The following is a 44,288-nucleotide window of genomic DNA, read 5'->3' as shown; positions in this document are numbered from 1 at the left end:
CTTGGGGAAAAACGGCCGAAGGCGAGCCATCTGCGCATCCGTCAGCCAGAAAAGGTTGCTCATGATCCAGTCTCCTTGCGGAGCCTGAATCATGCCGCGCAGCTGAAATCAATGGGTCCTAACCCTAGTTCTCGGGATTGCTGGTGCGGCCCTCAGGAAACGATTGCATGAACGCTGGCACTAAATCCAAAGAAAGATTCCCTTGCTCTGCAATAGGTTGCGGGACCTTCTCGTTGGTCTGAGCCCGATCACCCATCTGTCACTTGACAGGGGGGTGCACGAAAAACCCCCAAAACCTGCACACTTATGCCTAATCCACAATGGAAACGTATTCTTGGTAGGGCCGGAGGGACTCGAACCCCCAACCAAGGCGTTATGAGCGCCCGGCTCTAACCATTGAGCTACAGCCCCTTACCGCTGCCTTGCCTAGCAGATCAGACGCGCGGGTCAAGGTTGTGTGGGTGGGGACGGGGTTGGTTTGTTGCGCCCAAATCGGGAAACGCGTAAGGGAGACCCGATAGCGGATTCCCTGAACGGAGACGGGCGATGACCAAAGGCCACAACGGGTTGACCTATGCCGATGCGGGCGTGGATATTGACGCAGGCAACGCGCTGATCGAGCGGATCAAGCCTGCGGCCAAACGCACGATGCGGTCGGGCACCATGGGCGGGCTTGGCGGCTTTGGCGCGCTGTTCGACCTCAAGGGCGCGGGCTATAACGACCCGATCCTGGTGGCTGCGACCGATGGCGTGGGCACCAAGCTGCGGATCGCGATTGACACCGGCAATGTTGATACCATCGGCGTCGATCTGGTTGCGATGTGCGTCAACGATCTGGTGTGCCAGGGGGCGGAGCCGCTGTTCTTCCTCGACTATTTTGCGACCGGCAAGTTGGAGCTGGATCAGGCAACCCGCATTATCACTGGTATCGCAGCCGGCTGTGAGGCGAGCGGCTGCGCGCTGATCGGCGGCGAGACGGCGGAAATGCCGGGCATGTATCATGGTGGCGATTTCGACCTTGCGGGCTTTGCCGTGGGGGCAATGGAGCGCGGGGCGGATCTGCCCTCGGGCGTGGGCGCGGGCGATGTGCTGCTGGGCCTTGGGTCCAACGGCGTGCATTCCAACGGCTATTCCTTTGTGCGCAAGGTGGTGGAGCTGTCGGGGCTGGGCTGGGATGCAGACTCGCCGTTCAGTGACGGCACTCTGGGGGCTGCCCTGCTGGCGCCGACGCGGCTTTATGTGAAGCAGGCACTGGCGGCGGTGCGGGCAGGTGGCGTGCATGCGCTGGCCCATATCACCGGCGGCGGGCTGACCGAAAATCCGCCGCGCGTGATCCCCGAAGGCTTGGCGTGTGAGATTGATCTGGATGCCTGGACCTTGCCGCCGGTGTTCGACTGGCTGGCGCGGACCGCGAACATGTCGGAACCGGAACTGCTCAAGACCTTTAACTGCGGCATCGGCATGATGCTGGTGGTCGCCGAAGACCGGGCCGAGGCCTTGGTCGATCTGCTGCGCGCCGAGGGCGAGACCGTGATCCGCATGGGGCAGGTGGTGCCGGGTGAGGGCGTGATCTACAAGGGCCGCCTGCTGTGACACGGGTTGCCATCCTGATTTCCGGGGGTGGCTCCAACATGCTGCGGCTGGTGCAGGCGATGCAGGCCGACGGGTTTGCACAGCCGGTGCTGGTGGCGTCGAACGACCCCGAGGCGGGCGGTCTGGCCCGCGCCGCGGCCTTGGGAGTGGCGACGGCTGCGGTGGATCATAGCGCCTTTGGCCGCGACCGGGCGGCGTTTGAGGCCGAGCTGTTGCGTCCCCTCCTTGCGGCCAAACCGGATGTGCTGTGCCTTGCCGGGTTCATGCGGGTGCTGACCCCCGATTTCGTGCGCCGGTTTGACGGGCGGATGCTGAACATCCACCCGTCGCTGTTGCCAAAGTATCCCGGCCTGCACACGCATCAGCGCGCGCTGGACGCGGGCGATGTTGAGGCTGGATGCACGGTGCATCAGGTGACGGCGGAGCTGGATGCCGGGCCGGTGCTGGGGCAGGCGGCGGTGCCGGTCCTGCCCGGCGATACCGCCGGGACGCTGGCGGCGCGGGTGCTGGTCGAAGAGCACAGGTTGTATCCGCAGGTGCTGCGGCAGTTTGTGGCGGGGCTGTCTGCGCGGCAGGCCGGTTAAGCCAGCGCCAGCCGGGCCGCGACACGGCTCAGGACCGGGCGGGCGATGCCGGTTCCGGTGCCACTGAGCGGGCAGAGCGAGGGGAACAGCCGCCGGATTTCCGCCCGCGCGGCGTGGTCAAAGGCCGACAGCGATTTGCCCCCGGCGAACAGGCTCTCAGACGGCGCGCCTTCGGCAAAGATCACCTGATGCTCTTCGCACAGCAGATGGCAATAGGTGACCATCGGCCTGCGCACCCGACGGATGTGGCGCCCATTGACCAGATGCACCGCAGCGGCGAGGGTTTCCCGCTCCCCCATGGTCAGTTCTGACGGCCAGCCGGTGACCAGCATCCGGTGCTGCGGCGAGACCAGCAGCTTGCGCCGGTTGCCTGCAACCCCTGCTTCGAACCTTACGGGTGCCATATTGCCTAACCCGCACACCTTGCGCTGACCGGCCCAGACCACGGGGCTATAGCCGTTATCCATGGTTTGCAGCCGGTCGCCGGGGCGGATCTGTTCCACTGGAACCTCGCCGCGATTGGTGCGGATCAGCGTGCCCGCGACAAAGCAGGGAATGGCGGGCGGGGTGGGCGGATACTTGTCAAACGGCAGCTTTTCTTCGCGCGCGGGCTTTGCTCCCGGCCCGAATTGCAGCGTGCCGGGCGTGATCGGGTCCGTCTGGAACACGATCTTTGCCGGGTTGGTAAAGATCTGATGCCCGGAGGATGAGGCCCGGCCCTGGAACTGGTCGTGCTGCGGGTTCAGGCTGGAATAAATCGGCGGATCAGGCGGGTCATCGTCGGGCCAGACGTAGATATCGACAAACTGACCGTTGCTGAAAACGCTCTGACCGGTGTTCACCTGCCGCACCACAACGCGGTAAGTGGTGTCAGCACCGCCCAGTGGCTTGACCCCGGACAACGTTACTTTCATCCCGTCGCCATTGCCTGTCGACGAAACAGACTGGTAGCTGCCAATCTGATCGCCACGCAGATAAAGTTCGACTTGTGACATTCTGTCCGATTTTCTGCGTCCACTTGTTAAGAATTTAGCAGCTTTGGTGGCGGTTGTCTTAATGAAATCCGTCAGAAACACAGTTGCGGGGCTTTTCAAGGTGAAAGCTGCCGCCTATAGCGGAAAGACACCTGTTGCGGGATGCCCCCGCGGCCCCTTGAAAGACGCGACCGATGCGCACTATCACCACGACCGAAGACCTTGCTGCATTCTGCGAGGCTGCCAAATCCCAACCTTACGTGACGATCGACACCGAGTTTCTGCGCGAGCGGACCTATTGGTCAAAGCTGTGCCTGATCCAGATGGCGCTGCCCGGCAAAAACGGCGATGCGGTTCTGGTCGACCCGATCGAGGGCGAGGCGATGAGCATGGAGCCGCTCTATGACCTGTTCCGCCACAAGGCGACGGTCAAGGTGTTCCACGCCGCCCGGCAGGATCTGGAGATCTTCTTTGTCGAGGGCAATGTCTTTCCCGAGCCGCTGTTCGACACCCAGATCGCGGCCATGGTCTGCGGCTTTGGCGAGCAGGTCGGCTACGAGACGCTGGTACGCAAGATTGCCAAGGAAAATCTGGACAAGACCAGCCGCTTTACCGACTGGTCCCGCCGCCCGCTGACCGATGCGCAAAAGGAATATGCGCTGGCTGATGTCACCCATCTGCGGGTGATCTACGAATGGCTGGCGGCACAGCTGGCCAAAAACGGTCGCGCGCACTGGGTCGGCGAAGAGCTGGCGGTGCTGACCAATCCCGAGACCTACACCACCACCCCCGATGAGGCCTGGCTGCGGATCAAGACCCGTACCACCTCGGGCCGGTTTCTGGCGGTGGTCAAGGAACTGGCGCGGTTCCGCGAAGATTACGCGCAAAAGCACAACGTGCCGCGCAGCCGGGTGATGAAGGATGACGCCCTGCTGGAGTTGGCCTCGACCCGTCCCACGTCGGTTGAAGAGCTGGGCCGGTCACGCCTGCTGATGCGCGAAGGCCGCAAGCCCGAGATTGCCGATGGCATTCTGGCGGCGGTCAAGGCCGGTCTGGCGATGAAGCCGGAAGACATGCCAAAGGTCGCGGATGAGCGCGAGCAGATTCAGGTCAACCCGGCGCTGGCCGATCTTTTGCGGGTCTTGCTAAAGGCCAAATCGGAAAGTCTGGGCGTGGCGCCAAAACTGATCGCCTCGTCCTCTGACCTTGACGCCATTGCCGCCGGTGGCCGCGCGGTCGAGGCGCTTGGCGGCTGGCGCAAAGAAGCGTTCGGCGATGATGCCCTGCGGCTGTGCCGGGGCGAAATCGCCCTGTCCGCCAAGGGCAACGAGGTGCGGGTGGTGCGGCTTTAGCCTTACCGGCGGGTGGTGCGCGCCGAGCGCGCGCCCTGTACCGTCACGCGCGAGATTTCTTCCAGCCGACGGGGGCCGAGGGTCACTGCGGCTGTCACTTCGCGCGACCGCACAGTGCCTGCTGCGGTCTGGGTGACCGGGGGCAGGGCGCGGAATTCCAGCATCAGATGGGTCGGATCGTCGCTTTCCGCCTCGACCAGTTCAGCCTGCCACCAGCCCTGGCTTTCCATGACGCCGGTGGCCCGCACGATCGCGCCGCCGCTGTAGGGCTCAATGCTCAGCGTGACCACATCCGCCACCAGCGGCCGTGGATCAACCTTTGCCACAAGCGGTGCGATGGTTTCCACCCGCTCTGACCGGCCAAACCAGTTGAACGGGTTCAGCCGCGACTCGCGCACCGACCCGCAAGAGGTAAGAACCAGAACGGCAACAAGGGCAGCGGTCACAGGACTCTTCATCGGGGGGCGTTTCATTGGTCCATCCATCTTCGCTTTGCCATTGGGTAGCCGATCAGCCTGCTTTTGAAAAGGGCGGGGTTTGATTTGGCGGCAAAGGGGGCTGGACGCGGGCCGGGGTGGGCATTACCTCAGGGGCAAAGGAGCCCCGCCCATGGCCACCGCCGCATTTGAAGACATCGCCGAGACCTTTGATTTTCTGGACGATTGGGAAGACCGCTATCGTCATGTCATCGAATTGGGCAAAGCGATGCCGCCCCTGCCCGATGAATTCAAGGTGCCCGCGCTGAAGGTGGACGGCTGCGCCAGTCAGGTCTGGCTGCGCCCGGTGGTGGCAGATGGCACGTTCGACTTTCAGGGCGACAGCGATGCGATGATCGTGCGCGGGCTGATCGCCATTCTGCATGCGCTGTATTCAGGTGTGCCGGTGGATCAGGTGGCGGCGGTGGATGCCCCCGCCGAACTGGGCCGGTTGGGCCTGAACGATCACCTGTCAGCGCAGCGGTCCAATGGCGTGCGGGCCATGGTTGACCGCATCCGTTCGGTCGCAGCGCAGGCTTAAAGCGGCGCGCAGGCCGCTGTCAGCCAGTCCAGCACCGTGCCAGACACACGCGGCCCGATCTTTGCCAGCACCTCGGCGTGATAGCCATCCAGCCAGATCCGCTCATCAGCGGACAGCATCGCCATGACGATCAGCCGACGGTCCAACGGCACAAAGGTCAGCGTCTCGAAGCTGTATTGCGCGCGATTGTCGCCCAGACTTTCCGCCACCTGCACAACGATCAGGTTTTCCAGCCGGATGCCGAACGCCCCTTCGCGGTAATACCCCGGCTCGTTCGACAGGATCATGCCGGGGTCCAGCGGCACCTCTGACAACCGGCTCAGCCGCTGCGGCCCCTCATGCACCGACAGGAACGCCCCCACACCATGCCCGGTGCCATGGTCGAAATCCTGCCCCGCCACCCAAAGCGGGAACCGCGCCAGCGGGTCCAGATCGCGCCCGGCCAGCCCTTTGGGAAAACGCGCGCGCGAGATTGCGATCATGCCCTGCAACACGCGGGTATAACACATGCGCGCCTCATCCCCCGGATCACCCACTGCCACCGTGCGGGTGATGTCGGTGGTGCCGTCGCGATATTGCGCGCCGGAATCCACCAGCAAGAGCTCGTTGTTCTGCACCGCCCGGTTGGTCTCGCGCGTGACGCGGTAATGCATGATCGCGCCATTCGGCCCGGCGCCGCAGATGGTGTCAAAGCTGATGTCATGCAGCGCATTGGTGGCGCGGCGGAACCCTTCCAGCGCGGTCACCACATCAATCTCGGTCAGGGTGTCCGGTGGCTGGCGGTCCAGCCAGGCCAGAAACTCCACCATCGCCGCCCCATCGCGCAGATGGGCGGCGCGCATGCCCTCGATCTCGGCTGCGGTCTTGCGCGCCTTTGGCAGACGGCAGGGGTCGTCACCCCAGACCACCGCGATGCCCGCATCGGTCAGCTCGTCACTCACCGCCAGCGGGGCAGAGGCACGGTCCACCCGCACCGGGCCAGACAAGGTGCGCAGGGCAGGGACAAAGGCCGCAGGCGGGCGCAGGCTGACCTCAGGCCCCAGATGCGCGCGCACCTGATCGTCCAGCTTGGCGGGGTCAGTGAACAACGTGACGCGGCCATCATCATGCAGAATGGCAAAGCCCTGCAGCACCGGGTTTTTCGGCACATCCGCGCCCCGGATGTTCAAAAGCCAGCAGATCGAGTCGGGAAGGGTAAGGACCGCCGCGCGCTGCCCCGCCCCACGCAACCCCTCGGCCAGCCGCGCGCGTTTGTCGGCGCTGCTGAACCCCGCCAACGCATCCGGGTGGGCAAAGGCCAGCCCGCAGGGCGCAGGCGGCTGGTCGGGCCAGATCGTATCAACCAGATTGCGCGTGGCGCGCAGCCCGATCCCCGCAGGCTCCAGCACCGCCCGCAACGTGGCAATCTCATCGGCGCTGTGCAGCCAGGGGTCAAAGCCGACCTCGCCCGCGCCCAGATGCGCCTTGATCCAGTCTCCGGCTTTCACCTCGGGCCATGGCACCGGCGTGAACTGCCCCAGATCGACCTGCGCCTTGACCTGCACCCGGTAGCGCCCGTCGATGAACACGCCCGCCACATTGCGCAAAATCACCGCAAACCCCGCAGACCCGGTAAAGCCGGTCAGCCATTGCAGCCGCTCATCCCGCGCGGCGACATATTCGCCCTGATGTGCATCGGCGCGCGGCACGATGAACCCGGCCAGACCGTCGCGCTGCACCACCCCACGCAGCGCGGCCAGACGGGGCGGCCCCTGATCCGGCGTGGCGTGGCTGTCAAAGCTCTGGAACATGGCATTCACCTTGCTAAAAATACTTCGGGCGCGCGCGACAGCGCGGGGGTCGGCGCCCCCTTCCGCCCGCACCGACCTGCACGACCCTATCCGGTCTTGCGCAGTCCCAAAACACGGGCTCGCTTGCGCGGATCGGTGTCAAACAACCCGGCCAGCTGTTCGGTCATCGCGCCCGCCAGCTGCTCGACATCGGTGATCGTCACCGCGCGTTGATAATAGCGGGTCACGTCATGGCCGATGCCGATGGCGATCAGCTCCACCGCCTTTTTGCGCTCCACCATGGCGATGACATCGCGCAGATGTTTTTCCAGAAAATTCGCCGGGTTGACCGACAGGGTGCTGTCATCTACCGGCGCGCCGTCAGAAATCACCATCAGGATCTTGCGTGCCTCGGGTCGCGACGCGGCACGGCGGTGCGCCCATTCCAGCGCCTCACCGTCGATGTTTTCCTTGAGCAGCCCCTCTTTCATCATCAGCCCCAGATTGGGCCGCGCGCGGCGCCAAGGGGCATCCGCGCCCTTGTAGATGATGTGGCGCAGATCATTCAGCCGCCCCGGTTGCTGCGGGCGGCCTTGCGCCAGCCACCGCTCGCGGCTCTGGCCGCCTTTCCAGGCGCGGGTGGTAAAGCCCAGGATTTCCACCTTGACCGAGCAGCGCTCCAGCGTGCGGGCCAGCACATCGGCGCAGATTGCGGCGATGCTGATCGGGCGGCCACGCATCGAGCCGGAGTTGTCGAGCAAGAGCGTCACGCAGGTATCGCGGAACTCGGTGTCTTTTTCCTGCTTGAACGACAGCGGTGTGGTCGGGTTGGCCACCACGCGGGCCAGACGCCCCGCATCCAGCGTGCCCTCTTCCAGATCGAAATCCCAGGAGCGGTTCTGCTGCGCCTGCAAGCGGCGCTGCAGCTTGTTGGCCAGACGGCTGACAGCGCCCTTCAGCGGCTCCAGCTGTTGGTCGAGATAGGCGCGCAACCGTTCCAGCTCGGCGGGTTCGGCCAGATCTTCGGCGCGGATTTCTTCGTCAAAATCGGTGGTATAAACGATATAGTTCGGATCAGCCGAGGAATGCGGGGCAGGGGGCGGCGGCTCCAGCGGGGCTTCGCCTTCGGGCAGTTCGGCTTCTTCGCCCTGCTCCATATCGGCGCTGTCCTCCATCGAGACCTGCGCCTGCGTCTGATCCTGCTGCTCTTCCTGACTGCGCTCGGGGCTGGCTTCGGACTCGTCCTGTTCGGACTGCTCGTCGCCCTGGCTTTCGGGGCTGTCCTCGTCTTCCTGCGCCTCGTCATCGGCCTGATCATCATCGGGCGCGTCCGGGTCGTCGCCCAGTTGATCGCCATAGCCGAGGTCGGAAATCACCTTGCGGGCCAGCCGGGCAAAGGCCGCCTGATCGGCAAGCACATGGTCGATGTTTTCAAGCGTGCCGCTGGCCTGCTCTTCGATAAAGCCGCGCCACAGGTTCATCACATTGGCCGCCCCGGCCGGCAGATCGCGCCCGGTGGCCAGATGCCGCACCAGATAGCCCGCCGCCACCGACAGGGGGGCATCCTGAGAGTTGGTGATCTGGGCATAGCCCTTGCGGTCGGCCTCATGCCCGATCTTGGCGTCGATATTGCCAGCGGTGCCCGGCATTGCCCGCGCGCCCACTGCCTCGCAGCGGGCAGTTTCCATCGCGTCATAGATGTCGCGCGCCAGTTGGCCGCTGGGGGCATAGCGGTTGGACACCGCCTCGTCATGGAACTTGCGGCGCAGCGCAAAGGCATCGGCGGTGCCGCGCGCGAGCAACACCTCATCGCGCGTCATCCGGCGGCTGACCTGCGGCAGACGCACGCCATCACGGTTCATGCCGGGCGGATCGACCGAATAGGTTACGGTCATCTCCGGATCATCGGCCATGACCTTGGTCGCCTCGGCCAGGGCTTTCTTGAACGGATCGGCTGGGTTGTCGGTGGGTTTGCTCATCTCACGCCCCGGTCAGGGCGGGGGTCACCCCGCCGATGTGGCACAGGCGAGGGTGACCCCGCCCTGCCGGGTTATTTCATTGCCATCGAGGCTGCCGATTCCGGCAGTTCCTCGGCAAAGCAGCGCTGGTAGAACTCGGCCACCGTCTGCCGCTCCAACTCGTCGCATTTGTTAAGGAAGGTCAGCCGGAAGGCATAGCCCACATTGCGGAAGATCTCGGCGTTCTGCGCCCAGTTCAGCACGGTGCGCGGGCTCATCACGGTGGACAGATCGCCATTCATGAACGCCGTCCGCGTCAGATCCGCCACGGTGACCATCTGGTTGATCACCTTGCGGCCCTTTTCGGTGTTGTAATGCGGGCTCTTGGCCAGAACGATGGCGGCTTCGGCATCGTGGCTGAGGTAGTTCAGCGTTGCCACAAGGCTCCAGCGGTCCATCTGCGCCTGGTTGATCTGCTGGGTGCCGTGATAGAGGCCGGTGGTATCGCCCAGACCCACGGTGTTTGCGGTGGCAAACAGCCGGAACGACGGGTGCGGGGTGATGATCTCGTTCTGGTCCAGCAGGGTCAGCTTGCCATCGGTTTCCAGCACACGCTGGATCACGAACATCACATCGGCGCGGCCAGCGTCATATTCGTCAAACACGATCGCGACCGGGTTGCGCAACGCCCAGGGCAGAATGCCCTCGTGGAACTCGGTCACCTGCTTGCCGTCGCGCAGCTTGATCGCATCCTTGCCGATCAGGTCGATCCGGCTGATGTGGCTGTCCAGGTTGACGCGCACGCAAGGCCAGTTCAGCCGGGCGGCCACCTGTTCGATGTGGGTCGATTTTCCCGTGCCGTGATAGCCCTGGATCATCACCCGGCGGTTATAGGCAAACCCCGCCAGAATCGCGAGTGTGGTGTCGGGATCGAACTTGTAGGTCGGGTCGATCGCCGGCACGCGGTCGGTCGCTTCGGCAAAACCCTTGACCTTCATGTCGGTGTCGATGCCGAACACCTCACGCACGGAAATTTCTTCAGTCGGTTTCATCGCGTGATCCAGTATCCTGCTATTCCTGTCTGGCCGTCCGGCCCGTTCCTGTGGAGTTGTGGAACATAACGCGGGGGGGTTCAAGGGGAAGGGCGGGATTCTGCGCCATTCCGACTGGCGTTCCCATTTGCGTGAGCCGGAAACCTTTGCCGCGCCAGATCCGTAACAAGGCGGTAAGGTTTATGCAAATGGAGGCGATGATGAACAGACGTGCAGTCATTCTGGGCGGCGTGGCCCTGATGGGTCTTGGCCAGATTGCGGGCCGCTCGGCCTGGGCCGCCGAGGGGAATTTTGAGGTTCAGCTGACCGATGCCGAATGGCGGGCAAAGCTGAGCGATTTGGCCTACCGCGTGCTGCGCGAAGAGGCGACCGAGCGCGCCTTTACCAGCCCGCTGGACAAGGAGACCCGGGCCGGAACCTATCATTGCGCCGGTTGTGATCTGCCCGCGTTTTCGTCGCAGCATAAGTACGACAGCGGCACCGGCTGGCCCAGCTTCTGGCAACCGCTGCCCGATGCGATCCGCACCAAGGACGACCGCAGCCTGTTCGGCACAAGGACTGAGGTGCATTGCCGCCGCTGCGGCGGGCATTTCGGCCATGTGTTCAGCGACGGCCCGCAACCGACGGGCAAGCGCTATTGCATGAACGGGGCAGCGCTGACGTTCCGTACGGCCTGACAGCGGTTTCGCCCCACGATTTTTCTGCGAAAAATCACCACGGCGCACGAAAACAGCGGGCATCGCCCGCTGTTCTGATTTTTCGCAGAAAAATCGCCCTGCTACTCACTCGCGGAAATAGCGGCTGTCCTTGATCTGGTCCCAGGCCCAGACCACCTCTTGCAGCCGTTCTTCGTCCGATCGGTCGCCGCCGTTCATGTCGGGGTGCAGATCCTTGACCAGCGATTTGTACTGTTTGCGGATCTCGGTCTTGGTCCAGGTGTCGCGCGCGTCCAGAATTTCGATCGCCTTGCGCTCGGTCGGCGGCAGCTTGCGGGTCGAGGTGCCTGCGGGCCGGCTGCCCGGGTTCTGCGTGGCTTTCTCGCCCAAGAGCGACAGCGGGTCATCAACCCCCAGCCGCGCCCAGGCCCGGCCGTCATCCTTGCGGCTGAACGGCTTGGTCTCACGCTCCCACACCCGGTCCTTGTCGAGGAACTTCTGGAAATCATCATCCGATGTGCCCTGAAAGAAGTTCCACTTCAGGTTATATTCGCGGATGTGCTCTTTGCAGAACCAGAAAAATTCATCCAGCAGGTCAGGGCTTTTGGGCGCGCGATAGGCCCCCGGTTCTTTGCACCCCGGAAAGTCGCACGGCTTGTTCGAGGTGTCGAAGGCCCCGGACATCCCCCGGCGTGTGGTTTTCTTGCGCTTCTTGTCCGCCGAGACGCGGATGTCGAATTCAAACGGGGGTTTCGTGACCATGGTCTGCCTTTCCTGCGGCCCTTTGTCTTTCCGACTCGGGCGGCACAGTTTAGGGGTTTGAGCGGCAGATTGAAGAGGGAGAAGTCAAAAATGACCGTGAAGGACGAAATGCACCAGCGGCTGACAGCGGCTTTCGCGCCGCAACAGATTGAGATCGTGAACGAAAGCCACAAACACGCCGGGCATTCCGGCGACGACGGATCGGGCGAAAGCCATTTCCGGATCGTGCTGCGGTCTGAGGTTCTGGCCCCGATGGGCCGGGTCGCCCGGCACCGCGCGGTTCATGCCGCCTTGGGCGACCTGAACACGCGGGTTCATGCCATCGCGCTGGATCTGGGTTGAGGCGCTCTGCGCCTCAGCTTTCCGCCACCAGCCCGGCCGCTTCGATCCCGGCACATGCCGCTACGGCGTCATTGTCGGACGAGTCGCCGGTGACACCGACTGCGCCCAGGATGTTGCCCTTGGCATCGCGCACCAGAACCCCGCCTTTGACCGGCACGAAATCACCGGCATACAAGCCGTTCATCGCCTGCACGAAATAGGCTTGGGCATCGGCGCGGGTCTGAATGGCGCTGCCGGGCAGGCCCAGCATGATGCAGCCATTGGCCTTGCCATGGGCAATCGCAAAGCGGCCCGGCGAGGCGCCATCCTCGCGTTCAAAGGCGATGGTGTGCGCCCCTGCATCCAACACTACCACCGACAGTGGTTTCATCCCCGCCTCGCGGCCCTTTGCCAGGGCCGCCTTGATGATCGTGCGGGCTTTTCTGATGCTGATGGTCATGCTGCTTCTGCTTTCTTTTCCAGCCGCCGCGCGTGCAGGACGGGTTCGGTGTAGCCCGAAGGCTGCAGGCGCCCCTTGAGAACCAGATCACAGGCGGCGCGGAATGCCACCCCGTCATAACCCGGTGCCATCGGCTGATAGAGCGGATCTTCCGCATTCTGCCGGTCCACCACCGCCGCCATCTTGCGCAGCGCCGCCATCACCTGATCCTCGGTGATCACCCCATGGTGCAGCCAGTTCGCCAGCGCTTGCGACGAGATGCGGCAGGTGGCCCGGTCTTCCATCAGCCCGACATCGTGAATGTCTGGCACCTTGGAGCAGCCTACCCCCTGATCAATCCAGCGCACCACATAGCCCAGAATGCCCTGTGCGTTGTTTTCCACCTCTTGCCGGATATCCTCCTCTGACCAGTTTGCACCCTGCGCCAGCGGAATGGTCAGCAGCGCGTCCAGCGTGCCACGCGGGCCGCCGCGGGCAAGTTCGGCCTGTCGGGCCAGCACATCGACGCGGTGGTAATGGGTGGCATGCAACGTGGCGGCGGTGGGCGAGGGCACCCAGGCGCAATTCGCCCCGGCCTGCGGATGGCCGATCTTTTGCGCCAGCATGTCGCCCATCAGATCAGGCGCGGCCCACATGCCCTTGCCGATCTGCGCCCGGCCCTGCAAGCCGCAGGCGAGGCCAATATCGACATTGCGATCCTCATAGGCCTTGATCCAGCTTGATGCCTTCATGTCGCCCTTGCGGACCATCGGCCCCGCTTCCATGCTGGTGTGGATCTCATCGCCGGTCCGGTCCAGGAAACCGGTGTTGATGAAGGCCACCCGGTCCTTGGCGGCGCGGATGCACTCTTTCAGGTTGGCGCTGGTGCGGCGCTCTTCATCCATGATGCCCAGTTTGACGGTAAAGCGGGGCAGGCCCAGCACGGTCTCTACCCGGTCAAAGATCTCGCAGGCAAAGGCCACCTCTTCGGGGCCGTGCATCTTTGGCTTGACCACATAGACCGAACCCATGGTCGAATTCCGGGTGCCTTCGGTCTTTTTCAGATCGTGCATTGCGCACAGCGTGGTCAGGAACGCATCCATGATACCTTCGCCGATTTCGCGGTCGTCTTCGGTCAGGATCGCGGGGTTGGTCATCAGATGGCCGACATTGCGCACCAACAAGAGCGCGCGCGATTTCAGCGAAATCGCGCTGCCATCCGGGGCGGTCAGGGTCAGATCCGGGGTCAGACGGCGCACCGACTCCTTGCCGCCCTTGACGATCACCTCGGACAGATCGCCCTTCATCAGCCCCAGCCAGTTGCCATAGGCCAGCACCTTGTCGGCGGCATCGACGGCGGCAACCGAGTCTTCGCAATCCATGATCGCCGACATCGCCGATTCCAGCCGGATGTCAGAGACATGCGCCAGATCGTCCCGCCCGGTCGGGGTCGAGGCATCGACATGCACTGCGATGTGCAAACCGTTGTTCTTCAACATGATCGTCGTGGGCGCGGTCGCCTCGCCGCTGTATCCGGCAAAGCGTGCCGGATCGGCAAGGCCGACCGCATCGGCGGCCCCGGTCACCCAAAGCTGGCCCCCCTCCACACGAAACCCCCGCGCTTCGGACCACGAGCCTGCGGTCAGCGGCACCGCCTCATCCAGAAAGCTGCGGCCCCAGGCGACAACCCGCGCGCCGCGCGCCGCATCATAGCCCTTGCCTGCGGGCAGGTCGCCCAAGGCGTCGGTGCCATAAAGCGCGTCATACAGGCTGCCCCAGCGCGCATTGGCCGCGTTCAGCGCATAGCGCGCGTTCATGACCGGAACCACCAGCTGCGGGCCGGGGACCAACGCGATTTCGGGGTCGGTCTGGGTGGTTTCAATTGAAAAATCCGGGCCTTCGGGCACCAGATAGCCGATCTCGGTCAGAAAGGCGCGGTAGCTGGCGGCATCAAACGCCTGCCCGCGACGGGCCTTGTGCCAACCGTCAATCTGCGTCTGCAACGCCTCGCGCCGGGCCAGCAGCGCGCGGTTCTTTGGCATCAGATCGGCGATGGCGGCGGCAAAGCCGTCCCAGAAGCTGTGGGAATCGATCCCGGTGCCGGGCAGCGCGTGCTGTTCGACGAAATCCACAAGGCGGGCGTCAACCTTCAGCCCAGTGATGGCGATACGGTCGGTCATGGGGTGTCCTTGTTTCTGGGTGCAGTGCCCGTTCCGGTGCCCGGTGGGATACCATGGTATGCGATGCGGGCAGGGATACTGAAAAACCCGGGCAGAGGCAACAAAAGCGGTCATCTTATTTTACCAAAAATCCGATCACAGCTTTCGCGTTTGGAAGAGAGTGAGACATTTAGCTGTCTGGCTAACTTTCTCTTTTGCGAAGCGCCGGGATGTGATACCAAGCCATATGGCTCAGCATGACGCAAATCTGTCGCGCATCTTTCACGCGCTTGGCGACCCGACCCGCCGGGCGCTGTTGCAGCGGCTGGGGCAGGGGGCCTTGCCGGTCTCGGTGCTTGCCGCGCCCACCGGCTTTGCGCTGCCCACCGTGCTGCGCCATCTGGAGGTGCTGGAGCAGGCGGGCCTGATCCAGACCGAAAAGCAGGGCCGCACCCGGCTGTGCCGCGCGGTTCCGGTCACGCTGACCGTGGCGACCGACTGGCTGGCGACCGTCCGCGCCGAGTGGGAGGCGCGGACCGACCGTCTGGAAGAGTTTCTTGCAACGCTGGAGGATGACGATGATCCTGAACCCCGAGACTGATCTTGAACTGGTGCGCCATCTGAAGGCCCCGCCGGCCAAAGTCTGGCGTTGCTGGACGGAACCCGCGCTGCTGGAACAGTGGTTTGCGCCCAAACCCGTGGTCACGCGAGATGTCAAAATCGACCTGCGCCCCGGCGGCATCTTTGCGACCACGATGGATATTCCCGGCATGGACAGCCAGACCGGCGCGGGCTGCATTCTGGAGGTCGTGCCAGAGCGGCGGCTGGTCTGGACCGATCTGCTGGGCCCTGGCTATCACCCGGCTGCGGACAGCTTTGGCATGACCGCCTTTATCCTGCTGGAACCCGAAGGCACTGGCACACTCTACCGCGCCATCGCCCTGCACCGCACCCCAGATCAGCGCAAATCGCATGAGGATATGGGCTTTCACGACGGCTGGGGCACGGCGGCGGCGCAGCTCGACGCTGTGGCGGCGACGTTATGAGTGGGCGGCAGATCACCCTGACGCGCCTGATCGCAGCACCGGTGCCAAAGGTCTGGCGCTGCTGGACCGATCCGGCGCTGTTGCCGCAATGGTTCGGGCCGGAGGGGTTCACCTGCCGCACCCATGACATCGACCTGCGCGAGGGCGGGCAGTGGCTGTTCGACATGACCGGGCCGGATGGCAAGGTCTGGCCCAACCGCCACCGCTACACCCGGATGGAGGCGCCGCACCGGCTGGAGTTTCTGCTGGACGCAGGCTTGGACGCCGAGGCGGCAAATGAAGTGGTGATGACCCTGACCGCCGAGGGCGATGCCACCCGCATCCGCTATGAGATGACCTTTCCCAGCCTCGCTGCGCGGGCGATGGCGGTCGGGTTCGGTGCGGTGGAACTGGGGCACCAGACCCTGGCCAAGCTCGCGGCGATGGCGCAGGGCGATTAACCCGGCTTGCGCTTTGCCTCGCCCCGGCACCGGTCAGAGCAAAAGCGCACCTCGTCCCAGACCTTTTCCCATTTCTTGCGCCAGACGAACGGCCTGCCGCAGGTGGCGCAGATCTTGCCGGGCAGATCGCCCTTTTTCACCATCTTTGCCATGGCTTACAGCCCAAGGCTCAACTGCGCCGATGACACCGGAACCCGCCTGCGCGGCGCACGGTCGTTGACAAAACGCGGATCGGCGCGGCTGGCGTGGCGCTCGATGATCTCGACAATTTCGGCGCGTGGTGCGGTTTTGCGCAGGCCAAACACCGCATCGCGCGCGGCCCGCTGGGCGGCCATCACATCCACCACCGGCTCGGGGTAGCGCCGCCCCAGCAGCCCGCGCGCGCCCTCCCACCGCCACGGGCTTTGCAGGAAGGCATCCGGCACATCGGCCAGTTCCGGCAGCCAGCGGCGGGTGAAGGCGCCGGTCGGATCCTGATCCGAGCCCTGTTTCACCGGGTTGTAGATGCGCGGCGTGTTGATGCCCGTCGTGCCCGACTGCATCTGCACCTGCGGCCAGTGAATCCCCGGCTCGTAATCGGTAAACCGCCGCGCCAGCACAGGCCCTGTGGCGCGCCAGTCCAGCCACAGGTGATAGGACGCGACCGATGTCACCATCGCCCGCATCCGGAAATTCAGCCAGCCGGTCGCCGCCAGATAGCGCATGCAGGCATCGACAAAGGGCAAGCCGGTTTCCCCCGCGCTCCATGCCGCCAGACGGCTGGCGTCGGGATCGCGCGGGCGCAGGTGTTCGGCGGCGCGGTGCAGGCAACGCACCTCGATCTGCGGCTCATCCTCCAGCTTTTGCATGAAGTGGTCGCGCCAGGCCAGACGGCTCTGGAAGCTGGTCAGCGACCCCGGCCAGCGCCCGCCGGGCCTCTCTGCCAGCCGGGCCGTGGTGGCTTGCGCCACCTCGCGCCCCGACAGCGCCCCCAGCGCCAGATAGGGCGACAGCCGTGAACAAGCGCGCTCGCCGGTCAGGGGCGAGGACATGGCGGTACGGTACGGCTCGCCGCGCAGGGTCAGGAAGGAGTCGAGCGCCAGCAGCCCATGCTGCCGCCCGCCCGCCTGCCGGTGGGCGCAACGATCCTCTGCCAGCCGCAGGGCGCGGGCTGAGGGGATCACCCCCGGCTCGACCCCGGAGACCGGGGTCAGCCCTGTGGGCGCGGGAAGTTGCGGCTGCGCAGTAAAGCTGTCGCGCTTGCGCGCCCAGCCATCGCGCCCCTTGAGCCGCCGCACCACGCCAGATTGCGGCAGCTCGGTCCATTCCACCCCCGCCGCTTTGGCCCATGCCGCCACCCGTTTGTCGCGGGCAAAGGTCCACAGGTTGCCGGTTTCTTCATTGCTGACGATATGGCTGATCTTGTGCTGACGGCGCAGCCGTTCCATCACCTCGACCGCGTCGCCGACCCGGACGACCAGACGCGCCCCCGCTGTCCCCAGATCCTGCCGTAGATCGGCCAAGGTTTCGGCGGTAAACTCCCATTGCCGGGCCGAGGTATCGGGCAGCGCCCAATACTCCGGCTCAACAATATACAGCGGCAGAACCGGCCCGAGGCTTGCCGCCAGCGTCAGGGCAGGGTGGTCATGGACCCGCAGATCGCGCTTGAACCAGATGAGAACATTCATGGAACATATCAGATAGCGGCTGGGCCAGATTCGTAAAGACCTGATCCGCCGTGCGCAGGATTTTTCCCCCGCGCCAATGCCTTCGGGCTTGCACGTGGCGGCACAGCGCATAGCTTGGGTGGGCAGGAGGACCAGACCCATGACCGACGCCCGCGCCATACACCTTGCCGATTACCAGCCGTTTTCGCACCTTGTGGATCAGGTCGCGCTGAAATTCCATCTGTCGCCACAGGCCACAAAGGTACAGGCGCGGCTGGAGATGCGGCCAAACCCGGCGCGGGGTGCGGGCCATGACCTGCGGCTGGATGGTGAGGGGCTGCGGCTCATGTCGTTGTCAATAGACGGGCGGGCGCTGTCGGTGCAGCCCGATGACACCGGGCTGACCATTCCGGCGGCGGAGTTGCCCGATGCGCCGTTTGTGCTGGAAACCGAGGTCGAGATCGCGCCCGAGGGCAATACCGCGCTGGAGGGCCTGTATATGTCGCGCGGCCTGTACTGCACCCAATGCGAGGCCGAAGGCTTTCGCAAGATCACCTTTTACCCCGACCGCCCCGACGTGATGGCGCGGTTCCGGGTGCAGGTCGTGGGCGATCTGCCGGTGCTCTTGTCCAACGGCAATCTGGTGGCCGAGGGGCCGGGTTGGGCGGAATGGGATGATCCCTGGCCCAAACCCGCCTATCTGTTCGCCCTGGTCGCGGGCGATCTGCGCGCCCATTCCGCCCGGTTCGTCACGATGTCGGGCCGCGATGTCGCGCTCAACATCTGGGTGCGGCCGGGGGATGAAGGGCGCTGCGCCTATGCGATGGACAGTCTGATCCGCTCGATGAAATGGGATGAACAGGTCTATGGCCGCGAATATGATCTGGATGTTTTCAACATCGTCGCGGTCGATGATTTCAACATGGGCGCGATGGAGAACAAGGGGCTGAACATCTTCAACTCCAAATTCGTGCTGGCCAGTCCCGAGACCGCCACCGACGATGACTTTGCCCGGATCGAGGCGATCATCGCGCATGAGTATTTCCACAACTGGACCGGCAACCGCATCACCTGTCGCGACTGGTTTCAGCTGTGCCTGAAGGAGGGGCTGACCGTCTACCGCGACCAGCAGTTCTCCGGCGATATGCGCAGCCACGCGGTGAAGCGGATCGAAGACGTTCTGATGCTCCGCGCCCGCCAGTTCCGCGAGGATCAGGGGCCGCTGGCCCATGCGGTGCGGCCCGAGTCCTATGTCGAGATCAACAATTTCTACACCGCCACGATCTACGAAAAGGGTGCCGAGGTGATCGGCATGCTGAAACGTCTGGTGGGCGATGACGGCTACGCCCGCGCGCTCGATCTGTACTTTGAGCGCCACGACGGGCAGGCGGCGACGATCGAGGATTGGCTGGCGGTGTTTCAGGACGCCACGGGGCGCGATCTGACCCAGTTCAAACGCTGGTATTCCGAAGCGGGCACACCCCGGCTACGGGTAACAGATGACTTTAACGACGGCACCTATACGCTTCATTTCGAACAGGAAAACCCGGTCACCCCCGGCCAGACGGTCAAGGGCGCCAAGGTGCTGCCGATTGCGGTCGGGCTTTTGAACCCCAATGGCGCCGAGGTGGTGCCGACCACCGTGCTGGAGATGACCGAGACCCGCCAATCCTTTCGCTTTGACGGGCTGGCGGCGCGGCCCGTGCCCTCGATCCTGCGCGGATTTTCCGCGCCGGTACTGCTGGAGCGCGCGGTGAGTGCCGAAGAACGCGCCTTTCTGCTGGCGCATGACACCGACCCGTTCAACAAGTGGGAGGCGGGTCGGGCACTGGCCAAGGATCTGCTGGCGCGGATGGTGACGACAGGCGCGGCACCGGGGCCGGACTGGCTGGATGCACTGGCGCGGGTGGCGCAGGACGACAGCCTTGACCCGGCGTTTCGCGCGCTGTGCCTGCGGCTGCCGTCGGATGACGACATGGCGCAAACGCTGCACGCCTCGGGCCATGTGCCCGATCCGGCGGGCATTTATGCGGCCCGCAGGCGGATGGGGGATGCGCTGGCACAGCGGCTGGCCGGGGTGTTGCCGGGGTTGATGGCGGGGCTTGCCGAACCCGGCCCGTTCACGCCCGATGCCCGCGCTGCGGGCCGCCGCGCGTTGCGGCTGGCCGCGCTGTCGCTGCTGTCCCGGGTCGATGGCGGCACCGCCGCGCGCGCCGCCTTTGCGGCGGCGGACAACATGACCGAAGAGGTCGGCGCGCTGTCCTGCCTGCTCGACATCGGCGCGGGGCAGGAGGAGCTGGCGCGGTTTGAATCCCGCTGGCGGGCCGACCGCAATGTGATGGACAAGTGGTTTGCGCTGCAGATCGGCTTTGCCAGCCCGGAGCGGGCGGCAGAGGTGACCCGCGCCCTGACCGAACACCCGGATTTCGACTGGAAGAACCCCAACCGCTTCCGCTCGGTGATCGGGGCGCTGTCGGGCCATCATGCCGGGTTCCACCACATCAGCGGTGCTGCCTATGCGCTGGTGGCGGATTGGTTGCTGCGGCTCGACCCGCTGAACCCGCAAACGGCGGCGCGGATGTCGACTGCGTTCGAGACCTGGCCGCGCTATGATGCCGACCGGCAGGGCATGCTACGCGACGTGCTGCGCCGGATGCTGGCAACCAAGGGATTGAGCCGGGATCTGTCCGAGATGGCCGGGCGCATGCTGGGGGACTAAGCGCGCGCAGCAGGCCGGGCCCGAATTTTCGCCGAAAATTCGTCTGCGGCCGGGGGAGTGATCCGTCAGCCGAGCTTACGGAACAACCCGGTCAGCCGCTTGGTCTCGGTTTCAATGCCAAAGGGCGGGTTGATCATCACCATGCCCGAGCCTTCCATCCGGTGCCCATCGCGCACCGGGGGGAAGCGCACCTCATGCACCAGCGCCTCGGGCTGGATCGCGCGGAGCTCGGCCAGCATCGGCTTGTGATAGCCTTCGCGCAGGATCGGATACCACAGGTAAATGATCCCGACATTCCACTTGCGGTGCAACTGGCCAACCACGCGCGGTATCGTCTCGTAATCGGTCTTCACCTCATAAGAAGGGTCAATCAGCGCCATGCCGCGCCGGGGCGTGGGCGGGCAGATCGACAGCGCCTTGGCCAGCCCATCCTCGTGATAGACCTTGGCCCCGAACGGGGCAGAGGCATATTCCAGCGCCGCATGTTCCTGCGGGTGCAGCTCGCACAGATGGATGCTGTCAGTCTCGCGCAGCAGATGCCCGGCGATCAGCGGGCTGCCGGGGTAGGCGGCTGGCCCGCGCTGGTCGCGGGTGGCGGCCAGAGCGCGGCTATAGGGGTGCGTCGCGGGAAACCAGTTGGCGGCGATGGCAATGCCCTTGGCCGCCTCGCCGGTTTTCATCGCTTCGGGGGCGGTCAGATCATACAGCCCGCGCCCGGCGTGGGTTTCCACATAGGTCAGCGGTTTGTCCTTGCGGGTCAGGTAATCGAGCGTGGTGGCCAAAAGCGCGTGCTTGTGGACATCGGCAAGATTTCCGGCGTGATACAGGTGTTGATATGACAGCATCTCATTGCCGTAGCAGGCGGCGGCCTGCCCCGCAAGGGCAGGGCGGGGTTTGGCGTCGCAAGGCGGGGTGAACCCCGCCCTACGGCTCGCGTTTATGTGCCGCAAGATCGCGGGCGGCTTTGTCTGCTTCGGCCTTTTGCCGGTCGCGCTCGGTTCGGGTCAGGCCAAACTTTACCGCGTTTTCATCCGCCTGCGCGCGGGCCGCCTTGCGGGCGGCATGCTTTTTCACCATGCGCAGGTTGACGACCTCGGCCATATCAGCCTTTGGGGCCGATCATATCCTCGGGCCGCACCACGCGGTCAAAGGTTTCGGCGTCGACAAAGCCAAGCGCAATCGCCTCTTCCTTCAGGGTGGTGCCGTTCTTGTGCGCGGTCTTGGCCACCTTGGTCGCGTTGTCATAGCCGATGGTCGGGGCCAGTGCCGTGACCAGCATCAGCGATTCCTTCATCAGCTTGTCGATCCGCGCCACATTGGCTTGGGTGCCCACCACCATATTGTCGGTGAACGATCCCGCCGCGTCGCCCAGAAGTTGCATGGATTGCAGCAGGTTGTACGACATCATCGGGTTGTAGACGTTCAGCTCGAAATGCCCCTGCGAGCCGGCAAAGCCGATGGCGGCGTCATTGCCCATCACATGCGCGCAGACCATGGTCAGCGCTTCGGCCTGGGTCGGGTTCACCTTGCCCGGCATGATCGACGACCCCGGCTCATTCTCCGGCAGGATCAGCTCGCCCAGACCCGACCGCGGGCCGGAGCCCAGGAGGCGCAGGTCATTGGCGATCTTGAACAGGCTGGCGGCCACGGTTTTCAACGCGCCCGAGAACATCACCATGGCGTCATGCGCGGCCAAGGCTTCGAACTTGTTGGGGGCGGTTACGAAGGGCAGATCGGTGATCTCGGCAATACGCGCCGCCACACGGGTATCCCAGCCGACGCGGGTGTTCAGCCCGGTGCCGACAGCGGTGCCGCCCTGTGCCAGCTCATAAATGTCGGGCAGGCACATTTTCACCCGCGCAATGCCCTTGGCGACCTGCGCAGCATAGCCGCCGAATTCCTGACCCAGCGTCAGGGGCGTCGCATCCTGGGTATGGGTGCGGCCGATCTTGATGATATCCTTGAACTCTTCGGATTTCGCCACCAGCGCCGCATGCAGCTTTTCCAGACCCGGCAGCAGCACATCGCGCGCCATCATACCCGTCGCCACGTGCATCGCAGTGGGGAAGGTGTCGTTTGACGACTGCCCCATGTTCACGTGGTCATTCGGGTGGACCGGCTTTTTCGAGCCCTTTTCCCCGCCCAGCATTTCAATCGCGCGGTTCGAGATCACCTCGTTCGCGTTCATGTTGCTTTGCGTGCCCGACCCGGTCTGCCACACCACCAGCGGGAAGTTGTCGTCGAACTTTCCTTCAATCACCTCGGTCGCGGCGGCGGCAATCGCCTGCCCCAGTTCGGGCGTCATGTCGCCCTGATCGACATTGACCAGCGCACAGGCCTTTTTGATCACGCCCAAAGCGCGGATGATCGCGACGGGCTGCTTTTCCCAGCCGATCGGAAAGTTGATGATCGAGCGCTGGGTCTGCGCGCCCCAGTATTTGTCAGCGGGAACCTCAAGCGGGCCAAAGCTGTCGGTTTCGGTACGGGTGGCGGACATCGGCAAGCCTCCTGATTTTGCTGCCCCGTCCTTACGGTGCGGGCGCAGAAAAATCAATTGGCATACCGTCGCATACCACGGCGAAAGCGCATTGCTTTTGTCCGTTCAGGTGGCGTTATTGCTTGCGGAACTTGTCAAGGCTGACAACTTCGGCGTCATGCTGGGGCGGCGGATCATCGTCGCCGTCATCATCGCCTTCGTCGTCCTCCTCGTCTTCGGCATGGCTTTCAAAGCGCAGGCCGAATTCCACCGACGGGTCAACAAAGGTGCGCACCGCATCGAACGGGATCACCATCGGCTCGGGCTGGTTGCCGAAATTCAGCGTGATGGTGAATCCGTCGTCGGTCACCACCAGGTTTTCAAACCAGTGCTGGATCACGATGGTCATTTCCGCCGGATAGCGGGCTTTCAGCCAATCGGCCATCTCCACCTCGGGGTGGGTGGTGTCAAAGGTGATAAAGAAATGATGCGCGCCGGGCAGGCCGTTCTGGCCGACATCTTCCAGCACCGACTGGATCAGGCTGCGCATCGCGCGATGCATCAGATTTCCGTAATCAATCGACCGCGCCATCTTGAACCCTCAGCTTTCCGTAATGCCAGCATAGGGGTTTTGCCCCCGAATGAAAGGGGTCAGGCGGCACTGATTGCAACCGACAGCAGCGCCGAGGCGGCCAGCACCTGCCACAGCGGGCGGTGAAAGTACAACAGCAGCAGCGCCGACAGCGCGGCAAGGCCAAGGGCGGTCAGATTAAGACTGGCCGGATCAGGGATGATCAACTGCACAGGGCCAAAGCTGCGTGGCGTGATAGAGCCGAACAATAGGTGCAGCGCAAACCACAGCGACAGATTCGCAATGACCCCGACCACCGCTGCCATGATTGCAGTCAGCGCGCCCGAAAGCCGGGGATCGGCGGTGATGCGCGCAAGATAGGGCGCGGCGACAAAGATCCACAAAAAGCACGGCACAAAGGTCATCCACAGTGCAACAGTTGCGGCGGCAAGGCCCATGGCCCAGCCGCCTGCGCCGTATCCGGCCATGAAGCCGACGAATTCATTGACCAGAATCAGCGGGCCGGGCGTGGTTTCTGCCAGCCCCAGCCCTGCCATCATCTGCGGTGTGGTCAGCCAGCCCTGTATCGCCACCACCTCTTGCGTCATCCAGGCCAGCACCGCATAGGCACCGCCAAAGGTCAGCACCGCGAGCTTGGAAAAGAACCAGCCGACATCAAACAAGATCCCGCCCTGCGCCCAGAGCAGCGCCAGCGGCAGCAGCCAGACCGCCAGCCACAGGACCAGCGTTTGCAACGTGCGCGGCGCCGTAATCTCGGGCAGGGCGGCGCGGTTGCCGCGCGCGGTCATCAGCCCCCAGAGCCCTGCGGCGAGGATGATGACCGGAAACGGCAGATTCAGCATGAACAGGCCCAGAAAGGCCAGCACCGCAATCACATAGGCCGCGCGCCCGCGCAGCGCGCGGCGGGCCACCCGGATCAGCGCTTCGATCACGATGGCAATCACCGCCGCCTGCACCCCCAGAAACAGCGCCTGCATCAGCGGCAGCTCGCCCCAGGCCGCATAGGCCATCGACAGCGCCAGCACGACCAGCGCACCGGGCAGCACAAACAGCCCGCCCGCGATCAGCCCGCCCACCGTGCCGTGCAGCCGCCAGCCGGCCCAGGTGGCAAGCTGCATCGCCTCTGGCCCCGGCAGCAGCATGCAGAACGACAGGGCCGACAGATAATCCTTTTCGGTCAGCCATTTGCGCTCATCCACCAGAATCCGGTGCATCAGCGCAATCTGCGCCGCAGGGCCGCCAAAGGACAGCACGCCGATACGGGCAAAGGTATGGAACAGGTCGGTGCGTGTGGGTGTCATTGGCAGAGGGTATCGGTGCCGGGTGACGCCCGCAAGACAAGCATCCCGCTGGAGAACCCCGCCGGGTATGAAACCCGGCGGGGGAGAGTTTTGACGTGTGATTGCAAGCAGCACGTCAAACAGGGGGCATTCGCCACCCCTTGCAAGCAACAGCGTGGCCAAGGCCGCGCTTGATCTGTCTAGGGGCGATTCCCTAAATCGAGGTTAATGACACTATGTCGTGTGCGGTTTTACAGCCCGTCAAAAGCACACAGGGCGTGCACATCCATTCCCATCGCCTCCAGCCGGTCGCGCCCCCCCAGATCTGGCAGATCGACCACAAAGGCGCAGCCGATCACCTTTGCTCCCAGCCGTTCGATCAACCGGATCCCGGCCTCGGCCGTGCCGCCGGTGGCCAGCAGATCATCGACAACCAGCACCGTCTCGCCGGGCTGCATCGCGTCTTCATGCACCTCGACCACCGCCTCGCCATATTCCAGCGTATAGGCCTGCGAAATCGTCTGTCCCGGCAGCTTGCCCTTTTTGCGGATCGGCACGAACCCGGTTGACAGCTGATGCGCAACCGCACCGCCCAGAATAAAGCCGCGCGCCTCCAGCCCCACCACCTTGTCGATCCGCATTCCGGCATAGGGGGCCAGCAGCTGGTCGACACACATCCGGAACCCGCGCGGATCGGCAAACAGCGTGGTGACATCGCGGAACAGGATGCCCTCATGCGGGAAATCCACGATGGTCCGGATGTAGTCTTTGACGGTCTTGCGCGCGGTCATGCTCGGGCTTTCACGGTTCGGGCGGATACAGATGGCGCAGCAGCCGTGCGTCCTGATCCGCGATGGTGACGGTGGCGTTGGAATTCTGCGACAGGATCGACACGCCCTCATAGGCCGGGCTGTCGATGTCGAACAGCGGGCCGGTGGCCTGAAAAATCTCTTCCAGCACCACCGAGACGATTTCCGTGGGCTTGATCGCGGCCGAAATCAGGATCGAGGCTTCGGTGATCCCGGTCTCCTCCGTCCACCAGACCGAGGCATAACCCACCCCCATCACGCCGGGGGCGGTCAGGCCGGGCACCTCGTCCATCACATCACCCTCAACCGCATCGGTCAGGGTCAGGCGGATATCGGCCTCGGGCCCCTCCACCCGGGTGATGGTCAGGCCCGATCCGGCGCGGTTGATCTGCATCAGCGCATAATCGACGCTGACCGACAGCAGCATTGGCATGAAGCGCCCGGTCTTCACGTCTGACGGCAGCACAGTCAGGGTCAGATCGGTCTTTTGCCAGAGCATCGGATCTTGCTGACAGTCGCCGCCGGGAGGGGCGCCACAGGTGGCGGCCCGAAAGAAATCGGCGTCAGGCAGCAGGCTATCAACCCTGACCCCATCCTCTGCGAGCGCTGGGGCGGCGAGGCAGAGCAGCGCGACGGCAAAGGCGGCCCTAATGGTAGATCGCCAGGTCACAGCACCCGCCCGGCAACCGCATCCAGCTTTGCCAGCAGCTCAGGGTCGCGCATCGCCGGGGCGGTCATGATCGCATGGTCCAGCGCCCGGTCGCAGCCCTGCGGGCACAGCGCGCGGGTGGGGCCCAGCAGCGCGGGCAGGCGGGTCACCAGATCGCGCGCCAGCCCGGCGTTGCGCCCCATGGTTGCCAGCACCTGCGCCACATCGACCGCGCCATGCGACGGGTGCCAGCAGTCGAAATCGGTGACCATCGCAAGGCAGGCATAGCACAGCTCGGCCTCGCGGGCGAGTTTGGCCTCGGGCATCCCGGTCATGCCGATCAGATCGGCGCCCCACTGGCGATAGAGGCGCGACTCGGCGAGGGTGGAAAACTGCGGCCCCTCCATCGCGACATAAGTGGCCCCCTCATGCACCCGCGCCCCGGCGGCACGGGCGGCGGTGGCGACATGGCCCGACAGGCGGGCGCAGGTCGGGTGGGAAAAGCCGACATGGGCCACACAGCCGCTGCCAAAGAACGACTTTTCGCGGGCAAAGGTCCGGTCGATATACTGGTCCACCACCACAAAATCGCCCGGCACGTAGTCTTCGCGCAGCGAGCCGACCGCTGACAGCGCCACCACATCGGTACAGCCCAGCCGCTTGAGCGCGTCGATATTGGCCCGGTGGTTCACGCTGCTGGGCGCGTGGACATGGCCCCGGCCATGGCGCGGCAGAAAGGCCATGGCAACACCGCCCAGCCGCCCCACCAGCACCTCATCCGAGGGCTTGCCCCAGGGCGTGCTGACCTTGACCCAGGAGGCCCCCTCCAGCCCGTCGATCTGATAGAGACCCGAGCCGCCGATGATGCCGATCATGCTGTCCATATGGATGCTCCCGTGCCCGCCCCTTGCGGTTTGGCCCGATCTTAAGCGTTGGAGCAGGACGGGGGAAGGGGGTGGGTTCCCGCTGTGTTACAATAGGGGAGTGTGAGGGAAATCAAGGGGTTGGTGGTGTGAAATCAAGGGGTTGGTGGTGTGAAATTAAGCGGTTGTTAAGAGTTTGGGGGATTCCGAAGTGGCAGCGGAAAGGCTTGCGGGGGGCTTGGGCCGGGGCTAACCTGTGGTTAACCCGCTGCCTGCACTCTGGGCACAGACGGGGTGAAAAACGGGATGGCGCATCGCTCATCCGGGGGGCGGGCACTATGAACCATCTGTATTACGGCGATAACCTGAGCGTGCTGCGCGACTCCATCCGCGATGAGACGGTGGATCTGATCTATCTGGACCCGCCGTTCAATTCCAATGCCAGCTATAATGTGCTGTTCAAGGGACCATCAGGATCTGACAGCGCCGCGCAGATAGAGGCGTTTGACGATACCTGGCACTGGAATGACAGCGCCGAGGCCGCCTTTGGCGATGTGGTGCGCAGCGGCAATGCAGCGGCGGCCACCATGCTGCGCGCGATGCGGTCATTTCTGGGCGACAATGACATGATGGCTTACCTCGCCATGATGGCGGTGCGATTGCTGGAACTGCACCGCGTGCTGAAGCCGACGGGCAGCCTGTATCTGCACTGTGACCCCACGGCGAGCCATTACCTGAAGATCTTGCTGGATGCGGTGTTTGGGGCGAAGAGTTACACAAACGAGATCATTTGGAAGCGATACGGATCGCACGGAAACTCAAAGGTCTTCGGTCGAGTTCATGATGTAATCTTCTTCTACACAAAATCAGATCGCTTTCTGTTCAACACACAGTATGGAACATACGACGATAGCTACGTCGAAGAGCGTTTCCGTTTCAAAGACTCTGACGGTCGGCGGTGGGCAGAGCAGAACCTCGGAAATCCAGCGGTGCGTCCCAATCTTCAATACGCGTTCAAGGCTAAAAACGGAATTGTCTACGAATGCCCGGGAAATGGGTGGAAGTATACTCGAGAGCGTATGCAGGAACTCGACAATCAGAACCGACTTCACTACCCGGCCAAGAAGGATGGTCGGCTCCGCCTCAAAAGCTATTTTGATGAGCTCCAAGGTCCACCTGCACAGGATGTCTGGACCGATATCGGTCTTCTGGGTGGCACTAGCCCGGAACGTCTCGGCTACCCCACCCAGAAACCCGTGGCGCTTCTGGAGCGTATTTTGAATGCCTCCAGCAACCCCGGTGATGTGGTGCTCGATCCGTTTTGCGGCTGTGGCACCACGGTTCATGCGGCGCAAAAGCTGGGGCGGGACTGGATTGGCATTGACGTGACGCATCTGGCCGTGGGCTTGATTGAAAAGCGGCTGCGGGATGCGTTCGAGGGGGTGCAGTTCATCACCCATGGCGTGCCGCAAGACCTTGAAGGCGCGCGCAACCTTGCCGCGCGCGGGCGTGACGACAAGAATTATTATTTCGAGTTCGAGAAATGGGCGCTGTCGTTGATCAATGCGCAGCCCGGCAACCTGTCGAAAAAAGGGGCCGACAAGGGGATCGACGGCAACCTGTTCTTTGGGGCCAGGCATGAGGGGCGGGCGATTGTCAGCGTCAAGGCTGGCGACAATGTGGGCGTCGCGATGATCCGCGACTTGCGCGGTGTGATCGAACGCGAAGGCGCGCAGATCGGGGTGTTTCTGACACTCACCGAACCGTCACGGCCAATGATCACCGAGGCGGCTGGCGCAGGCCAGTACGAGGTGCCGGGGCTGGCCGGGTCGGTGCCAAGGATTCAGATCGTGACAATCGAGCAGGCGCTTGCGCTGCGGGACCGGGCGGTAAAACTGCCCGCGTTGCGGCAAGACAGCTTCAAGCGTGCCGCGCGTGAGGTGGACAGCAAGGCGCAAGGCGCGCTGGACCTGTAGGCAGTTTCTGCCCGATGGCGGGGAGACCCCCGCCCTACGCCGGGGGCCGGTGCCCCCCACCCCCGGCCCCTCCCCACGAGGGGGAGGGGAGGCGATGGGGGCGGGGGTAGGGTGTGTGCTTGCACGCACCGCGCCGGGTGGGCTTGGGGTGCGGTTACAGCGTGATGCGGAAGCGGGCGAAGCCGTCGGTGCCGTCGCCTGCGGGTTCGACGTTCAGGCCACGCTCTTGCACCTCGGCCAGATAGGCGGTGGCTTTGGGGCCGGTGTCGAAGGTGACGGTGGCGCCGCCTGCGGGGGCGAAGCTCCAGTTGGCGTCTGCTGCCGGGCTGATGGTGCCCTGATCGACGATGTAGCGCACGATCACGTCGCGGTTGGTGTCGGGCGCTTGCAGGATGGTGGTGCTGGCACCCGTGCCGGGGAAGCTGCCGCCGCCGCCTGCGCGGTAGTTGTTGGTGGCGACGATGAATTCTGCTGCCGGATCAACGGGCTGGCCATTGTGCAGCAGGTTGGTAATGCGGTTGGCTGTGTCGTCCACCAGCACGCCGTCGCTGTCGTATTTCGAGGGCTGGGTCAGGTCGATCTGATAGGTGACGCCGTCGATCACGTCGAAATTGTAGCTGGGGAAGGCGGGGTTGATCAGCGGCTGATCGGCTGCGCCGGGGGTGATCTGGTTGAAGATCCCGGCGCTGCGCTCCAGCCAGTCTTTCAGCTGCGCGCCGGTGATGCGCACGGCTTGCAGGGTGTTGGGGTAGAGGTAGAGGTCGGCCACGTTCTTGATGGCCACAGGCCCCACGGCGACATCGGTGTAATACTCCGGCCCGCCGCGCCCGCCCGCCTTGAACGGGGCGGCGGCGGAGAGGATGGGCAGGTCTGCGTGTTCGGTGCCTTGCAGGAGTTGGGCCACGTACCAGGTTTGGGCAAGGCTGACGATCTGCACCGAAGGGTCATCGGCGACCAGCGCGAAATAGCTGTGCAGGGGGGCGGAGGTCTGGCCGACCTCGGCCCTTACATAGGCGAGGGTGTCGGCGTGGGTCTGGGCGGTGGCCTCGATCGCCGGGGCGAAGTCCTCGGCCAGAGGTTTGATGGAGCGGTCTTCGAGCCGCTCATAAATCGGGCGCAGGGTGGATTCGTGGGCGGCGACGGTCCAGGTGCCGCTGTCATGGGTCAGCATCAGGTCGATCAGCCCCATGTGGCTGCCCCAGAAACCGGGCATCACGGCGGGTTTGCCGCGCAGGGTGCCTGCGGTGTTGTCGATGCCCTCGCCCTCAAAATCGGTGCCGGGGAACTGGCGGTGGTGGTGGCCGGTGACCAGCGCGTCGATGCCTTCGACCCCGGCAAGGTGGAGGGCGGCGTTTTCCATGCCCTCGGCATAGGGGCCTGCGTCGATGCCGGAGTGGCAGAGCGCGATGACGATATCGGCACCCTCTTCGCGGATCTGCGGCACCCAGGCTTGCGCCGCCTGCACGATGTCACGCACCTGCACCTTGCCGTCCAGATGGCTGCGGTCCCATTGCAGGATCTGCGGCGGGACAAAGCCGATCAGGCCGATGCGGATCGGCAGTTTCGCGCCGCTGCCGTCGGTCAGCTCGCGGTCGAGGATGGCGTAGGGCGGGGCATAAAGGTCATCTTCGCGCGGGGTGGCGCCAAGGGTTTTGGCGACGTTGGCGCAGAGCACGGGGAAATCGGCGCGGGCGTTGACCAGATCGAGGAAGGGCAGGCCGTAGTTGAATTCATGGTTGCCCAGCGTGCCCGCATCAAAGCCGAGCGCGTTCATGCCCGCAATCACCGGATGCAGATCGCCCTCTTTCATGCCGCGCGAATAGGCGATGAAATCGGCCATCGGGTTGCCCTGCATGTAATCGCCATTGTCGACGGTGATACTGTTGCCAGCCTCGGCCCGGACGGCGGCGATCAGGCTGGCGGTGCGGGCCAGACCCATGGTGTCATTCGGCTTGTCGGCATAATAATCATAGGGTTGCACGTGGCAGTGCAGGTCGGTGGTCGCCAGAATCCGCAGATGCGCCTGACCCGCCTGGGCGCGCGCGGCAAAGGGGTGCAGCGCCACGAGGCTGCCAGCGGTGGAGGTCAGCAGGAACTGACGGCGGGACAGGGCGATCATGGGGTAACCTCATCGGTTCGGGGAGTTTCGCTGTCATCTATCCTGCCAATGTAACAGCTTTGCGCGCAAGACTCATCTGTGGGTTGCGCGTCAGAGTGCCGGTGCGGCGCTGGGCCGTTGCCCCCCGCTTCAGCTGTCGCCAGGACGCAGGTGCTCGAAAACCTCGGTGACGATGGCATAATCGCGGTAGCCCATCCGGGCGAGCGGTTGGTAGCGGGACGGGTCAAAGCGGCCGTCCACCACGCAGTCATCGCGCAGGTGAATGCCGGTCACCTCGCCCAGAATCAGGAAATTGTCGCGGCCTTTCAGCTCGATGATCTGGCTGACCACACATTCCAGCGTGGCGGGGGCATCGGCGACGCGGGGGCAGGTTATGGTGGTGCAGGCAGCTTTTGCCACCCCGGCGGCGGTAAATTCATCACGGTCACGCGGCAGGTTGGCAGAGGTTGCGCTCATCGCGTCCAGCATGTCGGCCCCGACGATATTGACCGCAAACACCCCGGTTTCGCGCAGATTGTTCAGGCTGTCCTTGGCCCCGGTGCTGGCAAACATCACCTGCGGCGGGACATAGGCCACGGCGTTGAAAAAGGAATAGGGGGCGAGGTTGTCGCCCTGACTTCCGGTGGTGGAGATCCAGCCGATCGGGCGCGGGGTGACGATGGCGTTGAACGGGTTGTGCGGCAGGCCGTGGCCATCTTCGGGGCGGTAGAACATGCGGCGGTCCTTTGGGAACAGTGATTTGAACCTGACATAAACGCATGTTACGGGCGCATGTCACGAGGGTTTGCGGGGAATCGCCCGTGGTTCCGGGGATTTAGCGCGAGGGTTTGTCCGGGTGTACAAGCTGGAGGAAGAGACCGAAGCCGATTGGTGGGAGGTGGAGGCGCTGTATGACCTGTGCTTTGCGCCCGGTCGCACTGCGCTGTCATCTTACCGTCTGCGCGACGGGGTGCCGACGGTGGCGGCGCTGTGCCTGACCTTGCGCGATGCCGATGGCACGCTGGCGGCGGTGATCCGCTATTGGCCGGCCCTGGTTGGCGGGCAGGATGTGCTGCTGCTGGGGCCGATTGCGGTACACCCGACCCGGCAGGGCGAGGGTCTTGGCGGGCTTTTGATCAACGAAAGTCTGGCGCAGGCCCGGCGGCTGGGGTGGGAGCGGGTGTTGCTGGTGGGGGATGCGCCCTATTACGGGCGCTTTGGCTTTCGCAAGCTGGAGGGCGTGGTGATGCCGCCGCCGACCAACCCGGACCGGGTGCTGGGGCTGGCGCTGAAGGCCGGGGCATGGGACCGGGTGACGGGCGCAGTGACGAAAGCCACCTGACGGTGGCGGGCGCGGTCACGAAAGCCACCTGAGCGGGGTGGGCGGGCCATTGCGCCGCGCCGGTTTCCCCCCATATCATGCGGTATGGAACCCTTGCCCGCTGATCTGTCCTCCATTGTGCCGCCCGGTGATCTGTCGCCGGAGATCCGCGCGCTTGCGGCGCGGCACAAGCGCGCCAACGGGCCGGTGATGGCCATGGTCAACCGGCTGGGCGGCACGCTGGAAAAGCAGATGGCGCTGGTGCCGCAGGTCTATCGCACCCAGATCGAGCGGGTGGTGGCGCAGGCGCTGTCGGCGGCGATGACCGTGGCGGGGCAGGGCGACCGCTTGCCCGACACCGGCACGCGCGGGCCGCTGTTTGCCGCGATGGCGACCGGGGCGGCGGGCGGGGCCGGGGGGCTGGCCACCGCGCTGGCCGAACTGCCGGTGACGGTGACGGTGATCCTGCATGCGATCCGGCAGGCGGCGCGGGCCGAGGGGTTTGACCCCGATGACCCGGCAATCCGGGCGGAGTGCATCCGGGTGTTCGGCGCGGGCAGCCCGCTGGCCGAGGATGACGGGATCAACACCAGCTTCTTTTCCGCCCGGCTGACGCTGACCGGGCCTGCGGTGCAGAAGGTGATCGCCAGCGTGGCGCCCAAGCTGGCAACGGCCTTGGGGCAAAAGCTGGCGGCGCAGGCGATTCCGGTGATCGGCGCGGTGACCGGGGCGGCGCTGAATGCGGCGTTTCTGACCTATTACTCCGAGATCGCGCGGGTGCGGTTTGCGCTGCTGCGGCTGTCGCAGACCCATGGGGCAGAGCAGGTGCTGGCCGATTTCCGCACCGCCGTGGCGGCACCGCGCCTGCGGGCGGGGATCTGAAGGAGCGGCTGCGCCGCGTTGTTTTTTAGCTCGCCTCTGGCCTGCGGCCAACCGGCAAGCGGATGCCTCCGGCGGGGATACTTGAAGACAGAAAATGAGCGAGCCGGGCCGTGCCGGTCAGGTTCAGTCGATCCGGGTGGACAGAAACTCCATCAGGGCGGGGCGGGCGCTGTCGTCCCCATCGGCGCGGGCCTGCTCAATCACGGCGCGCACCTGCGCCAGGTCGATCCGGCGCAAAAGCGATTTGACCGGCCCAATCGAGGCAGGGCGCATCGACAGGGTTTTCAAGCCGAGTGCTGCCAGTGCCAGCGCCTCGACCGGGCGGCCCGCATCTTCGCCGCAGAACGACAGCGGGGTGCCATAGCTGGCACAGCGGGCGATGATCTGTTCGAGAAAGCCGAGAAACGACAGGTTGAGCATGTCATAGCGGCGGCGGACCCGTTCGTTTTCGCGGTCGGCGGCGAAAAAGAACTGCTTGAGGTCATTGCCGCCGATCGAGATGAAATCGGTCAGCTCGAAAAACGCCTGTGGCGCAAAGGCCAGGCTGGGGGTTTCCAGCATCGCGCCGATTTCCAGCTGATCCGGCACCACATGCCCAAGCGAGCGTTCGCGGTGCACCTCGCGCAGGACATGGGCGCGGGCCTGCTGAAATTCGGAAAACTCCGAGATGAAGGGGAACATCACCGTCAGCGGGCGGCCATCGCTGGCGCGCAGCAGCGCCTGAATCTGCATGCGCAACACGCCGGGTTTGTCGAGGCCGACCCGGATCGCACGCCAGCCCATGGCGGGGTTGGGTTCGTCATTGGGCTTCATATAGGGCAGCACCTTGTCGGACCCGATGTCAAGAGTGCGGAAGGCCACGCGCCTGCCCTGCGCCGCATCCATCACCCGTGCGTACAGCCCGGCCAGTTCGGCGCGCCGCGGCATCTTGTTGCGCACCAGAAACTGCAGTTCGGTGCGGAACAGGCCGACGCCATCGGCGCCTGAACCGGCCAGGCTGGGCAGATCCGCCATCAGCCCGGCATTCATGTGCAGACCGATGGTGGTGCCGCATTTTGTGGTGGCGGGCAGATCGCGCAGCGAGGCATAGCGCGCCTGTGCCTCTGTCTGCATGGCGATCTTGTCACGGAAGGCGCGGGCCACGGTTTCCTCGGGCCGCAGATGGGCGATGCCCTGATCGCCATCGACAAGGATATGGTCGCCGTTCAGCGCCTCGGTCGTCACCCGGCGGGCGTGGATCACCAGCGGAATCGCGAGCGCGCGGGCGACGATGGCAGCGTGGCTGCCGACCGAGCCTTCCTCCAGTACCACGCCGCGCAGCTTGCGGCCATATTCCAGCAGCTCTGCCGGGCCGATGTTGCGCGCCACCAGCACCGGGTTTTCCGGCATCTCGGCCCCGGTATCGGCGCCCTGTCCGGTCAGGATGCGCAAGAGCCGGTTCGACAGGTCGTCCAGATCATGCAGGCGTTCGCGCAGGTAAGCGTCGGGCACCTGTTCCAGCCGTGCGCGGGCGGCGGATTGTTCTTTTTCCACGGCGGCTTCGGCGGACAGGCCGTTCTGAATGTCTTCTTCCATCCGGCGCAGCCAGCCGCGCGAATTGGCAAACATCCGGTAGGCTTCGAGCACCTGTTTCTGGTCTTTATCAAGGCTTTCGGCGGACAACAGGTCATCGACCGACACGCGCAGCTGACCCACCGCTTCGCGGATGCGGTCAATCTCGGTCAGCGGGTCATCCGCGACCGGATTGGTCACCACCACGCGCGGCTCGTGCAGCCAGACATTGCCCTCGGCCGCGCCTTCCTGCCCGGTGGCACCGTGGAACATCACCGGCTGGCGGTGTAGGGCGCGCATGCCGTCTTCATCGCTGGTGAACGCCCCGAGTTCGGTCATTTCGGCCAGCACCATGGCGACGACTTCGAGCGCATAGATCTCGTCATCGGAAAACTGCCGCGCGGTTTTGGATTGCACCACCAGCACGCCCAGTTTTTCGCCGACCCGCTGGATCGGCACGCCAAGGAAGCTGGAGTAAATCTCCTCCCCGGTTTCGGGCATGTAGCGAAAGCCCTTTTCGGCGGGGGCATCGGCGGTGTTGACAGGCGTGTTGGTGCGCGCCACGCGCCCGACCAGACCTTCGCCCAGCTTCATCCGGGTCTGGTGGACCGATTCCGCCTTGAGCCCTTCGGTGGCGCAGAGTTCCAGCGTTTCAGGGTCGCGGAACAGATAGATCGAGCAGACTTCGGTGTGCATCGAATCGGCGATCAGATGGGTGATCTGGTCCAGCCGCTCCTGCCCTTTGGATTGCGCGCCCAGCACATCGCGCAGGCGGCGCAAGAGTTTGCGGCTGTCACTTTCCGACCGTTCGGGCATTGTGGGGCATCCTCTGACTTGTGCCCTCTATAGGCGAGGCACAGGTGAAAGGGGAGGGGAGAAACTCGCCGCATCGCGGCATGGCGCGGCTGCGGCGGGCGAATGCCTGAAAAGCTGGCAGTTGCAGGCGGGTGCGACATGCAACCGCCGGAAAGCGCGGCGTTCCGGCGGCGGGGGCGTGGATGCGCCTCAGGCCTTGTCGAGCTCGAAGCAATCGTGCAGCGCCTGCACGGCCAGTTCCATGTAGCGGCGGTCGATCAGGACCGAGATCTTGATCTCGGAGGTGGCGATGACCTTGATGTTGATGTTCTCGGCAGCGAGGGCCTTGAACATCTTGGCGGCAACGCCGACCTGGCTGCGCATGCCGATGCCGACGACCGAGACCTTGGCCACATCGGTATCGGAAATCAGCTCGTCATACATGATGCTCCCGGCGGCGCGGGCCTCTTCCATCGCTTTTTGCGCGCGGGCGACCTGATTGACCGGGACCGAAAAGGTCATGTCGGTCACCGCGCCACTGTGGTTGCCGTAGTTTTTCTCGGAGATGTTCTGAACGATCATATCGACGTTCACCCCCGCATCGGCGAGCGGGCCAAAGATCGCCGAGGCGACGCCGGGGCGGTCCTCGACCGTCACCAGCGTCATTTTCGCTTCATCGCGGCTATAGGCCACGCCAGAGACGACTTTCGATTCCATGATTTCATCCTCGTCGCAGACCAGGGTTCCAGAGTTCTCATCGGTGTCCTCGAACGAGGACAGGACGCGCAGCCGCACCTTGTAGCGCATCGCCAGTTCGACCGAGCGGGTTTGCAGCACCTTGGCCCCGAGCGAGGCCAGTTCCAGCATTTCCTCGAACGCGATCTTTTCCAGCTTGCGCGCTTTGGAAGAGATCCGCGGGTCGGTGGTGTAGATGCCGTCAACATCCGTGTAGATGTCGCAGCGCTCGGCGCCGAAGGCGGCGGCAAAGGCGACGGCGGTGGTGTCCGATCCGCCCCGGCCCAGCGTGGTGATGCGGCCTTCGGCAGAAATGCCCTGAAAGCCCGCGACCACGGCGACCTTGAAACCTTCGGCAAACTTGGCGTCGATATTGGCGCGCGGAATGTCGATGAACCGGGCCGAGCCATGCGCCGAAGTGGTGTTGATCGGCACCTGCCAGCCCTGCCAGCTGCGGGCGGGAATATCCATTTCCTGCAGGCGCAGCGCCATCAGCCCGGCGGTGACATTTTCCCCGCTCGACACCACGGCATCATATTCGCGGGCATCATACAGCTTTGACGTGCCCTCGACATAGCCGACCATGCGGTTGGTCTCGCCCGACATGGCGCTGACGATGACGATGACGTCATAGCCCCGGGCCACTTCGGCCTGCACCTTTTTCGCGGCATTCTCGATCCGTGACAGATCTGCCACGGATGTCCCGCCGAATTTCATCACCAGAAGCGGCATGGATAGTCCTCCCCACGGCCCCCAAAACAATCGGGCGTGTCATAGGCTGCGGCGGGGGGCGGCGCAAGCCCTGCCGCGCGGTGCCCGGCTTCAACGTCGACGGGGGGCTGTCTGCCCCCCGGCGCGCGAAGGGCGCGCTCCCCCCGAGGATATTTGAAGACAGAAAATGAAAGAAGAGGGCACTCCTGCCCATTTTCTGTCTTCAAATATCCCCGCCGGAGGCTCCGCCGCCCGTACCGGGGGCAGGGGCCGGATCAGAGGGCGCGCCAGCCGATGTCGCGGCGGCAGAAGCCTTCGGGCCAGTCGATGGCATCGACCATGGCATAGGCGCGGGCCTGGGCCTCGGCCAATGTCGCCCCCCGCGCGGTGACGTTCAGCACCCGGCCGCCTGAGGCGGTGATCTGACCGTCGGTCAGTGTGGTTCCGGCGTGGAACACCATTTGCGACGAAGATTCGGGCAGGGCCTCAAGGCCGCGGATGGCGCTGCCCCTCGCATAGGCACCGGGATAGCCTTGTGCCGCCATCACCACGGTCAGGGCGTGGTCATCGGCCCAGTGCGCGCGGGTCTGATCCAGCCGCCCCTCGGCGCAGGCGAGCAGCAGGTCAAGCGCCTGCGCGCCAAGCCGCATCATCAGCACCTGGGTTTCCGGATCGCCGAAGCGGGCGTTGTATTCGACCAGCCGGCACTGGCCATTCTCGATCATCAGCCCGGCATAGAGCACGCCGCTATAGGGTGTGCCGCGCCGCGCCATCTCGGCGATGGTGGGCAGCACGATCTGCTCCATCGCCTGGGATTGCAGGGCGGGGGTCAGCACCGGGGCGGGGGAATAGGCGCCCATGCCGCCGGTGTTGGGGCCGCTGTCGCCCTCGCCTGCGCGCTTGTGATCCTGCGCGGTGCCGATGGGCAGCGCGTTGACGCCATCGGTCAGGATGAAGAACGACGCCTCTTCTCCGGTCATGAACTCTTCGATCACCACCTCGGCCCCGGCCGTGCCGAATTCGCCGCCGAACATGTCGTCGATGGCGGCAAGCGCCTCAGTGACCGTCATCGCCACGATCACGCCCTTGCCGGCGGCCAGACCATCGGCCTTGACCACAATCGGCGCGCCCTGTGCCTGCACATAGGCGCGGGCCGGGGCGCTTTGCGTAAAGCGGGCCCAGGCGGCGGTCGGGGCGGCGCAGGCGTCGCAGATTTCCTTGGTAAAGGCTTTCGAGGCCTCCAGCTTTGCGGCTTCGGCAGAGGGGCCAAAGGTCAGCAACCCCGCCGCGCGTGTGGCATCGGCGACACCGGCGGCCAGCGGGGCCTCGGGGCCGATGATCACGAAGTCGACCGCATTGGCCGCGCAGAACGCCACCACCGCGCTGCCGTCAAGGATGTCGATATCGGCACATTCCGCCAGTTGTGCGATGCCCGCATTGCCGGGCGCCACGATCAGCCGGTCGGTTTTCGGGTTTTGCTTCACCGCCCAGGCGAGGGCATGTTCGCGCCCGCCGGAACCGAGGATCAGGATGTTCATGGGCCGCGCCCCCCTTTGCCGGTCTGTGTCCCATCGCCCTTAGCGCGCAGGCCGGGGGCGGACAAGAGCACATGCCCGGCAAATGCCGTGCCATTGCACCCGACATGCCATGATTGTGCCCGGATTCGTGACCAGTTTGTGCCCAATAATGTTTTGTAAGGAGTGACTGATGAACCGTCGTGATGTGATGATCGGCCTCGGCGCGGGGTTTGCGCTGCTGGCCACCGGGGCGCAGGCGCAGAGTGATCCGCTGGAGGCCGCCTTTGCGGCGCTGCCGCAGGCAGCGCGCAAACAGGCCCAGCAAGAGATGGCCTATGCCGGATTCTACAACAGCGCGATTGACGGGGCCTATGGTCGCGGCACCGCGACCGGCCTGCGCAAGACGGCGGAATTTGTTGCCTATTCATCCGATGGCAAGGTCACGCCACAGACCGGCACAGCCGCCGGGGCGCAGGCGTTTGTGCGGGATCTGGCCAGCGGCAGGCTGGCGAAGTGGCTGTATGGCGAGGGCGATGAGAACGACATGTAAGGCCGGTTGCGCGCCGGATCGCGCGCTGGCACAAAGGCGGCATGGAGCTTTTTGACGACACCCCCGCGCCGCCCGGCAACAGCCCGGAATACACCGTGTCCGAGCTGTCGGGCGCGGTCAAACGGGTGATCGAGGGCGAATTCGGCCTGGTCCGCGTGCGCGGCGAGGTGGGGCGGGTGTCGCGCCCGGCCTCGGGGCACCTGTACTTCGACCTCAAGGACGATCGCTCGGTGATCGCCGCAATCTCGTGGAAGGGGCAGGTGGCCAAGATGCAGGTCCGCCCCGAAGAGGGCATGGAGGTGATCGCGACCGGGCGGATGACCACCTTTCCGGGCCAGTCGAAATATCAGCTGATCGTCGAGGATGTGGCCCCGGCAGGCGCGGGCGCGCTGATGGCGATGCTGGAAAAGCGCCGCGCGGCCTTGCAGGCCGAAGGCCTGTTTGACGCCGCGCGCAAACAGGCGCTGCCCTATCTGCCGCGGGTGATCGGGGTGGTGACCTCGCCTTCGGGCGCGGTGATCCGCGATATCCTGCACCGGCTGCGCGACCGCTTTCCCTGCCAGGTGCTGATCTGGCCGGTGGCGGTGCAGGGCAAGGACTGCGCCCCGCAGGTGGCGGCGGCGATTCGCGGCTTTAACGCGATTGAGCCGGGTGGCCCGGTGCCGCGCCCCGATGTGCTGATCGTGGCGCGAGGGGGCGGATCTTTGGAGGATCTCTGGGGCTTCAACGAGGAAATCGTGGTGCGCGCGGCGGCGGAGTCGCGGATTCCGCTGATCTCGGCCGTGGGGCATGAGACGGATACGACGCTGATCGACCATGCCTCTGACCGGCGCGCGCCGACGCCGACGGCGGCAGCAGAGATGGCGGTGCCGGTGCGGCTGGAGCTCTTGGCGGCGGTGGACGGCTTGGGCGCGCGGCTGAGCCGGGCACTGGCGCAGGGCGTCGCCTTGCGCGGGCAGCGGCTGCGCGATCTGGCGCGCGCGCTGCCCAGACTCGAGTCGCTCTTGGCCACCCCGGCGCAGCGGCTGGACACGGCGACCGGGCGGCTGTCGGGTGGGTTGTCGCTGGCGGTCAGCCGCAAGCGCGGCAGCTATGAGCGGCAGGCGGGGCGGCTGTCGCCTTCGTCGCTGGCGGGGCTGGTGCTGCGGCGGCGCGAGGCGTTGGCGCGGCGCGGCGAGGCGCTGGAGGCGCGCATCGCGCGCAAGCGCGACCTGTGGCACGGCAGCTTTGACAAATGGGCGTCGAGGCTGGCCCCGTCGCTGGCGCGGCTGGTGATGCAAGCCGGTGTGAAGATCGCCGAGCAACGCCATGGGCTGAAAGGCCTTTCCGCCCGACTGGACAAGGCCCCGGCGCAACGCCTGAGCGATCTGTCGCGGCGGCTGGAGGCGCTGGACCGCACGCGGCAGACGCTGGGCTATGCCCAGACCCTGCGGCGCGGCTATGCCGTGGTGCGTGGCGATGGCGCGGTGGTCACCAGCAAGGCCGCCGCTGAAAAAGCCAGCGCGCTGGAGGTGGAATTCCACGACGGGCGGCTGGCGCTGGGCGGTCAACCGGGGCGCGCGACCCCGCGCAAAGGGGGGGCGACAAAGCCACCGGCACAGGGCTCGTTGTTCTGAAAAGGCAAGCCTGACGCTATGTTTTGTCAAAGTTCGCCATAAAAATGTTCGAAAAAGAAAAGTCCGGATCGCTTGCTCTGCGCAGGATCTGAACGGTTTTCGCCTCGGCCACAGGGCGGACGCTCCGCGGGGAGTATTTTGAAAGCAGCAATGCACAGCAGCCCTTTGAATTGCTGCTTTCAAAATACTCCCGCCGGAGGCTCCTGTCCGCGCCGACCGTGCGGGGTGTCAGATGAGGCGCTTACACCCCGACATCCGGTCCGGCGCAGGCCAGCGGGTCGGGGGATTGGGCGACTTCGGAGAGTTCCGAGCCGGACCCGTCGCCAATGAAAAGTCCGGTCAGCCGCCCGTCCTGCCGCCAGAAATTCCAGCATTGCGGGGTCGGATCATAGGTATATGTGAAACAGATCAGCCCTGCCTCTTCGTACCAGGTGCCATCGCGGCAGGTATCGCCCTTGAAGGCCCAGCGGACCTTGCGGCCCGGCAGGTATTGTTCGGCCCCGTACACCTCGCCGCGCTGGCTGAAAGTCAGGGTCTTGCCACGGGTATAGGCCTCGAACTCGGCCCCGGTCATCGGCACCGGGGGTTCCGCGGCGGCAAGGGCGGTGGGCAGCAGCATCAGGCAAAGGGCAAGTTGGCGGGCAAGGCGGCGCATGGCGGGCATCTCCGGTCAGGATCGCGCAGAGCGTCGCATGCCGCAGATGTGAACGCCAGTGACCAGGGCCGTTACTGGGCGGGATCTTGCCCGTTCCCGCTTTGCCCGTGCCGCTTTTGCCAGCGCGCCAGATGCGGGCGCATCCGGCGGCGCCACAGGCGCGGCACCATGGCCAGCGCACAGGCCAGCGGCAGTGGCCAAGGCAGGATCGGCGTGTCTTCGGTCAGCCGCAGCGCTGGATAGGGGCGCGAGGGGTGAGCGTGGTGGTCGGAATGGCGCGGCGCATTCAGCATCAGCGCCGAGGAAAACCACTGTTGCGTGTTCCACGAATGGCGCGGACCGACCGGCTCGTAGCGACCATCGGGCAGGCGCTGGCGGGTCAGGCCATAGTGCTGGACATAATCGCCCAGCAGTTGCTGCATCTGAGCATGGGCCGAGAGCGCCAGCCAGATCAGCACCCCAAGCGCTCCGCCGATCAGGGCGGCAAGGCTGAGGCTGGCAAGCGCAATGGCCAGATACCACAGGTAGGGATGCACGCCCGCAGACCCGGTGCGCCGGGCCCGCAGCGCATCTTCTGCCGCCCAACCGGCGCGGAAGCCGCCAATCCAGGCGCGCGGCGCAAAGCGCCAGAAGCTCTCCCCCGCCCGCGCCGAATTGGGGTCGCCCGGCGTGGCGACTGCCGTGTGATGCACCAGCCGGTGCGCCGAAGCGTGGTGGCCGAACAGCATCATCGCATAGACCAGCACTCCCAGCCGGTAGAGCCCACGACCAGAGCGATGGATCAGCTCATGCGCGGCAGGGTGGGCGACGTGGCCCAGAAAGGTACTGGTGCCAAAGAACAGCAGCACTTTCTCGCCGGTTCGCAGATGGTATGCCGTGATGCCCCAGACCGCCAGCGGCATCAGGCCAACCGCTGCCAGCCCGACCGCGACCAGAACCGCATCGGCGGCGGGAAACTCGGCCTCCTCGGGCGCGTTGCCAGCGACATGGGGAATCATCTGATCCAGTAGGATGACCAACACCACCATATACAGGAACCCGGCCCAGAGCCACGCGCCCCCGGCCCAGACGCCAATGGCAATCAACGCCACCGGCGACAGTGCGGCAAGGGCAAAGGCAGACATCGGAAGCGGACGGTTAGTCATGCCGTGGCCTTTAGCACGGGATTTGGGCCTTTGCATGGCGACTCGGGGGCCACTCGGGGGCGACACAGGCGCGCAGGGGGGCTAATTGCCGCCCCATGGGCTGGTTTTGCCGGGTTTCCCGGCATGGCTGGCCCGCGTAGCCTTCCCTCAGCGGCGGTTTACGCTTAGTTGAGGGGAAAGTGCCACAGGACCGGGGCCCCGATGTCATTCTTCAAAAAGCTGCGCGACAAGATGTTCCGCTCGTCGGACAAGATCGGCGAAGGGCTGGAGGCGCTGGTCTCGGACGCGCCGCCGCTCGCGGCGGGTGAGGCCGCGCCGGTCACACCACCGGAGACCAGCGCAGCAAAGCCGGGTCTGCTTGGCCGCCTGTTCCCCAGTGCCGAGGCCGATGAGCCCCGGCGCGAGCTGGATGACGCCATGCTGGAAAGCCTGGAGGATGTGCTGATCCAGGCCGATATGGGGGTCGATACCGCACAGCGGGTCAGCGCCAATATCGCCGAGGGCCGCTTTGGCAAGAAGATTTCCGCCAGCGAGCTGCGCCGCGCGCTGGCCAGCGAAGTCGCCCGGATCATGACCCCCGTGGCGCGGCCCTTGCCCCTCTATCCCACCAAACCGCAGGTGATGCTGGTGGTGGGCGTCAACGGCTCGGGCAAGACCACGACGATCGGCAAGCTGGCCAGCCAGTTCAAGGCGGCGGGCAAATCGGTGGTGATCGCGGCGGGCGATACCTTCCGCGCGGCGGCGGTGGAGCAGTTGCAGGTCTGGGGCACGCGCGCCGGGGTGCCGGTGCTGACCGCGCCCGAAGGCTCGGACCCGGCCAGCCTTGCCTTTGACGCCTTTACACGCGCGCGGGCCGATGGTGCGGACCTGTTGATGATCGACACCGCAGGCCGGTTGCAGAACCGCGCCGATCTGATGGAAGAACTGGCCAAGATCGTGCGGGTGCTGCGCAAGGTCGATCCGACCGCGCCGCACAACACGCTTCTGGTGCTGGATGCCACCACCGGCCAGAACGCCATCACGCAGGTCGAGATTTTCCGCAAGATCGCAGATGTTTCGGGTCTGGTGATGACCAAACTCGACGGCACCGCCAAGGGCGGCGTGCTGGTCAGCCTCGCCGACAAGTTCGGACTGCCGATCCATGCCATTGGCGTGGGGGAGCAGATCGACGATCTCGCCCCCTTTGACCCCGACGACTTCGCCCGCGCCCTTGTCGGGCTCGATGTCTGACCCGGCTTATTTTCTGTCCCTAAATATCCCACGGGGGTTGCCGATTGTGCGCCATTGGTTCAAGCCCAATCGGCGACGGGTGTGAAACCCCCGGCGGCCTGCCACAAGAACTTACGGCACATATATGTCCCAATGGCTTATCTCTCTCGAAGGCACGCCCGAAGGTGTGCGGCTGGCGCTGGTCCTTGCGCTGACCTCGGCCTTTGCGCATGCGGTGTTCGGCGCGTTGCAAAAGGGGCGGCATGATCCTTGGGTCACGCGCGGCTCGATTGACCTGTGGATCGTGGTGTTCTCGGCCCCGGTGGCGTTGTTTGTGGTGCCCTGGCCGCAGGGGGTGGAGTGGCTGGTGC

The 44,288-nt window shown here is 64.9% G+C and carries 42 protein-coding genes and 1 tRNA gene (1 of these 43 cut by a window edge); 17 read left to right on the top strand and 26 right to left on the bottom strand.

The genetic code is table 11. The features are described from left to right. Nucleotides 1–335: 335 nt before the first annotated feature. Nucleotides 336–411, bottom strand: a tRNA-Ile gene (locus tag D1012_RS19075). 135 nt (nt 412–546) lie between these two features. On the opposite strand from D1012_RS19075, the gene purM reads away from it, so the two are divergent. Next, nucleotides 547–1,593 (top strand): phosphoribosylformylglycinamidine cyclo-ligase, encoded by a 1,047-nt coding sequence (gene purM, locus D1012_RS19070; protein ID WP_118155723.1) that lies wholly within the window; start codon nt 547–549, stop codon nt 1,591–1,593. Then, a complete protein-coding gene (purN, locus tag D1012_RS19065) occupies nt 1,590–2,177 on the top strand; it encodes a phosphoribosylglycinamide formyltransferase (RefSeq protein WP_118155722.1) in 588 nt (195 codons plus the stop codon). Before purM ends, purN begins: the two co-directional genes overlap by 4 nt. Here the strand turns inward: purN and D1012_RS19060 are convergent. Beyond that, nucleotides 2,174–3,172, bottom strand: coding sequence for a Hint domain-containing protein (locus D1012_RS19060; RefSeq protein WP_118155721.1), 999 nt, complete (start codon nt 3,170–3,172; stop codon nt 2,174–2,176). The genes purN and D1012_RS19060 overlap by 4 nt on opposite strands. 173 nt (nt 3,173–3,345) lie before the next feature. Here D1012_RS19060 and rnd point away from each other — a divergent pair, with 173 nt between their 5' ends. Beyond that, nucleotides 3,346–4,503, top strand: a complete 1,158-nt coding sequence (rnd, locus tag D1012_RS19055; RefSeq protein ID WP_118155720.1) for a ribonuclease D — start codon at nt 3,346–3,348, stop codon at nt 4,501–4,503. A gap of 2 nt (nt 4,504–4,505) precedes the next feature. On the opposite strand, the gene D1012_RS19050 is transcribed toward rnd, so the two are convergent. Further along, nucleotides 4,506–4,976 (bottom strand): hypothetical protein, encoded by a 471-nt coding sequence (locus D1012_RS19050; RefSeq protein WP_233517186.1) that lies wholly within the window; start codon nt 4,974–4,976, stop codon nt 4,506–4,508. 136 nt (nt 4,977–5,112) lie between these two features. On the opposite strand from D1012_RS19050, the gene D1012_RS19045 reads away from it, so the two are divergent. Then, entirely contained in the window at nt 5,113–5,520 is a 408-nt protein-coding gene (locus tag D1012_RS19045) for a SufE family protein (protein ID WP_118155719.1), read from the top strand. Here D1012_RS19045 and D1012_RS19040 read toward each other — a convergent pair. The 3 genes from D1012_RS19040 to cobS form a co-directional block, all read right to left on the bottom strand. Then, a complete protein-coding gene (locus tag D1012_RS19040; protein ID WP_118155718.1) occupies nt 5,517–7,310 on the bottom strand; it encodes an aminopeptidase P family protein in 1,794 nt (597 codons plus the stop codon). The two genes, D1012_RS19045 and D1012_RS19040, sit on opposite strands and share 4 nt — an antisense overlap. A gap of 86 nt (nt 7,311–7,396) precedes the next feature. Then, nucleotides 7,397–9,268 (bottom strand): cobaltochelatase subunit CobT, encoded by a 1,872-nt coding sequence (gene cobT / locus D1012_RS19035; RefSeq protein WP_118155717.1) that lies wholly within the window; start codon nt 9,266–9,268, stop codon nt 7,397–7,399. 71 nt (nt 9,269–9,339) lie between these two features. Further along, nucleotides 9,340–10,299, bottom strand: a complete 960-nt coding sequence (gene cobS / locus D1012_RS19030) for a cobaltochelatase subunit CobS (protein WP_199489567.1) — start codon at nt 10,297–10,299, stop codon at nt 9,340–9,342. 200 nt (nt 10,300–10,499) lie between these two features. Between cobS and msrB the strand changes: the two genes are divergently transcribed. Next, entirely contained in the window at nt 10,500–10,976 is a 477-nt protein-coding gene (gene msrB / locus D1012_RS19025) for a peptide-methionine (R)-S-oxide reductase MsrB (RefSeq protein ID WP_118155732.1), read from the top strand. 105 nt (nt 10,977–11,081) lie between these two features. On the opposite strand, the gene D1012_RS19020 is transcribed toward msrB, so the two are convergent. Continuing rightward, a complete protein-coding gene (locus D1012_RS19020) occupies nt 11,082–11,717 on the bottom strand; it encodes a J domain-containing protein (RefSeq protein ID WP_118155716.1) in 636 nt (211 codons plus the stop codon). A 90-nt stretch (nt 11,718–11,807) separates the two neighbouring features. Here D1012_RS19020 and D1012_RS19015 point away from each other — a divergent pair, with 90 nt between their 5' ends. Further along, the gene (locus D1012_RS19015; protein WP_118155715.1) at nt 11,808–12,059 is read left to right on the top strand and encodes a BolA family protein; all 252 of its coding nucleotides are present in this window, start codon (nt 11,808–11,810) and stop codon (nt 12,057–12,059) included. 13 nt (nt 12,060–12,072) lie between these two features. On the opposite strand, the gene D1012_RS19010 is transcribed toward D1012_RS19015, so the two are convergent. Together D1012_RS19010 and D1012_RS19005 are read right to left on the bottom strand one after the other, a co-directional pair. After that, on the bottom strand, nt 12,073–12,498 hold the full coding sequence (locus D1012_RS19010; RefSeq protein WP_118155714.1) for a GlcG/HbpS family heme-binding protein: 426 nt from the start codon (nt 12,496–12,498) through the stop codon (nt 12,073–12,075). Then, a complete protein-coding gene (locus tag D1012_RS19005; protein ID WP_118155713.1) occupies nt 12,495–14,657 on the bottom strand; it encodes a malate synthase G in 2,163 nt (720 codons plus the stop codon). The genes D1012_RS19010 and D1012_RS19005 overlap by 4 nt, the downstream gene beginning before the upstream one ends. A 226-nt stretch (nt 14,658–14,883) precedes the next feature. Between D1012_RS19005 and D1012_RS19000 the strand changes: the two genes are divergently transcribed. The 3 genes from D1012_RS19000 to D1012_RS18990 are packed head-to-tail and all read left to right on the top strand — an operon-like array spanning nt 14,884 to nt 16,122. After that, nucleotides 14,884–15,237: an ArsR/SmtB family transcription factor gene (locus D1012_RS19000; protein WP_118155712.1), complete on the top strand. Its 354-nt coding sequence runs from the start codon at nt 14,884–14,886 to the stop codon at nt 15,235–15,237. Then, nucleotides 15,215–15,682 carry an SRPBCC family protein gene (locus D1012_RS18995; protein ID WP_199489566.1) on the top strand — a complete coding sequence of 156 codons (468 nt, stop codon included), beginning with the start codon at nt 15,215–15,217 and terminating at the stop codon, nt 15,680–15,682. The genes D1012_RS19000 and D1012_RS18995 overlap by 23 nt, the downstream gene beginning before the upstream one ends. Then, nucleotides 15,679–16,122 carry an SRPBCC domain-containing protein gene (locus D1012_RS18990; protein WP_118155710.1) on the top strand — a complete coding sequence of 148 codons (444 nt, stop codon included), beginning with the start codon at nt 15,679–15,681 and terminating at the stop codon, nt 16,120–16,122. Before D1012_RS18995 ends, D1012_RS18990 begins: the two co-directional genes overlap by 4 nt. On the opposite strand, the gene D1012_RS18985 is transcribed toward D1012_RS18990, so the two are convergent. After that, complete coding sequence (locus D1012_RS18985; protein WP_199489565.1) at nt 16,119–16,274, bottom strand: DUF2256 domain-containing protein; 156 nt, start codon at nt 16,272–16,274, stop codon at nt 16,119–16,121. The two genes, D1012_RS18990 and D1012_RS18985, sit on opposite strands and share 4 nt — an antisense overlap. 3 nt (nt 16,275–16,277) lie before the next feature. Further along, on the bottom strand, nt 16,278–17,789 hold the full coding sequence (locus D1012_RS18980) for an FAD-binding domain-containing protein (protein ID WP_118155709.1): 1,512 nt from the start codon (nt 17,787–17,789) through the stop codon (nt 16,278–16,280). A 139-nt stretch (nt 17,790–17,928) separates the two neighbouring features. On the opposite strand from D1012_RS18980, the gene pepN reads away from it, so the two are divergent. Then, complete coding sequence (gene pepN, locus D1012_RS18975) at nt 17,929–20,487, top strand: aminopeptidase N (protein ID WP_118155708.1); 2,559 nt, start codon at nt 17,929–17,931, stop codon at nt 20,485–20,487. 65 nt (nt 20,488–20,552) lie between these two features. Here the strand turns inward: pepN and D1012_RS18970 are convergent, their stop codons facing one another. From D1012_RS18970 to D1012_RS18935, 8 genes are all read right to left on the bottom strand, one after another. Next, nucleotides 20,553–21,332: a 23S rRNA (adenine(2030)-N(6))-methyltransferase RlmJ gene (locus tag D1012_RS18970; protein WP_118155707.1), complete on the bottom strand. Its 780-nt coding sequence runs from the start codon at nt 21,330–21,332 to the stop codon at nt 20,553–20,555. A gap of 79 nt (nt 21,333–21,411) precedes the next feature. Next, complete coding sequence (locus tag D1012_RS18965) at nt 21,412–21,588, bottom strand: DUF4169 family protein (protein WP_118155706.1); 177 nt, start codon at nt 21,586–21,588, stop codon at nt 21,412–21,414. Nucleotide 21,589: 1 nt separating this feature from the next. After that, nucleotides 21,590–22,984 (bottom strand): class II fumarate hydratase, encoded by a 1,395-nt coding sequence (gene fumC / locus D1012_RS18960; protein ID WP_118155705.1) that lies wholly within the window; start codon nt 22,982–22,984, stop codon nt 21,590–21,592. A 115-nt stretch (nt 22,985–23,099) separates the two neighbouring features. Further along, complete coding sequence (locus tag D1012_RS18955; RefSeq protein ID WP_118155704.1) at nt 23,100–23,555, bottom strand: SspB family protein; 456 nt, start codon at nt 23,553–23,555, stop codon at nt 23,100–23,102. A 59-nt stretch (nt 23,556–23,614) separates the two neighbouring features. Then, nucleotides 23,615–24,856 carry a chromate efflux transporter gene (chrA, locus tag D1012_RS18950; protein ID WP_118155703.1) on the bottom strand — a complete coding sequence of 414 codons (1,242 nt, stop codon included), beginning with the start codon at nt 24,854–24,856 and terminating at the stop codon, nt 23,615–23,617. A gap of 230 nt (nt 24,857–25,086) precedes the next feature. After that, nucleotides 25,087–25,626 carry an adenine phosphoribosyltransferase gene (locus D1012_RS18945; RefSeq protein ID WP_118155702.1) on the bottom strand — a complete coding sequence of 180 codons (540 nt, stop codon included), beginning with the start codon at nt 25,624–25,626 and terminating at the stop codon, nt 25,087–25,089. Nucleotides 25,627–25,636: 10 nt separating this feature from the next. After that, nucleotides 25,637–26,314, bottom strand: coding sequence for a hypothetical protein (locus D1012_RS18940; RefSeq protein ID WP_147335747.1), 678 nt, complete (start codon nt 26,312–26,314; stop codon nt 25,637–25,639). After that, a complete protein-coding gene (locus tag D1012_RS18935) occupies nt 26,311–27,177 on the bottom strand; it encodes an S-methyl-5'-thioadenosine phosphorylase (RefSeq protein ID WP_118155700.1) in 867 nt (288 codons plus the stop codon). Before D1012_RS18935 ends, D1012_RS18940 begins: the two co-directional genes overlap by 4 nt. A gap of 317 nt (nt 27,178–27,494) precedes the next feature. Here D1012_RS18935 and D1012_RS18930 point away from each other — a divergent pair, with 317 nt between their 5' ends. Continuing rightward, entirely contained in the window at nt 27,495–29,132 is a 1,638-nt protein-coding gene (locus D1012_RS18930) for a site-specific DNA-methyltransferase (protein WP_118155699.1), read from the top strand. A gap of 154 nt (nt 29,133–29,286) precedes the next feature. Here the strand turns inward: D1012_RS18930 and D1012_RS18925 are convergent, their stop codons facing one another. After that, nucleotides 29,287–31,251 (bottom strand): bifunctional 2',3'-cyclic-nucleotide 2'-phosphodiesterase/3'-nucleotidase, encoded by a 1,965-nt coding sequence (locus tag D1012_RS18925; RefSeq protein ID WP_118155698.1) that lies wholly within the window; start codon nt 31,249–31,251, stop codon nt 29,287–29,289. A gap of 129 nt (nt 31,252–31,380) precedes the next feature. Further along, the gene (locus tag D1012_RS18920; protein ID WP_118155697.1) at nt 31,381–31,965 is read right to left on the bottom strand and encodes a flavin reductase family protein; all 585 of its coding nucleotides are present in this window, start codon (nt 31,963–31,965) and stop codon (nt 31,381–31,383) included. Between the two features lie 121 nt (nt 31,966–32,086). Between D1012_RS18920 and D1012_RS18915 the strand changes: the two genes are divergently transcribed. Both D1012_RS18915 and D1012_RS18910 read left to right on the top strand, forming a co-directional pair. Beyond that, nucleotides 32,087–32,572, top strand: coding sequence for a GNAT family N-acetyltransferase (locus D1012_RS18915; protein ID WP_118155696.1), 486 nt, complete (start codon nt 32,087–32,089; stop codon nt 32,570–32,572). Nucleotides 32,573–32,656: 84 nt separating this feature from the next. Beyond that, nucleotides 32,657–33,433 (top strand): EcsC family protein, encoded by a 777-nt coding sequence (locus tag D1012_RS18910; RefSeq protein ID WP_118155695.1) that lies wholly within the window; start codon nt 32,657–32,659, stop codon nt 33,431–33,433. A gap of 123 nt (nt 33,434–33,556) precedes the next feature. Here D1012_RS18910 and ptsP read toward each other — a convergent pair whose 3' ends face one another. From ptsP to purD, 3 genes are all read right to left on the bottom strand, one after another. Then, the gene (gene ptsP / locus D1012_RS18905; RefSeq protein ID WP_118155694.1) at nt 33,557–35,800 is read right to left on the bottom strand and encodes a phosphoenolpyruvate--protein phosphotransferase; all 2,244 of its coding nucleotides are present in this window, start codon (nt 35,798–35,800) and stop codon (nt 33,557–33,559) included. A 189-nt stretch (nt 35,801–35,989) separates the two neighbouring features. Next, entirely contained in the window at nt 35,990–37,246 is a 1,257-nt protein-coding gene (locus tag D1012_RS18900; RefSeq protein WP_118155693.1) for an aspartate kinase, read from the bottom strand. Between the two features lie 254 nt (nt 37,247–37,500). Then, the gene (purD, locus tag D1012_RS18895) at nt 37,501–38,763 is read right to left on the bottom strand and encodes a phosphoribosylamine--glycine ligase (protein ID WP_118155692.1); all 1,263 of its coding nucleotides are present in this window, start codon (nt 38,761–38,763) and stop codon (nt 37,501–37,503) included. Between the two features lie 169 nt (nt 38,764–38,932). Between purD and D1012_RS18890 the strand changes: the two genes are divergently transcribed. After that, complete coding sequence (locus D1012_RS18890; RefSeq protein ID WP_118155691.1) at nt 38,933–39,292, top strand: peptidoglycan-binding domain-containing protein; 360 nt, start codon at nt 38,933–38,935, stop codon at nt 39,290–39,292. A 41-nt stretch (nt 39,293–39,333) separates the two neighbouring features. Beyond that, nucleotides 39,334–40,908: an exodeoxyribonuclease VII large subunit gene (xseA, locus tag D1012_RS18885; RefSeq protein ID WP_118155690.1), complete on the top strand. Its 1,575-nt coding sequence runs from the start codon at nt 39,334–39,336 to the stop codon at nt 40,906–40,908. A gap of 241 nt (nt 40,909–41,149) precedes the next feature. On the opposite strand, the gene D1012_RS18880 is transcribed toward xseA, so the two are convergent. Together D1012_RS18880 and D1012_RS18875 are read right to left on the bottom strand one after the other, a co-directional pair. Next, the gene (locus D1012_RS18880) at nt 41,150–41,563 is read right to left on the bottom strand and encodes a hypothetical protein (RefSeq protein WP_118155730.1); all 414 of its coding nucleotides are present in this window, start codon (nt 41,561–41,563) and stop codon (nt 41,150–41,152) included. Nucleotides 41,564–41,634: 71 nt separating this feature from the next. Continuing rightward, nucleotides 41,635–42,708 (bottom strand): alkane 1-monooxygenase, encoded by a 1,074-nt coding sequence (locus D1012_RS18875; RefSeq protein ID WP_233517184.1) that lies wholly within the window; start codon nt 42,706–42,708, stop codon nt 41,635–41,637. A 201-nt stretch (nt 42,709–42,909) separates the two neighbouring features. Here D1012_RS18875 and ftsY point away from each other — a divergent pair, with 201 nt between their 5' ends. Together ftsY and D1012_RS18865 are read left to right on the top strand one after the other, a co-directional pair. Beyond that, nucleotides 42,910–43,938: a signal recognition particle-docking protein FtsY gene (ftsY, locus tag D1012_RS18870; protein WP_118155688.1), complete on the top strand. Its 1,029-nt coding sequence runs from the start codon at nt 42,910–42,912 to the stop codon at nt 43,936–43,938. Nucleotides 43,939–44,062: 124 nt separating this feature from the next. Next, a protein-coding gene (locus tag D1012_RS18865; RefSeq protein ID WP_118155687.1) for an EamA family transporter crosses the window boundary here: on the top strand, nt 44,063–44,288 show its beginning. The gene runs 680 nt beyond the window's last position; the window shows 226 of its 906 coding nt (coding positions 1–226); its start codon is at nt 44,063–44,065; the stop codon falls past the right edge of the window.

Origin of the sequence: Pseudotabrizicola alkalilacus, from assembly GCF_003443995.1 — a bacterium.
Lineage (GTDB): Bacteria > Pseudomonadota > Alphaproteobacteria > Rhodobacterales > Rhodobacteraceae > Pseudotabrizicola > Pseudotabrizicola alkalilacus.
The sequence above is the reverse complement of the archived record's forward strand: the minus strand, read 5'-3'. Positions and strand labels throughout refer to the sequence as shown.

Coding starts and splice junctions, on each gene's coding strand:
- D1012_RS18880 (WP_118155730.1), bottom strand. CDS start 41,563: ATGCGCCGCCTTGCCCGCCAACTTGCCCTTTGCCTGATGCTGCTGCCC.
- purM (WP_118155723.1), top strand. CDS start 547: ATGACCAAAGGCCACAACGGGTTGACCTATGCCGATGCGGGCGTGGAT.
- D1012_RS18945 (WP_118155702.1), bottom strand. CDS start 25,626: ATGACCGCGCGCAAGACCGTCAAAGACTACATCCGGACCATCGTGGAT.
- ptsP (WP_118155694.1), bottom strand. CDS start 35,800: ATGCCCGAACGGTCGGAAAGTGACAGCCGCAAACTCTTGCGCCGCCTG.
- D1012_RS18910 (WP_118155695.1), top strand. CDS start 32,657: ATGGAACCCTTGCCCGCTGATCTGTCCTCCATTGTGCCGCCCGGTGAT.
- chrA (WP_118155703.1), bottom strand. CDS start 24,856: ATGACACCCACACGCACCGACCTGTTCCATACCTTTGCCCGTATCGGC.
- D1012_RS18995 (WP_199489566.1), top strand. CDS start 15,215: ATGATCCTGAACCCCGAGACTGATCTTGAACTGGTGCGCCATCTGAAG.
- pepN (WP_118155708.1), top strand. CDS start 17,929: ATGACCGACGCCCGCGCCATACACCTTGCCGATTACCAGCCGTTTTCG.
- D1012_RS18985 (WP_199489565.1), bottom strand. CDS start 16,274: ATGGCAAAGATGGTGAAAAAGGGCGATCTGCCCGGCAAGATCTGCGCC.
- D1012_RS19050 (WP_233517186.1), bottom strand. CDS start 4,976: ATGAAACGCCCCCCGATGAAGAGTCCTGTGACCGCTGCCCTTGTTGCC.
- fumC (WP_118155705.1), bottom strand. CDS start 22,984: ATGTCCGCCACCCGTACCGAAACCGACAGCTTTGGCCCGCTTGAGGTT.
- D1012_RS19040 (WP_118155718.1), bottom strand. CDS start 7,310: ATGTTCCAGAGCTTTGACAGCCACGCCACGCCGGATCAGGGGCCGCCC.
- D1012_RS18990 (WP_118155710.1), top strand. CDS start 15,679: ATGAGTGGGCGGCAGATCACCCTGACGCGCCTGATCGCAGCACCGGTG.
- D1012_RS18980 (WP_118155709.1), bottom strand. CDS start 17,789: ATGAATGTTCTCATCTGGTTCAAGCGCGATCTGCGGGTCCATGACCAC.
- D1012_RS18925 (WP_118155698.1), bottom strand. CDS start 31,251: ATGATCGCCCTGTCCCGCCGTCAGTTCCTGCTGACCTCCACCGCTGGC.
- rnd (WP_118155720.1), top strand. CDS start 3,346: ATGCGCACTATCACCACGACCGAAGACCTTGCTGCATTCTGCGAGGCT.
- purD (WP_118155692.1), bottom strand. CDS start 38,763: ATGAACATCCTGATCCTCGGTTCCGGCGGGCGCGAACATGCCCTCGCC.
- msrB (WP_118155732.1), top strand. CDS start 10,500: ATGAACAGACGTGCAGTCATTCTGGGCGGCGTGGCCCTGATGGGTCTT.
- D1012_RS18955 (WP_118155704.1), bottom strand. CDS start 23,555: ATGGCGCGGTCGATTGATTACGGAAATCTGATGCATCGCGCGATGCGC.
- D1012_RS19020 (WP_118155716.1), bottom strand. CDS start 11,717: ATGGTCACGAAACCCCCGTTTGAATTCGACATCCGCGTCTCGGCGGAC.
- D1012_RS18930 (WP_118155699.1), top strand. CDS start 27,495: ATGAACCATCTGTATTACGGCGATAACCTGAGCGTGCTGCGCGACTCC.
- cobS (WP_199489567.1), bottom strand. CDS start 10,299: ATGAAACCGACTGAAGAAATTTCCGTGCGTGAGGTGTTCGGCATCGAC.
- D1012_RS18890 (WP_118155691.1), top strand. CDS start 38,933: ATGAACCGTCGTGATGTGATGATCGGCCTCGGCGCGGGGTTTGCGCTG.
- D1012_RS18920 (WP_118155697.1), bottom strand. CDS start 31,965: ATGTTCTACCGCCCCGAAGATGGCCACGGCCTGCCGCACAACCCGTTC.
- ftsY (WP_118155688.1), top strand. CDS start 42,910: ATGTCATTCTTCAAAAAGCTGCGCGACAAGATGTTCCGCTCGTCGGAC.
- D1012_RS19005 (WP_118155713.1), bottom strand. CDS start 14,657: ATGACCGACCGTATCGCCATCACTGGGCTGAAGGTTGACGCCCGCCTT.
- D1012_RS18970 (WP_118155707.1), bottom strand. CDS start 21,332: ATGCTGTCATATCAACACCTGTATCACGCCGGAAATCTTGCCGATGTC.
- D1012_RS18875 (WP_233517184.1), bottom strand. CDS start 42,708: ATGACTAACCGTCCGCTTCCGATGTCTGCCTTTGCCCTTGCCGCACTG.
- D1012_RS19010 (WP_118155714.1), bottom strand. CDS start 12,498: ATGACCATCAGCATCAGAAAAGCCCGCACGATCATCAAGGCGGCCCTG.
- D1012_RS19015 (WP_118155715.1), top strand. CDS start 11,808: ATGACCGTGAAGGACGAAATGCACCAGCGGCTGACAGCGGCTTTCGCG.
- D1012_RS19000 (WP_118155712.1), top strand. CDS start 14,884: ATGGCTCAGCATGACGCAAATCTGTCGCGCATCTTTCACGCGCTTGGC.
- D1012_RS18965 (WP_118155706.1), bottom strand. CDS start 21,588: ATGGCCGAGGTCGTCAACCTGCGCATGGTGAAAAAGCATGCCGCCCGC.
- xseA (WP_118155690.1), top strand. CDS start 39,334: ATGGAGCTTTTTGACGACACCCCCGCGCCGCCCGGCAACAGCCCGGAA.
- cobT (WP_118155717.1), bottom strand. CDS start 9,268: ATGAGCAAACCCACCGACAACCCAGCCGATCCGTTCAAGAAAGCCCTG.
- D1012_RS19060 (WP_118155721.1), bottom strand. CDS start 3,172: ATGTCACAAGTCGAACTTTATCTGCGTGGCGATCAGATTGGCAGCTAC.
- D1012_RS18900 (WP_118155693.1), bottom strand. CDS start 37,246: ATGCCGCTTCTGGTGATGAAATTCGGCGGGACATCCGTGGCAGATCTG.
- D1012_RS19045 (WP_118155719.1), top strand. CDS start 5,113: ATGGCCACCGCCGCATTTGAAGACATCGCCGAGACCTTTGATTTTCTG.
- D1012_RS18935 (WP_118155700.1), bottom strand. CDS start 27,177: ATGGACAGCATGATCGGCATCATCGGCGGCTCGGGTCTCTATCAGATC.